This is a genomic window from Paenarthrobacter sp. AB444, from assembly GCF_028736865.1.
Lineage (GTDB): Bacteria > Actinomycetota > Actinomycetes > Actinomycetales > Micrococcaceae > Arthrobacter > Arthrobacter nicotinovorans_B.
The window spans coordinates 113502-169530 of sequence record NZ_JAQZBY010000009.1; the positions used below are offsets into that span (position 1 = coordinate 113502).

The window sequence follows — 56029 nt, forward strand, 5'->3', positions numbered from 1 at the left end:
ACCCGAGGCGCCGGCGGTAATCATGGACTTCATGAGCTCGTAGGCGTTGAGTGGGCCACCGAAGCCGGCCTCGGCGTCGGCGACGATCGGCACCAGCCAGTCCTCAACGGTCTTGACGCCCTCGGCGTATTCGATCTGGTCTGCGCGGAGCAAGGCGTTGTTGATGCGGCGGACAACCTGCGGCACCGAGTTGGCCGGGTACAGGGACTGGTCCGGGTAGGTGTGACCGGAGAGGTTGGCGTCGGCTGCAACCTGCCAGCCGGAGAGGTAGATGGCTCGAAGGCCGGCCTTGACCTGCTGTACGGCCTGGTTGCCGGTCAGCGCACCGAGGGCGTTGGTGTACCCACCGGTGAGGGCTTCCTCGGTGAGCTGCTTCCAGAGCTTCTCCGAACCGCGGCGGGCCAGGGTGTGCTCTTCGGAGACGCGGCCGCGGAGGCGGACGACGTCGGTAGCCGAGTAATCGCGGGTGACGCCCTCCCAGCGCGGGTTGGCGGACCATTCAAGTTCCAGCGCGGCTGCCTGCTGTTCGGCGGTCTGTTCGGCTGGTTCAAACGATGCGGTCATTGCATGTCTCCTCATATCCTGGCGGGGCTCCCCGGGGCCGGCCTCCGCTGCTTCCTTGCTGCTTCGGCCGGCTTGACCGGGGTCTGTATTTCTTTTCGTGAGAACTACTTTTCTGCACTTTCAAGAGGCTTTCTAGAGGAAAAGTATGGAAAGAAATGCACTTCTTCGCGTATTCTCAAGAAATGTCGCCTTCAAGCTGGAATCGCGACGTCGCGTCGCCGTCGTCGTCCGTCCCGTCCCCTGAACTGGACGTCATCAGCCTTGGCCGCCGCGTGCGCCATTTGCGCAAGCAGGCCGGCCTGACGCTCGATGACCTGAGTGCCGCCGTCGGGACCGCACCAAGCCAGTTGAGCCTGATCGAAAACGGCAAACGCGAACCCAAACTGGGGCTGCTTCAGCAGCTGGCCGCGTCCCTCAACGTGAGCATCGACCAATTGCTTGGGGCAGAGCCTCCGAGCCGCCGCGCGGCCTTGGAAATCGAGCTGGAAAGGTACCAGCGCGGGCCTCTGTACGAGTCGCTGAACCTGCCCAAAATCCGCATCAGCTCGCGGCTTCCGCTGGAGGTTCTGGAGTCTCAGGTGGGGCTGCTTCAGGAGCTCGAACGCAAACTTAATGAGCAAGCCGCGACGCCGGAAGAAGCCCGCCGCGCGAACGGCGAGTTGCGTGCCATGATGCGCGAGCGCGGTAACTACTTCCCCGAGTACGAGGCCGAGGCGCAGAAGGTCCTCAAGGGGGTCGGCTACACGACGGGTCCACTCAGCCAGCACGTCATTGCGGACATTGCCGAGAACCTCGGATTTTCGCTTCACCATGTGGGTGACCTGCCGCATTCCACGCGGTCCGTGACGGATTTGAAGAACCGCAGAATTTACCTGACACAGAACCAGAGGCAGGACCACGACCCCCGTTCCGTGCTGCTGCAGGCACTGGGACACTACGTCCTGGGGCACGAAACTCCGCGGAACTACGGCGACTTCCTGGCCCAGAGGGTGGCGACCAACTACTTCGCGGCGGCCCTGTTGCTGCCCGAGCACGCCACAGTGGAGTTCCTGCAAAAGGCCAAAGCTGCCAAGGAAATCGCGGTGGAGGACATTCGCGATGCCTTCGCCGTGTCATACGAAACCGCCGCGCACCGCTTCACCAACCTGGCCACCAAACACCTGGGCATCACCACGCACTTCCAGAAGACCCACCAGTCCGGCATCATCTACAAGGCCTACGAGAACGACGGCGTGACGTTCCCGCAGGATCACACCGGGGCGATCGAGGGGCAGCCGTCGTGCAAGGCGTGGACCTCGCGGGCTGTGTTCGATGTGCCGGACAAATTCAGCGCCTACAGCCAATACACCGACACGCCGTCCGGAACGTACTGGTGCACCGCCCGCACCGAGCGCTCGGCTTCAGGGGAGTTTTCGTTGAGCATCGGGGTGCCGTACCAGCATGTGAAGTGGTTCCGTGGCCGTGAAACCACGGCCCGGGCAACGTCGAACTGCCCGGATCCGAAGTGCTGCAAGCGTCCGCCTGCGGCGTTGGCCGACGAGTGGGCCGGAAACGCGTGGCCTTCGGCCCGGGCCCACTCACACCTGCTCGCCGCGATGCCCCCTGGAGCGTTCCCCGGCGTGGACGAGACCGAGGTGTACTCCTTCCTGGAGGCCCACTCCGGGCGCTGAGTCTTTCGGTGGCCGGCGGCTCGGGGCGCGTGGCGCGTGGGACTACGGCTCGAGTTCGCGGGAACCTTGCGGGATCGCTGGAAGTTTCCGGGCGATCTCGCCGGTTTCCCACGAACTCGCGGCGCGCATGGGCGCTCCCGGCTCGGGGCTCGCCCCGGCCAGGGCTAGGGAACGAGCCGCGCCACCAGCACTGCCGCAGCGTTTACGACGTCGTCCGCCGCCTTTTTGGTGGCACTCAAGGCGACCTCGTGGCCGGCAACCGTAATGATGTCCGTGATCACCGCGACGGTGAGCCGGCCCAGGGTGTCCTCGCTGGTTCCGAGGAGCACCGAGTTTTGGCGGACCCATTCACGACCGCGTTCACGACGGAGGACCTCAAAGCCCGGGGGAGTGTCGCCCTCGATGAACACGCGCTCCAAGTCACGGTGCTTCCAGGTGTAATCGAAGTAGCTGCGGCTGCCGACGTTGAACAGGGCAAGCGGTTCGGTTTCCCCGGCTTTGCGGGCCTTGGCCACTGCGGCAGCTACCAGGCGTTCGTGCTCGTTTTGGTAATCGTCCCAGAGGGCCAGGAAGAGCTCGGTCTTGCCGCCAAAGTGGTGGTAGAGGCTGCCGACGCTGGATCCTGCGCGGGCCACGATGTCGGAGATGCTGGCGTCCGTGAAGCCGTGTTCCACGAACACGTCGGCGGCGGCATCCAACAGGTTGCGCTGCGTTGCCGCGGTGCGTGTCCACTTCCAGGAGCCCGCGGAGGTTGCTGCTTCGGAGGTTTTGCGGACCAAACCGGAACTCCCTTCGCGGATGGGCCAGGACTCGGCGTGTTTCACCGTTACTTTCTGGAATCCTACCCTCGAAATTATCCACATAGCCAGCAGTGACCCTTGACCAGTACAACAGGGACGGGAAATAATTTTGGAAGTCGGTTCTAGAAACACATATTGCGGCATATATCCGAATGCTGCGATTTTTGACGTGGGACGCCCCGAAACCCGGGTGCCGTTTTCGCCGTCGGGCTGCAACTGGTTGAATCGCTATATAGCGCCAACTGGTCGCAGCCAACCAAGCCAGAGAGGAACGCGGCCTGATGTCCGTTTCAAGCAAGTCGTCCGGGATCACGTCGAACAGGTGGTTCAAACCCGTCGTCGTCACTGCGGGAGCTTTGGTGGTGGCCCTGATCGTGGTTCTGGTGGCTCAGTGGCTCCGAACCCTGCAGCCGGTGCAGCAGTTCCTGACGGACTACCCTGGCCACTCAGCGATCCCCGAGGGCACGCCCACTGGATTCCCGGCGTGGCTTGGCTGGCAGCACTTCCTGAACATGTTCTTCATTGTCCTGATCATTCGTTCGGGCTGGCAGGTGCGCACCACTACCCGCCCGCCGGCGTATTGGACCAGGAACAACAAGGGCTTCATCAAGACCAAGAACCCGCCCGGCAAAATCAGCCTGGACCTCTGGTTCCACCTGACGCTGGACGCCTTGTGGGTCCTGAACGGCATCATTTTCATCGTTCTGCTCTTCGCGACCGGCCAATGGTTGAGGATCGTTCCCACCAGTTGGGACGTCTTCCCGAACGCGGTTTCGGCCGGCCTGCAGTACGCCTCGCTGAACTGGCCCGTTGAGAACGGCTGGAACAACTACAACAGTCTCCAGCTCCTGACCTACTTCATTACTGTCTTCATCGCCGCGCCGCTGGCCATCATCACAGGTATCCGGATGTCTGGTGCGTGGCCGAAGAAGGCCGCCATCAACAAGTTCTACCCCATCGAACTGGCCCGCAAGATCCACTTCCCCGTGATGATCTACTTCGTGGCGTTCGTGATCGTCCACGTGACCCTGGTGCTGGCCACGGGGGCGCTGAACAACCTGAACCACATGTACGCGGCCAACAACGACAACAGCTGGTGGGGCTTCGGAATCTTCGCGGCCTCCATCGTCTTCACAGCCGCCGCCTGGTTCCTGGCACGGCCGTTGTTCCTGCGCCCGATCGCCTCGCTGATGGGCAAGGTTTCGCGCTAGGCCCTGACAAAAACAGCCGCTCCGGAAGGGTTTCCGGAGCGGCTGTTTTTGTCTTAGGAAGAGTGGCTAGCTCAGCGCCCCGCCCTGCCACAGCGCATCGAACGGCGCGCCGGAGGACACCCGGTTCTTGATGCCCGCCGTGACGAAGGCCTTGGCGGTGCGGGCGGCTTCCAGGGGCGTCGCGCCCTTGGCCAGCTCCGCGGTTACAGCCGCAGCAAGCGAGCAGCCGGCACCGGAGACCGCAACTTCGCCAACCTTCAGCGCGCGCAGGACTTCCAGCGTTTCGCCGTCGTAGTAGACGTCGACGGCGTCGGGTCCTTCCAGCCGCACCCCGCCTTTGGCGAGGACCGCTGCGCCGCTGATCTCGTGGATCCGGATGGCTGCGGCCTTCAGGGATTCCTCGTCCGTGATCGTGAGCCCTGACAACGACTCGGCTTCAAAGTGGTTGGGTGTGACGAACGTGGCCAGTGGCAGGATCTGTGCTTTCAAGGCCTGGTCGGTGTCCAGGGCATGGCCCGGTTCCTGGCCTTTGCAGATCAGCACGGGGTCGAGCACCACGTGCTTGAAAGTGCCGCCGGACAGTGCCTTCTCCACGGTGCCGATGGTTGCCGGGCTTCCGAGCATGCCGATTTTCACGGTGTCCAGAACCGAAGGTGCGCCTGAAGCGGCACCGTATGCCGCCGTCGTGGCTTCCAGTTGGTCCGCGATGACCTGCTGGTCCACCGGCACGAAACGGTGGTTCCAGCTGTCCTGCGGGTTGAAGGAAACGAAGCAGGTGAGGTTCGCGATTCCGAACACACCGAGTTCCTGGAACGTCTTGAGGTCGGCCTGCGCGCCGGCGCCACCGGTCGCTTCGGAGCCGGCGATGGTCAGAGCAATGGCTGGGGCAACGGCTGAAGTCATGATTCCATTTTGGCAGTTGCTCCTGCGCGACTCCTAAACGGGGCTAGCCGTGCAATGCCCGGTAAGCGGCCTGGGCAGCCGGATGCAAGGGCACACCAGCGGTGTTGATCAGCGTCTCCGGGCTGAGGAACTGAACTCCTGCGCTCGACTTCGGCACCAGGTCCTGGGCCTTTTCCACCATGAGCTCCACGGTCTGCCGAACAACGTGGTCAGCCAGGTCGCTGCGGCACAGGAGCAGGTTGGCGACCCCCACAGTCCACACCGCAGGAGCGTTGCCGTAGCTGTTGGCCGGAATGAGGACGCGGTCGTAGAAGAAACCGGACTCCGCACGCGTTGCCGGGATCAGCCCCGAAAGATCAAGCAGCCGGACGCCGATGTCCTGGGCAGCAGCGGCGATGGGCGCCGTCGGGACGCCTCCGGACTGGATCATGACGTCGATTGATCCGTCGGCAAGGGCCGCTATGGCCTGGTTCAAGCCGAGGTTGACCTGTTTCAAGGCCTTGTCCGGCGGTGCCGTCTGCGGCGCAAGACCCGCCGCGGCGATGATCCTGCCGGCCGTTAGGGTGGTTCCCGAACCAACTTCGCCCACCCCCGCGGTCTTACCGGCGAGGTCCGCGAACGTCCGGATGGCGCTGTCCTGGCGCACGATGCAGTGGACGTAGTTCTGGTACACCTTGCCGAGGGCAACCAGTCGTCCTTCGCTGTGGCTGCTGGCGGCGGGTTGGGCGGCGGCGTCGGCCAGGGCGACGGCGAAGGTCGCCTCGCCGGACAACACCCGCTGGATGTTCTCGAGACTGCCGCCGGTGGTCAACGCCCGGGCCTTGTCCGCGATGCGTTCGCGTTGCAGCAAATCGGCCAAGAGCGAGGCGAATTCAAGGTAGAAGCCGCCCTGTTCGCCGCCGGCCACGGTGAGTTCTTGAGGCTTCGCCGCCGGGGAGCAGCCAACAGCCGCGGCCAGCACACCGAACGACACGGCGGCTCTTATGGCGTTCCGCCGCGAGATCGCGGGAAAGTCAGGCACCGGAACCCTCCCTTGGGCCCCCGAACTCCAGGCGAACCGTCAATCCGTGTGGCTTGCTGTCTCCCAGCACCAACCTCGCCCCGTTCGCTTCCGCCAGCCTTTCCACGATCGTCATCCCCAAGCCGTTGCCGGGGATGCTGCTGTGTTGGGGCGCCCGCCAGAACCGGCTGGTGGACGCGGCACGCTGATCGGCTGGGAGGCCGGGACCGTCGTCGGAAATCACGACGGCGGTGCCTCCTTGGGCGGGTTCGGTCGCCACTTCGATGTGGGCGGCGGGGGCGTATTTGATGGCGTTGGCCAGGAGCTCACCGACCATATGCGCGAGCTCCTCCGGGTTGCAGGCGATGGTGATTGGCCGTGGCGGCTGGCTGAGCCTGATCGTGGCGCCTGTCTGAGCGGCCGCGGGGGATGCCCGTTCCACTTCTCCTTGCAGGATGGGAAAGGGGTCGATCACCCAAAGGCGCTGGTTTTGAGACTCCTGATCGGCGTGGGCAGCCCCCGCGGAGGCGCGATGCTCCGCGGTCGCCAGCTTCAGCACGCCGTCGAGCATTCCTTCCACCCGCTCAAGCTCGGCCACGACCTCGGCAGCGGCGGCCTTCTCCGGTTCGGAACGGAGCGCCAGCTGCAGCAGATCGATCCTTAAACGCAAGGCCCCGACCGGGTTGCGGAGCTGGTGCGAGGTGTCCGCGATGAGGCGGCGCTGCGATTCCATGCTCTGGCTCACTGTGCTGGCCATGGTGGTGAAGGAGCGGCTGAGTTCGCGCAGTTCCGGTGGGCCGGCCTCGGGGAGTTGGCTGGTTGTGCCCGTGGCTTCGAGCTCGTGGACGGCTTTGCTGAGCCGTTGGACCGGGCGCAGCACCCACGCCGTGACGCGCGCGGCCGCCAACAGGAGCAGGGTGCCAAGCGCCAGGGCGGCCACCCCGACGACGAGCCACCGCTCCCGCAACTTCTGGCGGGCGACGTCGAGATCCACTTCCACCACTACCTCGCCGAGGACCTGGCTGGCCGTGCCGAAGGAACGGGAGATGGTTTGGTTGCCTGTCCCGAAGGCGCGAACGGGATCCAAGGTGGTGTCGCTGAGGTTCAGGCTTGCCCTGCCGAGCGCGTCCCGGACCTGTGGCTGGTCACCGCGAAGTTCCCCTGAATGGAGGGTTTGGCCTTGCATATGGATCAGGATTCCTTCGCCATACAGCTCGGAGTAGCGGTTCATTTCACGTTGGAGTTGGGTGGTGTCGTTGTCCTCCAGGGCGTCAGTTGCCAGCTGCGCGAAGCGGTTCAGGGCGGCGACGCGGTTGATTTGCAGCTCCTGGGTGAGCTCGCGGCTGGCCGATGTCAGGATCACGCTGGACACCGTCACCACGATGATCACCACCAACAGGCTCAGGATGCCCAGGACCCGGAGTTTCACGGCTGCTCGACGCGGTAGCCGACGCCCCGGACATTGATGATGAACCCCGGCATCTTGAGCTTGGATCTGAGGCCCGTGAGGTGCACGTCCAGTGAACGGGAATGGGCCAGGAAGGCATCGCCCCAGAGTGCGTCGAGGATCTGTTCGCGGGTCACCACGGAGCCCGCATTTTTTGCAAGCAGCGCTAGGAGGTCGAATTCCGTTGCCGTGAGGGGAAGCTCCCTGTTACCAATCGATGCGACGCGACGGTCGAGGTCAACTTCCAGTTCGCCAAGGACGATCGTGTGTGGCGCTGCCTGCCCTGTGCGGTTGCTCCGGCGGGTGACGGCCTCGATGCGGGCAAGGAGTTCGACGAGTTTTACGGGTTTGACCAGGTAGTCGTCGGCGCCTGAGCGGAGGCCAAGGACCACGCTGCGTTCGTCGTCGCGGGCCGTCAGGATCAAGATGGGGATCTGGGTGACTTGGCGCAGCTTCCTGAGGACGTCCAGGCCGTCCAGATCCGGCAGGCCCAGGTCCAGCAGGATAACCTCGTGCTGCCGGTGTGCCAGGAGTGCGTCCTCGCCCCTGGAAACCCGGGTGTGCTTGTGCCCGGCGGAGGCGACGGCGGCGCTCAAAGCTGAGGCCATGGCGTCGTCATCCTCGACGATGAGAACGTGCACGGTGGTTCCTTTGGGTTTTGTGTCGGGTTGGCCCTTTGAGCTTAACCGTGTGAGGCCCGCTCTGCGTCCTTCGGGGTAGCCAAAGGGCGCAGAGCGGGCCTCACAAGGGGGCTTTTAGGCGTCGATCAGGTCCTTCTTGTCGTCGCCCCGGCCCTTCCAGGCGTGGCCCTGCTCAGTATCCAGGTGCGTGGCCTTCTTGTTCTTCAGTGCGAAGACGTAGACCAACAGCGAGATAAAGATTGCTGCCGTGACGTAGGTGAAGAACAGGTCCTCCTGGCCGGCCTTCTGCAGCGCCGCACCGATCAGCGGGACCGTGCCACCGAAGAGCGAGTTGGCGATTGCGTAGCCCAGGCCCACACCGAGGGCGCGGATGGAAGCGGGGAAGAGCTCTGCCTTCACCAGGGCGTTGATGGAGGTGTAACCACCAACCATCAGCAGGCCACCCATCATGAGCAGGAAGGCAACGAAGGGATCCTTGGTGCCTGCAAGCGTGGAGAGCAGCGGCCACGTGAACAGCACGCCGGTCACACCGAACCATACGAGCAAGGGCTTGCGGCCGATCTTGTCCGAGATCAAGCCGTACACCGGCTGGAGCAGCATGAAGATGAAGAGGGCCCAGAAGTTGATCACCGAAGTGTCCGTCTTGGCGATGCCGGAGGTATCGTTCATGAACTTCAGGATGAAGTTGGTGTAGGTGTAGAACGCCACCGTGCCGCCAAGGGTGATGCCGATGCAGATCAGCAACGGCTTCCAGTGCTTGGTGAACAGGAGCTTCATGGTGCCGGGCTGTGCTTCCCCTGCAACCTTGACGTGTGCCGCGCGGATCTGGTCAGCGGAGACCGTTTCCTCCATGGAACGGCGAAGCCACAGCACTACAAGCGCCGCCACGCCACCGATCGCGAACGGTATACGCCAGCCCCACTCGGTCAGGGCTTCCTTGGTCATGGTGTTCTGCAGGATCACGAGCACCAAAAGCGCCAGCATCTGACCGCCGACAAGCGTCACGTACTGGAAGCTCGAGAAGAAGCCGCGGCGCTTGGCCGTCGCCGCCTCGGACATGTACGTCGCGCTGGTTCCGTACTCGCCGCCGACCGAGAAGCCTTGGAGCACGCGGATGAAGACCAGCAGAATGAGCGCCCACAGGCCGATGACATCCTGTGTTGGGAGGATCGCGATGGCGAACGAACCAGCCGACATGAGGGTCACGCTCAAGGTCAACGCGGCCTTGCGGCCCTTCCGGTCAGCGTAACGGCCGAAGAACCAGCTGCCGATCGGACGCATGAGGAACGACGTCGAGAAGACGGCCATCGCTTCAAGGCCGGCCTGGAGATCGTCGGAGGAGTTGAAGAAGTGCGACTGGAAATACGCCGCAAACACTGTGTAGACGTAGAGGTCGAACCATTCCACGAGGTTGCCCGCGGAGCCCTTGAGGATGTTGCTCACTGCCTTGCGGGTCTGGGCGGCTTCGCTCAGAGGTGCAGCTTGTTGGGTGCTCATCAATGAACCTTCCTGGACGGCAGCAGCTGAGGCGGCCGTGTCTTGCATGTGTTCGTTCTGTCCATGAAGCGGGTGCTCATGGCTTCGTTGCGCATGGCTCTTCGTCGACTAAGAAAGGCCCTCTTGGGGGTGAAGAGGACGTATTCCAACCTATGGGTGATGCACGGCACAGCCAACGCCGTGCCGGATTTCCTAACACTTCCTTAGGTTTCCGGCGCGCGCTCGCTCACGTTCCGCGGGTTTCACGCGCACGCTCGCTCACGTCCCGCGTGCTTGGGGCGGACGCTCGCTCACGTTCCGCGTGCTTGAGGTGGACGCTCGCTCACATCCCATGGCCCGGACCGGGATCGTTGACGCGAACCGACTTCCAAATTGAGAGTCGTCCAACGCCCCCAGCGACGGCGACGGATAGTGAGAGCAGAACCGAACCGGCCTGCGACAGCCCGCCCACCGGTACGCAGACAAGCAAGGGGACGGCGAAAAAGGCGGCGACGTGGACCCACTGGTTACGGACCCGCCGCAGCGCCAGCCCTAGGAGTGATCCAACGCCAGCGCCGACAGCCCACACCGGAAGCAGGCTGTAGATGAAGAAAAGAACTGCCCATCCCGGTAATTGAAGAGTCAGCAAGAGGCAGAAGGTCAGATGCGCCACCGCGACGCCAATCGCGAGTCCTCCTCCTCCGATCACCACCCGGGCCTTTGATCCGTATCGCCAGCTGTGCCGTGTTCCGGCTGCGATCAACCCATATTCGGCCTCGTCAGTCCAACTGTCATCGTTCATAATCGCCTCCGACATGTACGTGAGTGAGGGTTGGTCGGATGGGGTGGTTACGTGAGTGAGGGTTGGTCGGATGGGGTGGTTACGTGAGTGAGGGTTGGTCGGATGGGGTGGTTACGTGAGTGAGGCCTTCGCGATCTCGTTGAGGGCTCCGGCAAGCGACGGGTATTCAAAGGTGAACTCCGCATCCACCAACCTCCGTGGCTCAACCCATCGACTCTTCAGCACCAGCTCGGTCTGAGTCCGGATGAGAACAGCGCCGGCCTCGAGCAACCACGACGGGGTCGGCATCCCGAATGGCACACCCAAGCTCTGCCTCACCAAGGCCATGAGCTCACGATTGTCCACCGGGTAGGGTGAAGCGGCGTTGACGGGACCAGTAAGCTCTGGCCGCTCGTGAATGAACAGCACCGCTCGATACAGGTCTTCCACATGGATCCAACTGAACTTCTGCGTACCTGGACCCATGTGCCCGCCCAGGCCAAGCCGGGCGAGGTTCCGGAGGGGACCCATGACGCCACCGGCGCCCAGCACTATCGCAATGCGCAGCGGCACTTTCCGCGTAGCCGGCGCGACAGCAGCTGCCAACTCGTCCTCCCAGGCCCGGGCCACATCCACGGAAAATCCCCTGCCAATCTCACCCGAGGCCTCAGATTGTGCTTGGTCTTCCGCATGCCGATAAATGGTGCCAGTGCTTGAGTTGATCCACGTCCGGGGTGGTTCGGCACACCCAGCAACCGCACGCCCCAAGGCACGCGTCGTCTGCACCCGCGACTCCAGGATCTCCCGCCTGTGGCGCTCGTTGTAACGGCAATTCACGGATCGTCCGGCGAGGTTCACCAGCAGTTCGGCGCCGTCCAGCGCTTTGGTGATGGCGCCGTCGTCGTCCCATTGCGCGTCGGCCGACGCGGCCCGCCCAACCGTCCGGACCTGCCAACCGTCGTCGAGAAACCGGCGCCGGAAGCAGCTGCCGATGAAGCCGGAAGCACCCGCGATCACCACCGTCTTCACAAGTCTTCCTTCACGCTGCGTACGAGCCCGAGGACGTCGTCGAACACCTTGCCGACCCCCGGAATCTTGGCGAGCGACAGGCCGCGAGCCACCAGCGGCGCTGCGCCGTCGATGAGCCTGCGCGTGCGGCGTTGGCCCTCGGATCTGTCGTAGACCCAAAACAGCGCGACACCCATGTACGCCAGCCACAGCAGTTCGGGCAGGTCGCCGCGCAGCTTCTTGGCGACGGCGGGCGAGGAACCGTCGACGGCGGTGCGGAAAATCGCGAGCGACGCGTTCCGGGCGGCGGTGGACGCCTCTCCGAACGGATTGACGGGCGACGCCGGCCGGATCGCCGTTGCGATGAAGTCGGAACCGAACTGGTGGTACGGCGTCATGACGTCGATTCCGGAGTGAAGCACGGCCTTCAGGCGGCCGGCGAGATCTTGGACGTTTTCGAGGGCTTGGGCGGCGGCCGCGGCGTGCTCGTCCTGCACCTGGATATAGAGCTCCTGGACCAGCTCGTCCTTGGACGCGAAGTAATAGTAGGCATTGCCCACCGACACTCCAGCCTCCTGGGCTATGGCCCTCATGGTGGTCTTCTCGAAGCCGATCTCGCGGAACATCTTCAGCGCGACGTCTGCCACCAATTGACGGGTTTGTTCACTTTTGGCAGCCATTCGTCACTCCTTGGTTTTTGAACGTGTTCAGAAATCAGTATTGCATGAATTGAACGTGTTCAAAAGTGGGGGTTGTGAGTGAGGGTTTGGGGGAAGGGGGTGGGGTGTGAGTGGGGGTTTGGGGCAAGGGGGTGGGTTGTGAGTGAGGGTTGGCGGGAAGGGGGTGGGGTGTGAGTGGGGGTTGGCGGGGCGGGGTGGGACAATGTAAGCGGTGCCGGCCGCATGCCCCACCGCCCAGTGCTAATACAGCGGGGCTGCCTCACGTCGGGGCCGCCTGCGCGAACCACTACGAAACGGATGACTCATGCCCACGCCCTCTGGCTCCAGCACGCTCAGCAAGCCCGCACCGCGCTTTGCCTCGATTGGTTCCCCCTACTTCGGCATTATGTTGGCCGTCATGGCAGTGGTGCTGATCCTCTCCAACATCGGCGCCTCCAAGGGTGTAGTGCTGGGCCCGATCATCACGGACGGGGGCTTCTTCCTCTTCCCGTTGGCCTACATCCTGGGCGACGTCATGAGCGAGGTCTACGGCTTCAAGGTGGCGCGCAAAGCAATCATCACCTCGTTCGGACTCTCTGTGTTCGCGTCCCTCTGCTACTGGGTGATCATCATCCTGCCGGGTTTCGATGACGAGTACGGAACGGCCAAGCAGGCCGCCATCGAGGGTGCGCTCGGACCAGTGCCGCAGATTGTCCTGGCCTCGCTCTTGGCCTTCCTGGCAGGCCAGACCATCAACTCCTGGATCCTGGTGAAGATGAAGGCGCGCACTGGCGAAAAGAGCCTGTGGGCACGACTGATGGGTTCCTCAGTGGTGGGCGAATTCGTGGACACCCTGATCTTCTGCAGCATTGCGGCGTCCGTGATTGGCATCTCCGACGTGGGCTCGTTCGTCAATTACGTCCTCGTCGGCTTCCTCTACAAGACCGCCGTCGAGTTCATTTTCGTGCCGATCACCGTGCTGGTGGTGGGCTGGATCAAGAAGCGCGAGCCGAGCTACGGGGCAGTCGCCGCCTAACCATCCGCCGAGTTCGCCGGAAACGTGCCAATTCGCTGGAAGTTTCCCAACGCCGTCGCACGCTTCCCGCGAACTCGCCGCAACTAAGAGTAGTACCGCCCCAGCGTCTCGGCCTTGAACTCGAAGAAGTCACCGGCTTCAATGGCAAGCCGGGCGTCGTCGACCATCTTCACCACGAAGCGCTCGTTGTGGATGGAGATCAGCGTCGCGGAGAGCATTTCCTTCGCCTTGAACAGATGATGGATGTAGGCGCGGGAGTAGTTGGCGCAGGCGTAGCAGTCGCAGCCTTCCTGCAAGGGGCCGAAGTCGGTCTTGTACTTCGCCCCGGACAGGTTGAAGCGCCCGAAAGGTGTGTAGAACGCGGAGTTCCGGGCCACGCGGGTGGGGGAGACGCAGTCGAAGGTGTCGGCGCCGTTCTCGATTGCCGTGAAGATGTCGTCCGGCTCGGAAATGCCCAGCAGGTGACGGGGCTTGTCCTCGGGCAGTTCCTCATTGCACCAACGCACGATTGTGCCCAGGTTTTCCTTCTCCAACGCCCCGCCGATGCCGTAGCCATCAAAAGGCATCGCCCCGAGGTCACGGCAGGCTTTGCGGCGCAGGTCCTCGTACTGGGCGCCCTGGATCACGCCGAACAACGCCTGGTACGGCTTGCCCACGCGGGATTCCGTCAAACGCGAGTGCTCCTCCAGGCACCGCAGCGCCCATATCCGCGTCCGTTCCAGCGACTCTTCCTGGTAGCCGCGGGAGTTCTGCAGCGTAGTCAGCTCATCAAAGGCGAACATTATGTCCGCGCCGATCTGGTGCTGGACCTGCATGGAGATCTCCGGCGAGAAACGGTGCTTGTCGCCGTTGAGGTGGGACTTGAACCAGACTCCGTCGTCGTCGATGTGCGCCAGCCGTTCCTTGCCGGGGGCCACGGCGTCGTCAGGTCCTGAAGAGTCCACGTTCTTCATGTCGATGACCTTCTTGAACCCGGAACCAAGGCTCATCACCTGGAATCCGCCGGAGTCCGTAAACGTGGGACCCGACCAGTTCATGAACGCCCCCAGGCCGCCCGCGGCGTCGAGGATTTCCGGTCCGGGCTGCAGGTAAAGGTGGTAGGCATTGGCCAGTACGGCCTGCGCGCCGAGGTCCGCGATGGACTCAGGCAGCACGGCTTTCACGGTGGCTTTGGTCCCGACGGCGATGAACGCGGGCGTCTGGATGGTCCCGTGCGGTGTGGTGATGGTGCCGGTCCGCCCCAGGAATTCGCCCCCGTTCGCCTCCACAAGAGAGGACGACGGCGAACACGTTTCAGTCAGGCGCGTGCCCACCGCAAAGGAGAACTCGGATTGCCGCTCGGACAAGCCGGGCAGCGAGGGGGACGAAGCAGGAGCAGAGGAGGAAGCTGGCACGCTACCAAGTGTGCCAGCTTTACCGGGAGCAACCTGCCGGATAAGCCCTAGGAGCCGTAGTTTTCAGCCTTCCAGTTGTCCCACGATGACCGGATGTCCGCCAAAGTGTGGGCCCCCAGATCGTAAGTCGAGGCGATGACCATTGACCCGCCGTCGGGCCTTTTTTCCGGAATCGGCAACTGCTCGGCGACGATCAACAGGCCATCCCCGTGCTCGGCATAACTGTGGACCGTGAGGCCCACCTGATGCCGGCTCTTGAACCAGACTTTGCCGGAGATCTTCTCGCCTGTAGCGAGCGTCAGCGAGTACTCCTCCCCAACCGGAGGCAGGTCCCCGAGGCCAAGCTTCTCAATCGCCGGACCGCCTTTGCCGGGCAGCGACACGAAATGCGTCCGCCGGTGCCCGCGGGGGTGCCGCTCCAACGCGAAGCGGAGCTGGTGGAGGAACGTCAGCCAGCCCTGCGTGATGTCCTCGTCCCAGTCGGCCCACTCGGAATCGTGGTCCAACGCAACCCTCGTGACGCGGACTTCCGTGCCCCCGGAGACGGGGTGGAGCTCAAAAACGTCCCCGCCATTGACCGTCAGGCTCGTGTGGTCGGGTCCTTCCACGACGTCCGTGTTGAAGTAGATCTGTTTGATTTCGTCGTCGAGATCATCGGCTTCCCAACCGTGCCATTGGGCCACCAACGACGGTTCACGCAGCATGGTCCACACCTGCTGCGCATCGGCATTAACCACAACGCTCAGATTGTTCGTCATGGCCCCGAATCTACCGCCGTTCGAGCCCACATAACAGGCCTTGAAATTCCCCGGCCCAAGGCGCAGGAAAACTAGGCGCGCACCGATTCCAGTTCGCCGTCGATCCTCCTGGCGAGCTCTTCTTCGCTGATGGTTTTCGAGCCGCCGTGGGCCCGCAGGAACAGCAGCGCTTCCAGGCGCAGGAAGCGCCAGTCGCGCTCGGCCTCGTGGTTGCCGTTGTCGATCGCGCGGAAGATTTCCTTGTCGTACAGGTTGGGCTCGTTCAGCGAGCGCTGCCTGACCCGGGCGTTGATCCGGGCCTTGAAGGGGTCTTCCTCCTGGGATTCAGGGGCGCGAAGCAGTTTCTCGTACACGGCTGCGCGTTCGCTTTGTCCAGCTTCCCTGCAAATGAAGCTGGAAAGAGCCAGGCCCCGTTCGATGGAGGCCCACCTGTCGAGGTTCCCGTCGAAGGGCAGCACGTTCAGCAGGTCCGCCACAGCCAGGGCGTTGTCCGGATCCCGCAGCACGATGCAAAGATCGAACGCCAGGTTGCTGAGGTCCCGGAGGCAGCTTCCTGACTTGGTGTTGATGCCCTTCGCGAGCCTCTCCGCGAGCACTTGGACGCTGTTCTTGCCTTTGTGGTTCGCGGCGGCGGCCCGCACCACGGCTTCGGGTGTTCCGTCCGGCTCGGGGATGAGCGCGAGTTCCTCGGCGCTGGGGCCGGTGTAGGTGGGTGGGGTTTCGGGCCGCGGGGGCACGACGACGGCGGGCACGGCGACCGCGTCGGCGTCGGCTTCCGCGGGGGTACTGGAGTGCGGGGTACTGGAGTCCGGAGTGCCGGCGGCGGGCACGGCGACCGCGTCGGCGTCGTCGTCAATCCCGTCGGCGCCCACGCCCGCAGCAACCCCGTCGCCCGCGGGAACACCGTCCCCTACCGGAACACTGGACCCGACAGCGATCCGCACTGTGCCGCCGTCGTCCATTGTCGCGATCAACAAAGCGGCGACGCCGTAGTCATCATTTTCAACGTCGATACTGACGATTTCCTGGGCCGGCCCGTCGCCGGGTGGGAACACGAAATCCCCGGGCCGCAGGTCCCCAGCCTGCTTTTCCCTGTACTGCTGTGTGGCTGGGCTGTGAGTCATCGGAAATCCTTTGGTTCTCTTGGGGTCCGCCGTCCAGTCTACAAAGACGGGCTGTCAGAGGGGCCGTGACCCGCTAGAGAACTACCCCCGAGAAAGCCAATGCCTGCCGTACGAGGTTCCCGCGTCCGCCGTCGAATTCCTGCTGGACGTTGTCGCTGAGCACTTCCTGCGGCGTCATCCACGTCAGTTCCAACGCGTCCTGCCGGGGTTCGCATTCGCCGGTGACCGGGATGACGTAGGCAAGCGACACGGCGTGTTGGCGCTCGTCGGTGAAGCCCGTTTGTGAGGGAGCCGGGAAGTATTCGGCCACTGTGAAGGGAACCGGGCTGATGGGCAGCTGAGGGAACGCCAGGGGGCCGAGGTCCTTTTCCATGTGCCGCAGGAGCGCCGCACGGATAGTCTCGCGGTACAGGACACGGCCTGAGACGAGGTAGCGGACCATGTTGCCGTCGGCGTCGCCCTGGAGCAAGGTGCCAACTTCGTTGACGTACCCGAGCGGATCAAGCCTGACAGGAACAGCCTCCACGTAAACCATGGGCAGACGGCCGCGGGCTTCGAAGAGGTCTTCATCGGAAAGCCAGCCTGGATACGGGTCAGGTGTACGTACGCTCATGGTTAAGTTCTACCGCATCCCCGGTGGAAGTTCCGTGGAGGCATCCCGGTTGAAGGGGCCGTTACGCTCTCGGCGGCATCAAGGGGCCGGTGTGCTGGCTGCGCGGGACTTTTCCACTACTATCGACGCCGGCGCGGAGCCACCGGCCGCATCAGGGTTGGCCACGTAGAGGACCTCGTCCTCGATCCTCGCATCAACGCCCGCGGAGTGGAGCCGGCCCAGCAAAGGCTCCAGCCCGCCGTCGTACTCGAACGCGAGGTCGCCGTTGCCGCTGTCCGCGCCGTGGATGACGCGCAGGATTCCGCCGTTCTTGGTGGTGAACGTGGCCGATTCGTCGTCCTGGGTCCGGGGCCGGGCGCCAATATTCCGGAGATCGTTGACTGCGACTCCTACCAGCGGGCTGATCCATGTTGCCACCAGCGTCAGGGCGGGATCGGCCTCCGGGGACGTGGCCCACGATCCGTCTGCGGCCCGCTGCGCCGGGAAGGCGAAGAATTCGTACCCGTCATCGGCCGAGATCTGCACTGTGGCGCCGTCCGGCGTTTGGTGGACTTCGGCCTGCGTGCCGTCGTCCTCGGTGCGCCGTGCGAATTCCTCGAGGTCGCCGACTTCAACGCTGAAGACAGTGATGGCGTCCAAGGGGTGGCCGTGCTCCACCCGGGCCACGGCAAGGCGACCCGAACCGGCGTCGAACTCCAGCCAGTCGCCGTCGTCAACGGTCGCTGCCAAACCCAAGGCGTGCAGCAGTGCGGTCCATTGCTCCGGTCGTGAGGTGTAGTGGATGGGGCGGGCTCGCAGCATTGGTCCTCCGGTTTCTGGTGGTCGGTTCCCAGCCTATTCCGCGTGGCCGTATCCGTGCCCGCCCCTTCCACCGCAGAATGGGACCATGCCCATCGAGCTTGAGGAATTGATCGTCAGAGACGGTGCCCAGTGGCGCGCATGGCTGGCCGACCACGCTGCGGACAGTCCTGGCGTGTGGCTGGTCCTGCACAAGAAGGGCGGCAACGTTACGGAACTGGACTACGACGCCGCCCTGGACGAGGCCCTCTGCTTTGGCTGGATCGACGGCCAGACCCGCAGGCGCGACGCCGAGAGCTACTTCCAGCGCATGACCCCGCGGGGCCGGCGCAGCATCTGGTCCGCCCGGAACGTGGGCCTCATTGCCCGGCTTGAAGCCGAGGGCAGGATGACCGATGCCGGCCGCGCCGCCGTGGAGGCCGCACAAGCCGATGGACGCTGGGAGGCTGCCTACGCCGGACCGGCCGATTCGGTGGTACCGGAAGACCTCGCGGCAGCGATCGCCGCGGTTCCCGAGGCGCAGGCCATGTTCGACGTCCTCACGTCCCAGAACCGCTTCGCCCTGATCCACCGGACCAATCTGGTCAAACGCGCCGATACCCGGGCCCGCAAGATCGCCGGTTTCGTGGAGATGCTGGCCCGCCACGAGAGCCCTTATCCGCAAAAGAAGCAGCCGAAGCAATCCGATCCCGGCTAGAGCGTGGCGGCGGCTTCGAGGGTCATCCAGGCCTGCAGCTGGGTGGAAAGTTCGACGCCGGTACTGGCCGGATAGGTTTCGGCCGCCGGTCGCAGCGGGTCGGGGGAGAAGAGCAGGGGTGGGTTGCCGTGTGCAGTGCCTTGGGCAAGTTCGGGAGCTTCACGGCGGCTTGACCAGAAGGCCTCCGCCGTGGCGAGGACCATGCTCCGCGCCGTTTCGCGCGTTGGCTCGGGCAGCCGGTTGTCCCGTCCTGCCAGGGCCAGGTAGCGGACCAGGATGCCGGTAAAGAGGCCGCCGTCGCCGGTCCCATCGCCACGGATCACGCGCGTGCCCGGTACCGTCAGCTCGCGGGCGACGGCATCAACCAGGCGTGCGGCCCGCTCAAGGTTGTCCTGCCCGCCCAGTTCCAGCAAGGCCCCGAGGACGGGCCCTTGGTTGTACGTGTACACGGCGTCCTCCAGGACTGTTGCCCCGTTCCTGATCCGGATTCCGTCCTGGTAAACGCCGCGCTCGGCATGAAGGAGCCTGGTGTTGAGCCACTGCACCAGTGCCTGTGCCCGTTCGCGGTGGCCGGTCCGGGCATAGAAAAGCGCTACAGGGGCGGTGGCCGGGGTGTTCTTGAAGTCCCTCTTGGTGCTCCAGAACGTGCCGCCACCGAGGTCGTCGGTGGAAGCTGAGTCGAACTGCAGGGTCAACCGCTTCCGGATATAGGCATTACGACGTCGGCCCGGCTTCCTGGTTTCCTCCGCCAGCTTTTCGAGCCTGAGCGTTGAGAGAGCCAACCATGCCATGTCGTCGTAGAAATGGTTCTCGAACCTCAGCAGATTCCGCAGCCGGATGGTGGTGACCAGCCGGGAGGCGAGCCGTCCCGCGCTCGGGCGGGAGCCGCCGTCGAACCTTGTGCCCGTGGCGAGTTCCCGGCGCCCGGCGTCCACCAGGCAATCGACGTAATGTGCCTGCCACCAGTAATGCCACGGACCCATCAGGCTCCGGATGCTGTTGCCGGGAATTTTGATGGCTCCGATATGGGTGCCGGGCAGGAACAGAAGCCGCCTGCCAAAGCTGCGGGTCACGGATCGGGCTGCCTGATTGGCGCGGGCGGCCCACTCGCTGGGGTTCGTTGATGGATCGGCATGGCTGGACATGAACCCAGCCTAGCGGCGGAGCCGGGGTGCGCTGGCTCACAATTCCAGTTAACATGCATTAACGGATTTCGGCATCAAGGAGGATGGATGGACATCAACGGCACGGTGGCCCTGGTCACTGGCGGCGCGTCAGGTTTGGGGGCCGCTACGGCAAAGCGTCTTTTCGACGCCGGGGCCTCGGTGGTGCTGGTAGATCTGCCCCAGTCGGCGGGCGAGGCCTACGCGGCGGAACTGAACGCCCGGAGCGTAGGCGGAAAGGCCGTCTTCGCCCCGGCTGATGTCACCAATGAGGCCCAGATCCAGTCCGCCGTGGATGCTGCATCATCGCTGGGCCCCCTGCGCATCGTGGTCAACTGCGCCGGTATTGCGACGCCGGGCAAGGTGCTTGGGCGCGACGGCGTGCTGCCCCTCGAGACCTTCAACAGGGTCATCCAGATCAATCTCGTCGGTACCTTCAACGTGATCCGCCTTGCCGCTGCGGCCATGGCGGAAACCGAGCCGGTGTCCACGGATTTGGGCGGCCCTGAGCGTGGCGTCATCATCAATACCGCATCCGTGGCCGCCTTTGAAGGCCAGATCGGCCAGCCCGCCTACGCAGCGTCCAAAGGGGCAGTAGCTGCCATGACGCTCCCGTTGGCACGTGAGCTGGCGCGCTCGCTGATCCGCGTGGCCACCATCGCGCCGGGCATCTTTGAAACCCCCATGATGGCCGGGCTTCCCCAAGCCGCCCAGGACTCGCTGGGGCAACAGGTTCCCCACCCGGCACGACTCGGCAGGGCCGCGGAATACGCCAACCTGGCCGCCCACATCGTGGAAAACGCCATGTTGAACGGCGAGACCATCCGCCTGGACGGCGCTATCCGGATGGGAATCAAATGATGGGCGATTACAGTGGTGCCCCCGTCCCGGCCGGTTCCGTCCCCGCTTCGGTAGCCGATCTTCCCACCGCGGATTTCTTCGATTTCGAATCGCTGCTCAGTGTCCAGGAACAGCGGAAACTCAACGAACTCCGGGCCTTCCTGGCCACCGAGATCGCACCCTACGCCGGGCAATGGTGGGAGAAGGCGGAATTTCCCGAGCACATCCTGCCCAAGCTCGCCGCGCTCCGGCTCAGTGCCCCTGCCCAACGCGGGTACACGCACCTGTTCGCGGGACTGGTGATCGCCGAGATGACGCGCGTGGATACCTCGATCGCGACGTTCTTCATGGTCCACCACGATCTCTTCGTGGAGTCCTTATATGACTTCGGCAGCGACTCCCAGCAGGACCGCTACCTCGACGACGCCTCGAACCTCCGCACCACCGGCGCCTTCGCGCTCACCGAACCGGACCACGGTTCCGACGTCGCAGGCGGCATGGAAACCACCGCCCGCCGGGTGGAAAGGCCGGCGTCCGACGGCGGCGACTACTGGGTGGTCAACGGCGCCAAACGCTGGATCGGCAACGGGACGTTCTGCGATTACATGCTGGTGTGGGCCAAGGACGAAGCCGACGGAGCCATACGGGCCTTCATCGTGGATGCGTCCTTGCCCGGCATTACCCGCAGCCGCATCGAGAACAAGATAGCCCTCCGGACAGTGCAGAACGCGGACATTGTTTTTGAGGATGTGCACGTTGCCGAGGCTGACCGGTTCTCGGGTATCAGCAGTTTTGCCGACACCAACCACCTGCTGCGGGGATCGCGCATCATGGTCGCCTGGCAGGCTGTAGGCCAGCAACTGGCGGCGTTCGACGTCGCCCGGCAGTACGCCGTCGAGCGTTTGCAGTTCGGCCGTCCGCTGGCGAGGTTCCAACTCGTTCAACAGAACCTGGTGGAAATGCTCGGAAATGCGGTGGCCAGCATGGGGATGATGGTTCGCATCGCCCAGCTGCAGGAGGACATCTTCACGGACGCCAACGGTGTGCGGCACGGAGGCGCGGACATGGCCCAGGTGGCGCTCGCCAAGGCCTATTGCAGCGCGAGGATGCGCGACACCGTGGCCCGCGGACGGTCAATCCTCGGCGGGAACGGGATCGTCAGCGACTACCGGATGGCCAAGATCTTTGCCGATGCCGAGGCCATCTACACCTACGAGGGCTCGTATGAGATCAACTCACTGATCGCCGGACGGGCAGTGACGGGCGTGTCCGCCATCGCCTAGGCCGCGGGGATCTTCTCTCCGGCTTCCACCCGGACATCGATCGAGTTGCCACGGACGGGCATGGGGCAGGTGCCGTAGGGCGTGAAGGCGCTCGGGTAGTTGATGGCGCGGTTGAAATCGATCACCACAGAGCCGTCGGGCCGTGGGCGGGGGATGAAGATTTTGCGCCACTCATCCGTTGTGTCCCCGTTGGTTTCGTCGTGGAAAGTGACGTTGAGCGCGCCAAGCTTTTCCGCCTCCGCGTGGAGCCGGATCTCGTGCCCGATACCCGGGACATGGAAGACGACCTCGCCGACTGAACGGTGGACACCGTCCACCAAAGGGTTGGCTGTGCCGATGGGGACATCCTGGGGTTCCGCGTAGGGCTCAAAGCGGCCGTTGACCACCCACCCGGGGTTGTAATCGTAGGTGGGCACGGCCTTGAACTCCGTCAGGACAGGAGAGGCGTCATCACGGGTGCGGATGGCGTACTTGTCAGCGCGCATGGCCAGTTCCACCACGACCTGCTTGCCGTCCGCACCGCCGTACTGGACCCACATCAGCGACTCTTCATCTTCCAGCGCTGCACTGATGGTGCCGTCCACCTTCTCACCGGTGTCAACCAGCGTGAGGCCATCCCCGGCCTTTGCTGTCAGGAAAGCCCTTGTCCCGTCCGTCGACCAAAGGCCTGGCGCCAGCTCCACCGCGGATGGCTCCGGGGCAAGCCACTGGAACGACGTCAACGTGAGCCAGCCGTGTTCGGTGGCCAAGGCTGAATTCCGCCCTTCACGGAACCGCTCCCAACGGGCGAGCAGGGGGTCGGTTGCTGTGGTTGGCGAGCTCATGGTTCTCCTTGGCTGAAGGGCGCGCTGTGTGCACTCCTCTCAACCATGCACCAGGGGGCTGCATTCCCAAGCATTGCGGGACGACTCCTTGGAACGGCTCGCGCTGGCCCCCAACCCATGCCAGCGCGAGCCGCGTGTGATGGCACGCCCGGAGAGCCCCGGGAGTGGTCCATCAAAAAGTCAGTGTCAGTTCCGGCCACTTCATGACGCGGTAAATCGTCAGTTCGATTCGAAGAAGGAGACAACAGGGGCCTTTGCTGTGGGCACCGCCGCAGCATCGGACGCCAGGGGATAGAACGCAATCCGGACTGGTGTGAGCGAGCCGCCCTCAACAGCTTCCAGGGCCGCTTTGCACTGCACCATCCTCGATACGTTCTCTTCGCTGACGGGAAAGAGGATATGGATCGCGGAATCCTGGTACATGGCTGTTGCCCCGGTCCCTCTGAGTTGTCCTTTCACTGCCTCTCCAAGGAGCGCCAGTTCGGTCCAACAATGGCCTTGGCTTCCCCGGTGGCCGGGCATCGAGAGGACAGCCAGCGCATACGCCCCCTGACATCCTGTGGCCAACCCCGAGACCTCGTGGATTTGGCGTTGGAAATGGGCCTTGGTAGCCAGGCCTGTATAAACGTCGGTGCAGGAAATCGGCGGAGCGGCCTCGGCGGCCTCGGCCCAGCCCTCGGCCAGCGACTGAAGGGCATCCACGTCCAGGGATTGATTCGCCGCCGTGAAGAGGGCCCTGAAATCCATCATGGTTTCGCTGATGCCTACGCCATTCCTGGCCCGTGCAGCGCCCAGGGATTTGGCCGTATTTGCCGGAATGACGGCCCTTGTGGCGAGGGACGTCACCACTGTCCGGACCTCCGGCTGGAACCAATCCGAGCGGAACCTCCAGCCTGCCTGGTAGCTGGTGGTTTGCCACCGGCGCAGCAAAAGATGCCGCGGAAAGGCGCATTCGGCAAGTGGCTTTGTCCGGAACGATGTCATATCGGAACAGTGCCCGCCGATGCCGTTTCGTGACGACGCAGGTCCAAGAGAACGTTGGTAAAGATTGTGGACAAATTCGCGTCACGACTTCCGGTTGGCCCCCACTTCATCTATATGGGCACGGTTCATTACGTTTTGGGGGCGCTTAGATGTCACGGGGGTCACGCTCGAGCAACACATCAAACCGTGGGGTCCACGACGACGGACATCTGATTGAGCTGGTCCGCAATGGAGATATGTCGGCCTTCAACCACCTTTATGAGCGTCACGTAGCCATTGCCTCTACCGTTGCCAAGCGTCACGTGGACAATCCGAGCGATGCTGAAGACGTCGTCGCCGAAGCCTTCCAATCGGTGCTGCGGAGCTTGGTGGCCGGTAAAGGGCCGGACACCTTTTTCCGGGCATATCTGTTATCAACAGTGACGAGGTTGTCGCATCAGCTCAATCGTAAGAGCGGCAGGCTGGTTCCCAGCGGCGATGAGTCTTTGCTGGACCAAACCATGGCCGAGCCTGACGCCGCCGTCCAGGCCTTCGAGTCCAACACAGTGGCGCGGGCGTTCCGGTCCTTGCCCGAGCGCTGGCAGGCCGTCCTGTGGTACCTGGACGTTGAACGCATGAAACCGGCGTCTGTTGCTCCGATCCTGGGATTGTCGGCCAATGCCGTCTCAGCATTGGCCGTACGTGCCCGTGAAGGATTGCGGCGACAGTACCTGCAGTTCCACGTCGCCGAAAAGGCTGATGCCAGCTGCGCGGAGTTCGCCGCGAAGCTCGGCTCTTTCATCCGGGGTGGCCTCTCCCGCAGTGCTGAGCTCAAGGTCAGAACCCATCTCGAGGGCTGCGCCAACTGCACGGCAGCCTTGGCTGAGCTGGATGATGTCCAAGGCACGATGCGCGCGGTGCTCCTGCCCTTGGTGACGGGCCTCCCACTGGCAGCATGGGTGGGAAAAGGGGCAGGGCTTGGGGTGCTGGGCGGGATTTTGCCGGTCAAGGGTTTCCTTGCCGTCCCCGCGCTGGCGCATCCGGCCGCCATGGCACTGACCACGGCAGCCGCCGTCGGATTGGTGCTGGGTGCCGTGGGAATCGTAGACGTCATCGTTCCCGATCCTCCGCCTGAGCCGCAGGCTGTCGAAACGGGTGCCGTATCTCCGGAGACCAGTCCATGGCCGTCCCCACCCCCTCCGCCGCCGGGCAGCACCACGCCGTCCATCGTTGCTACGCCCGCGCCCGTGGAAGAAAAACCAGTACCTGTTACCCCGCCGGAGCCGAAGGTCACGCCCGCGCCGGTCCCGACGCAGTCCGTGACCACCCCGCCCAAACCGCCCTCGACGTCGCTGGCCGCCGTCAGCGGTTCAGCAAAGTGGGTCACCACGACGGATCGTAACGGGTCACAGACCTCCAGCGTTTCAAGCTGGGATATCACTTTCACCGCCTCGGGAACCGAACCCTTGGGGAGCGGCAAAGTTGTCCTGGCGCTGGATAACGATGTCCTGATCGGAGCCCAGCCGGTGGCGGCTCCCGCTGGCTGGTCGTGCTTGGCGATAAATTCCAGCGCGGTGTCCTGTGTAACGGATCTGGTCCAGAGAAGTGACCTGCATTTTCATCTGGAATCCGTACCTAAAGATCCCAATGCCGGCGGCCTGCTCAGCTACTCCCTCAGTGGCACAGGCCTCACCACCGCCAACTTTGTCTGCAAATACTGATGGGAGCCTCGATGGTACGGGTAATGGTGACAGGTGTCGGTGGGTCCACAGGGCTTTCGCTGTCACGTCAGCTCAGGGATCTTGGACACTGGGTTCTGGGTGTTGATATGCGGCCGGTCCATGGTTCGGCAGCCGATGCGGTGGCCGTGGTTTCGCCGGTGGACACACCCGGCTACTTGTGGGAACTGCGCGGACTCGTGGCCGCCCACGGCGTCGACGTCGTCATTCCGACCCTCAGCGAGGAGTTGGTGGCCGCGGCTGCGGCCCGGAAGGACTTCGCGCCAGGCGCGGAGATACTGATTGCAGAACCTGCGCCGGTGTCCATTGCGAGCGACAAATACCTCACCATGAAGTGCTTGGCCAACGTTGGCGTGGCGGTGCCTGATTTCGGATTGCCGGGAGACTTCAGCTCCATGAATGAGGCGATGGCCAGGATGGGCGGATGGCTGGTGGTGAAACCGCGCGTGTCGCGCGGTGGGCGGGGAGTGCAGGTCCTGGAAAGGCACACCGACGGCGGCCGGAACGCCGAACGCATCTGGCGTACCCTGGACGATTCCTGGCTTGTCCAACGCTTTGCAACGGGAACCGAATACGCGCCCATGGTGTACAGAAGTGGACTTGACGGCGGTCGACACGACGTTGTGGTGGTGCTGGAGAAATCCGAACTCAAGTACGGACGCTGGGGCAGTGCCGTCTCGGTCAGGAGGCTCGAACCGCCGTCGTCAGCTGACGTTGCCGGCACCGCAGCCGCGGCGGCTGCGGCGTTGGGCCTGACCGGGGCTGTCGATATGGACATTCGGCGCATGCCCGACGGGACGCCCGTTGTGCTGGAAGTCAATGCACGGTTCGGCCCGAACAGCGCGCATGCGCCCGAACTCCTGCGCCACGCCATGAAGCGATACGCTGCCGGGCAGGTGATGGGCGGAGCAGTATGACTTTACGAGCGAACGCAAAAGGCGGTGCCAAATTTTGAGACGCATTCTTTGCTGGGGTTGGGGCCGGGTAAGATCCCGTAGAGAAAAACAGTAATCCGGCTCACAGTATCCAGCGCAGTGTACGGGCCAAACCTCTCCCCGAAGGTATGTATCCATGGTTCACACTGCCCATCAAGACACCGACCTTGCTGCAGAACTGCGCGCCGATGTGCGCCGCGTTTCCACCCTGTTGGGGGAGTCCCTGGTCCGGCAGCACGGTCCCGAACTGCTCGAACTCGTGGAGCAGGTCCGCTTACTGACCAAGGAATCAAAGGAAGCAGCGCGGGGCGGCGCTGACGCTACCGGTCCATGGAGCGCGCACGACGTCGTTGCCCAGGTACGTGAATTGCTCGCCTCCCTGCCGCTGGACCAGGCCACGGACCTGGTGCGCGCCTTTGCGTTCTACTTCCACCTCAGCAACGCCGCGGAACAGGTACACCGGGTGCGCGGGCTGCGTACCCGGCAGGAGAAGGACGGCTGGCTGGCCAAGGCCGTGTCCGAGATTGCCGGACAGGCAGGTCCCCAGGTCCTGCAGGACGTTGTCAACGAGCTCGACGTCCGTCCGATCTTCACGGCGCACCCCACCGAGGCTTCACGACGTTCGGTGCTGGACAAGATCCGGAAGCTCTCCGATGTCCTGGCCCAACCGACCGAGGAAGGGACATCCGCCCGTCGCCGCCAGGACCGTCAGCTGTCCGAAATCATCGACCAGATGTGGCAGACCGACGAACTGCGCAAGGTCCGGCCCACCCCTGTGGATGAGGCCCGCAACGCGATCTACTACCTGAACAGCATCCTCACGGACGCCATGCCGGAGATGCTCACAGACCTCGCTGAGCTCCTTGCCGAGCACGGTGTGAAGCTCCCCGCCGCAGGCGCTCCGCTCCGTTTCGGTTCGTGGATCGGTGGCGACCGGGACGGCAACCCCAACGTCACGGCGGCAGTGACCCGCGAAATCCTGCAGCTCCAGAACCAGAACGCCGTCCGCATCGGCATCGCGTTGATTGATGACCTGATTTCTATCCTGTCCAACTCGACCGCGCTGTTCGGTGCGGACCAGGAGCTGCTGGACTCGATCGAGGTGGACCTGAAGAACCTGCCGGGCCTGGACAAGCGCATCCTTGAACTGAACGCCCAGGAACCGTACCGCCTCAAGCTCACGTGCATCAAGGCAAAGCTCATCAACACGGGCAGGCGTATTGCCGCCTCGACCCATCACGAGCCGGGGCGGGACTACTCCACAACCCCGGAGCTGCTGGCCGAGTTCGGCCTTCTGGAAGCCTCGCTTCGGAACCACTCTGCGGGACTGGTGGCCGACGGTGCACTGGCACGCGTCCGCCGGGCCATCGCCGCCTTCGGCCTCCACCTGGCCACCCTGGACATCCGTGAGCATGCCGACTACCACCATGACGCCGTCGGGCAGCTGGTGGACCGGCTGGGCACCGAGAAGCCTTACGGCGACTTGACCCGCCAAGAGCGGTTCGAATTCCTTGGCGCTGAACTCGCCTCACGCAGGCCGCTTTCCGGCCACCCGATCAAGCTTGAGGGAACGGCTGACGGCACCTATGACGTCTTCCGCAGCATCCGGCAGGCACTGCACACCTATGGCCCGGATGTGGTGGAGACCTACATCATTTCGATGACCCGTGGTGCCGACGACGTCCTGGCAGCTGCAGTGTTGGCCCGCGAGGCCGGTCTGATCGACCTCTTCGGCGCAAAGCCCCACGCCAAGATCGGCTTCGCTCCGTTGCTGGAAACCGTGGAAGAACTGCGTGCCTCGGCGGAGATCGTGGACCAGCTGCTGTCCGATCCGTCCTACCGCGAACTAGTCCGGCTCCGTGGGGACATCCAGGAAATCATGCTCGGTTATTCGGACTCCAATAAGGAATCCGGTGTGATGACCAGCCAGTGGGAGATCCACAAGACCCAGCGCAAGCTGCGCGATGTTGCCGCCAAGCATGGTGTGCGGGTGCGCCTGTTCCACGGCCGCGGTGGGTCCGTGGGCCGTGGTGGCGGACCCACGTACGACGCCATCATGGCCCAGCCGAACGGTGTCCTTGAAGGGGAAATCAAGTTCACCGAGCAGGGTGAGGTCATCTCCGACAAGTACTCCTTGCCCGACCTCGCCCGGGAAAACCTTGAGCTTTCGCTGGCCGCGGTCATGCAGGGCTCGGCACTGCACCGCACTCCGCGGACCTCCGAAGACGAGCGTGAACGCTACGCCAACGTCATGGAGACCATTTCCGACGCCGCGTTTGCCCGTTACCGCGAGCTCATCGACGATCCCGACCTTCCGGCCTACTTCCTGTCCTCCACCCCGGTGGAGCAGCTCGGCTCCCTCAACATCGGATCGCGCCCGTCCAAGCGTCCGGACTCCGGCGCAGGGCTCGGAGGCCTGCGCGCCATTCCGTGGGTCTTCGGCTGGACCCAGTCCCGCCAGATCGTGCCGGGCTGGTTCGGCGTTGGTTCCGGCTTGAAGGCCGCCCGCGAGGCCGGCGACACCGGGCAGCTCAGCGAGATGATGGACCGCTGGCACTTCTTCCGCTCGGTCATCTCCAACGTGGAGATGACCCTGGCCAAGACGGACATGGAAATCGCGGGGCACTACGTTTCCTCGCTGGTCCCGGAGGAACTGCACCGCTTGTTCCACATGATCCGTGATGAGTATGAGCTCACGGTGGCCGAGGTGGAACGCCTCACGGGCGAGATCGAGTTGCTGGACGCGCAGCCCACGCTGAAGCGCTCCTTGGAAATCCGGGACCAGTACCTGGACCCGATCAGCTACCTGCAGGTGGAACTTCTCCGCCGTGTCCGCGAGGAGTCCGTCTCCGGCGCCGAAATCGACGAGCGGCTGCAGCGGGCCATGCTCATCACCGTCAATGGTGTGGCGGCCGGCCTGCGCAACACCGGCTAATCCTTCTCTCACATCCCACGGGATAAATCGGATCCCTCCCTCACCCAATGAGGGAGGGATCCGATTTAAGGGTGTGGGATGTGAGAGAGCGTTAGGGTGGTGGGATGCCGTCGTTCCAAACCAAGCTGAAGATCACTGGCCTCAAACCGGGAAACGCCCCGGAGTCCGTCATGGCCGCGGCGATCGAGGCCCTGGAAACACGCCACCATGTTGAATCCAACCAGTTGGACATCGTGGGCGGCGTTCCCCAGATAAGCCTTCGCTTCACAGTGAATGACCGGGACTACGCAGGTGAGAACGACGACGCCCTGACTTCGGCCGCCATGATGCGTGACGCCGTCGAACGTGTTGCTGTTACCGGCAGCTTGTACGTGCTGCGCCGCAGCCGTGGCCGCTGGTCGCCGGTCTAGCTTTCTTCCGGTCGCGCAACGCTGCCGGACCCGTCGGCGTCGAACGGCTCATCCACCGGGGAGCGGGACCCGCGGCGTCGTGTGACGATCAGGCCTACCACCACGCCGATCACCAAGCCGACGCCTACCCCGATGAGCGAGCTGGCCCAGAAGGGGAGCTTGGTAGCCGAGCCCGTGAAGTAGCCCAGTCCCACTTGCCACACCGCCCACAGGACGCCGCCGAGACTCGCGCAAAAACCGAATCCGCGGATGGAGACGTTGGCGATTCCAGCTGCCGCGGACGTCGCCAGTCGGCCGCCCGGGATGAACCGCGCGCCGATGATGGCGCCGTAGGTGGACGAACGGCCCGCTTTGGCGATCGCTTCATGGATACCGCGGTGAACGCGGCGGCCCCACGACCAACGGTCCAGGACGTGGCTGATCCTTCGCTTGAACAGCATGAACACCGCCATGTCGCCGAGCCAGGAAGCGAACGCGGCGAGGAAAAGGATCAGCCAGAAGTTGGCGTGCCCGTCGGCTGCGAGCGCTCCGCCGGTGATGACCACCATTTCGGAGGGGATCGGCGGGAAGATGGCATCGCCCAGCACAATGGGGACGATCCACAGGTAGATTGCGGATCCCCAGGTCTCCGGGGCGGTGATGTCCATGCGCACAAATTACCGCACTTGCCGGGTCCACCGCTCGGACGCGAGACTGTGGGCATGCGCATCGACATCCGTCAGGGGGACATCACCACCCGTTCAGTGGACGCAATCGTCAATGCGGCCAATTCATCGTTGCTCGGCGGCGGGGGAGTGGACGGCGCCATTCACCGGGCCGCCGGACCGGAGCTCCTGGAGGCTTGCCGCGAATTGCGCCGCACCCAACTGCCCGGCGGACTGCAGGTGGGGGCCGCCGTCGCGACGCCAGGTTTCAGGCTCCCGGCGCAGTGGGTGATCCACACGGTGGGGCCGAACCGGCACGCCGGGCAGACCGACCCGGCGTTGCTGGGCTCCTGCTTCCGCGAGAGCCTGGTGGTGGCTGCCGGGCTGGGTGCCCGGTCGATCGCCTTTCCTGCGGTCAGTGCCGGAATTTACGGTTGGGACGCCCGCCAAGTTGCGGAGATAGCGCTCGACGCCGTTGACCGGTTTGCGTCGTCTGCTCCGGCAGGCGATACGGGGGACAGCCCGCTGGAGTTGGTGGAGTTCGTGCTGTTCTCGGAGGACACGACGGCGGTCTTCCGCTCAGCCTTTGACCGCTGAAAGCAACGCGGGGTCAGATATGGCCCGTGTTGGGGCCAATCATGGGCCATATCTGACCCCGCGTTGCTTTAGGAGGGGTGGGCTTCGCTGAGTTCGAGTTGGCTCCGGTATTCAACGGGCTTCTTGGTGATGGGGTCCACGAACGTGATCCCGCGGGCCAGGAGTTGGAGCGGCTTGCTGTAGTCGTCCGGGGCCTTGTCCAGCAGCTCCGGGTAGAAGGCGTCGTTGACGATTCCCAAGCCGAGTGAGGCCATGTGCACCCGCAGCTGGTGCGTCTTGCCGGTGTGGGGTTCCAGCCGGTAGAGCGCGCGCCGCTGAGTGCCGGCGTCGAACGTTGTTACTTGCTCGATCCGCGTTTCCGCGTTCGGTTCGCCGTCGATGACTTCGGCCAGCAGGTAGCTGCGCGACTTGGTCATGCGGTTGCGGACGGTGGCGGGGAATTCGACGTCGGGATAGCCGGCGGCGGGCGTCGCGGCGGACACACACTCGTATTCCTTCTGGACCTGGCGCTTTTCGAAGAGCACCTGGTATTTGCCCCGCGTCTCCGGGTTGGTGGAGAGGAGCAGCAGGCCGGCGGTCATCCGGTCCAAGCGGTGCATGGGAATGAGGTCCGGCAGATCCAGTTGGTTCCGGAGCCGGACCAGCGCGGATTCCTGGATGTAGGTACCGCCCGGGGTGGTGGGCAGGAAGTGCGGCTTGTCCACCACCAGGATGTGCTCGTCCTGGTGGAGGATGGTGATTTCCACCGGCAAGCGGGTTTCCGGGGGCAGGGTGCGGTAGTACCAGATGAAGGTGTGGTCCTCCAGCTTGGTGGTCCGCGTCAGGGGTACGCCGCCTTCGCCCACGATTTCGCCGGCGTCGAAGCGATCCTCGATGCCCTGGGGGTCGATGTGTCCCCAGCGATGCATCATGTAGTCCATTGCAGTGTCCCAAGGGCCCTCGTCCGGGAGGCGGAGGCGGGTGGCGTTCACGCCGTCGCGTACGGGGAGGGGGGATTGCATCACCGGACAATTCTACTTTGCTGGCGTTGTGTCTACTTTGCTGGCGTTGTGCGGCCCGCTCTACGCAATATTCGAGGCTCGAAGGGCGCAGAGCGGGCCCCGCAACGGGAGGAACTTCCGAACACAAAAAAGTTCTTGACAAGAAAATTTGTCGGTAGGCATACTTGAAGCATGTTGGACATCGAAGTGATCGAGGACGCGGCAGCAGCGGAAGCATCGCTGGACCCCATCCGGACACGCATCCTCCAGGAACTGGTGGAACCGGCGTCGGCCACCCAGTTGGCCGCCAAGGTCGGCCTGCCGCGCCAGAAAGTGAACTACCACCTCAAGGCCCTGGAGCGTCATGGCTTGGTGGAACTGGTGGAGGAGCGCCGCAAGGGCAACGTCACCGAGCGCGTACTGCGTGCGACGGCGGCGTCCTACCTGATCTCGCCGACGGCGCTGGCCTCCGTTGCGCCGGATCCGCGGCGTTTCGCGGACCGCTTCTCCGCGTTCTGGCTGCTGGCGCTCGCTTCACGCACTGTCCAGGAGATGGGCAACCTCATTTCCGGTGCTGCCGCAGCCAAGAAGAAGCTGGCCAGCTTCGCGATCGACGGCGAGATCACCTTCCGCTCTGCCGCGGAACGCGCCGCGTTCGCAGAGGAACTCGGGGTGGCGGTGACGCGCCTGGTGGATAAATACCACGACGGCGGTCCTGCCGCCCAGGCGGGTGGCGGACGCAAGCACCGGTTCGTCGTCGTCCTTCATCCCGCACTGAAAACCACACCACAAACCGCTCCCGCAGGGGATCCATCAGCAGACAAGGACCAAAGCAATGACTGACAACCGGAAATTCGAAATCGTGGCCGATACCGAGCTGCCCGGCACTCCCGAGCGCGTATGGAACGCCGTCACCGCGGACACGCCGGCCTGGATGTTCCCCACGGACCAGTGGCCCGCCGTGCGGACGGTGGAAGAGTACCCCACGCATTTGGTGTCGCGCATGGACGGCCCCGACGGTTGGTTCAACCAGTTGGAGCATGTCCTTGAACCGCTCGAAGGTGGACGGGCCAAGCTGCACTACGTGCACAGCGGAATCTTCGCCGACAACTGGGACGAGCAGTACGACGGCGCCAGCAAGCACACCCGCTTCTACCTGCACACCCTCGGCCAGTACCTGGAGTTCTTTGACGGCAAGCCCGTGACGTTCACGGACATCCAGGCGCCAGCGTCTTCGCAGACGCCGGATGGTTTCGTTCAGCTGAAGAAGGCTTTGGGGGTTGATGGAACCACTGCCGCGACTGCCGTCGACCTGGAGCTCGACGGCGTTGGGCGGCTGAGTGGAGAAGTGGACTTCTCGGATGAGAACTTCCTTGGCTTGCGGACCGCGGATGCGATGTACCGGTTCTTCGGCCGCAATGTCTTTGGCGCTCCGGTGGGGATGACCGTGCACGACTTCAGTGGTTCAGGAGACTCGGAACTGACTGCGAAAAGCTGGGGTGCGTTCCTGGAGAAGGTGTACGCGTAAGTCAGGGTCCTGCGCCTGGGTTCCTCAGGGAGCCCAGGCGCGGGCCACTCCTTCCAGGGCGGCATCGTAGATGGCCGCCCAGTCCGTGTCCGGCTGGTTCATCTGCGCCAACTCCAGGCTCACCAGGCCGTGGACCTGGCCCCAGATGGCCATCGCGACCACCATCGGGTCGCCGGCCCGCAGCCTGCCGGCGTCCTGCGCTGAGGTGACCGCCTCAACAAGGGGGAGCATCGAGTCGGAGGCGACATCCGGCGTCGGGCTGCACTCGACATAGGACGCCAGTGCGCCGCCGAACATGAGCCGGTACAGGGCTGGATGCTCCAAGGCCCAGGTGCGATAAGCCCGACCGAGGTTAGGCAGGCCGCCGGCCGCCGCCTCCCGCTGGGATTCGCCGAACGATCGGAAGCCGTCGTCGATGGCCGCCGTCAGCAGCTGGGCCTTGCCGCCGAAGAGCGAGTAGATGGCCGACGTCGAGGTTTCTGCGGCGGATGCGACGTCGCGCAGGGTAACCCGGGCAGGGCCGTCCCGGTCTACGAGATCGGCGGTGACTGCCAGCAGCCGTTGCTGGACCAAGTGATCGTGGACGATGGGTCTTGCCATGCGTCCCATTGTTTCATAACATTGTTTCATAACGGCGTTATGAAACTGGGTTACATCCACTAGCAAAGGATTGCCATGGCACAGGAAATCTTCCCCGGCCGCTTTACGGCGGACGTCGGGCGCAGCGAAGTGACCGTGTTCCTCATCGGTATGCGGGCCAACAGGTGGTGGAAGATTGGCCGCGTGGCCCAGGTCGCCTCGGCCATGCCCGCCATGATGCAGCACTTGGCCACCAATCCCGACGCGGGACTGCTCGGCAGTGAGCAGTGGTTCGGGCGCACCACCATCATCGTGAGCTATTGGGAAAGCCCGGAGCACTTGAGGCGCTTTGCTGCGGACCGGGATTCGCCCCACCTTGGGCCGTGGCGGAAGTTCATGAAGGAGATCGCAGGCAGCGGCGATGTCGGCGTCTGGCACGAAACGTACCAGGTGCCGGCGTCGGGTATTGAAGTGGTGTACAACGGCATGCCGGCCTTCGGGCTGGCGAAGGCGACATCGCATGTTCCGGTTGGCCCGGGCACCAACACCGCAAAGCAGCGGATGCGTTCAGCGGCCACCTCACCCAATTAGGGGACAGCAAACGTCGCTACGGAGCCTCATTGGAGCAAGAGCTGTCCCCTAGTTGGGCAGCGGCGGGAGGTTAGGCGACGGCGGTTGGGCGCCCAGGTTTGAGGGTCCGGCGCAACTGGGGAGAACTGTCGAGCTTCTCTTGTGCCGCACGCAAGGCCAGGACGGCAACCTCGAGTTGCTCAGGGGCCAGTGTGAAAGGGACGCGGAGGTAGTGCTCGAACGCCCCGCCCACGCCGAAGCGCGGACCCGCTGCCAAGCGCACGCCGAAATCGGGGGCCAGCACCGTGAGGGCTGTGCTGCAAGGGCTCGGCAGCCGGCACCACACGGTCAGGCCACCTTGCGGCCTTTCCACGTCCCACTCTGGCAGGTGTTGCTCCAGCAGGCCCAGCAACGACTCCCGGTTGCGGCGGAGCTCTCCAAGGCGGGCTTCAAGGGGTTCGGAAAACGACCTGATCAGGCGCGCTGCGGCCAGCTGCTCCACGACGGGTCCACCCAGGTCCATGACGGTTCTCGTCGCGATCAGCCGCGGGATCAGTGCCTCGTCCGCCCGTATCCAGCCGGTCCTCAGGCCGGCCCAGTGGGACTTGCTCAGCGACCCGATCGAAACCACGGCGGAACTGAACGCAGCCATCGGGGAGGTGCGGACGCCGTCGAGGTTTAGTCCACGCAGCGTTTCATCGACCACCAGCACCGTGCCCGCGGCTGCTGCCGCGCGTGCCAACCTCCGCCGCTGGAGGTCGGACATGATGCGCCCCGTCGGGTTGTGGAAGTCCGGAACCAGGTAGGCCATAGCGGGCCGCTGTTGGCTCATGGCTGCCACCATCGCGTCGATGTCCCAGGCGGGAGAGGTGTCCGGCGGCAGGGCCACGGGCAGGATCCGGCATCCCGCAGCGCGAATAGCGTCCAGTGCGTTGGGATACGTGGGGTGTTCCACCATGACCCGGTCCTGCTTGCCGGCCAGGGTACGCAGCACGATGTTGAGCGCGTGCTGCGCCCCGGACGTGACCAGGATTTGCCCGGGGGTGGTTGGAACGCCGTCGACCGTGTATTTGTCCGCGATCGCTTCGCGCAAGGCAGTGACGCCCACGGCGTCGTACCCGAACCCCGGCAGGAGCGCTGGAAGTTCGGTGAGCGCGTCAGCGAACGAGCGGTGGACTGCTTCACCGGCCGCGGGCAAGGAGGCGTAGGCCAGATCAAGGAGCCCTTCCGGTACGGCCAGGCCGGGCATGCTGGCAGGGGCGGTGCGGTGGGGGATGCAGGTCCGCCCGCGGCTGCCTTGACCCGCCGTGAGGAAACCTTGCTCGCGGAGGCTCGCATACGCCGCCGTGACGGTCGTCCGGCTGACGCCCAGTGGCTGTGCAAGTGCTCGCTCGCTGGGTAGCGCGACGTCCAACGGGATGCGGCCGTCCATCACCAGCAAACGCACGACGTCGGCAAGCTCACGGTACGCGGGCAGGGCACCGGTGTTCCAGTGGCCCAGAAGGCGAAGGAGTGCGGTGGGATTCAGTGACGGGGCCATCAGGCCAGTATTCCAAACTGGCTATGGAATACAAGGCCAGTTTTGCTGGACGATGTACGTCATGATGACCCGCAGAATCACGCAACTCCTGATCGGCCTGGCAATGTACGGAATCTCCCTGGCCATGTTCATCCGGGCCGGTCTCGGTTTGGACCCCTGGGACGTTTTCCACCAGGGCCTGGCCGGCAAGACCGGCTACAGCATTGGCGTCGTGGTCATCGCGGTCAGCTTCCTGGTGCTGCTGCTCTGGATTCCCCTCCGGCAGATGCCGGGTGTAGGAACCATTGCCAATGCTGTTCTGGTGGGCCTCTTCGCGGACCTTGGCCTGTGGCTCATCCCGGAGTTTTCGCATCTCGGTGGACAGATCGCGATGCTGGCTGGCGCAGTAATCCTTAACGGCATCGCTTCGGCCTGCTACATCGGTGCCCGGCTTGGCCCCGGCGCCCGCGATGGCCTCATGACAGGCCTTGTGCGGCGTACCGGATGGTCGGTGCGGCTGGTCCGCACCGGAATTGAAGTGGTTGTCCTTGCTGTTGGCTTCCTGCTGGGCGGTTCCGTTGGCGTCGGGACTGTGGTGTACGCACTGGCAATTGGCCCGATCGTGCAAGTGCTCCTGCCAAGGTTCATGGTGCCCGAGCGGGCAAAGGCAGCGGCCCCCACGGAAGCCGTGGAGGCCGCAACCGCTGCCTGAACCTAGTCCTTGATGGCACCTAGCGGCATGCCTCCAAATCCTCGCCGTACCGCAACCAATCCGGCAGGTCCTGAGCCAGCGCGTCCCGGATGGCGGGCGATCCTGCGCTCCTCCAGTCGACGTCGTCGTTAATCTCGATCTCGTACTTCTTCCACTCGAACCAGTTGATCATTTTCAGCTGCGGGTACTTTTGGTGGGTTTCGGCGGAGAAGACCTGGCGCCACCAGGTGCGCTTGACGTCCAGTTCCGACGCCCCGTTGCGGGCGGGAGTGAAGATCGCCGCTGTCTCCGGGATGGCCACCGGACGGTTATGGTCGACGCCGTACACTTGGTAGAAATCGGGCACCGGACTGTCGTTGCCGGCCGTGCCGTTGTACGTTCCCGTGAGCATCGCCAGGAATTTCCCGGGCTCGGCGATGTCGTTGTTGCCCCAGGGCCGCTGGTTCCCCCAGTGATACAGCGAGACGCCCACCCAGTCCACTGCGTCATCCCCGGGGTAGTAGGGCGCGTAGGTGTCATCGGCCATGGTGAGGGTGCCGTCGTGGTCGGTGTCCAGCGCGGCGAAATCCTGGGAGCCCGGACGGGCCGCGTACTGCCCGCCGGTGAAAGGATAGCCGCCCCCGTAGTTCGGCGCCCACATCATGGACGTGCCCGGCGCCTTGGTATGCACTGCAGCGGCCACCTTGCGGAATACTTCCACATAGCGGATTGGCTGCTGGCCCCAGGCGTACCAGGAACCGTTCATCTCGTGCGCAAAGCGTACGACGACGGGCGTCCCCTGATCGTTGATGGCGCGTAAGTCGGTGGCCAGCTTGTCGATGACTTCGTCGCTCATGGTCGCCAAGCCGCCGTGCGGCTCAAGCGTCAGGAGCAGCACGCCGCCCGCGGCACGGACCTGGGTGACGGCGTTGGTGGTGTGCGACCACGTTTCGTCGTCGTAGGGGATGTCGGAGAACTGCACCACCACCGCGGGATTGTGCCCCAGATTCTGTGTGTGCTCGGCAAGGGTTTCGGAGTGCCAGTCCAGGTTTACCCCCAGGAGTACGCCGTCTTTGGGGATGATCGCTGCCGCGTCACCGGCTTTGCACAGCGATAGTGCCTGGACGATCGGGACTACTTCCTTGGAGGCGAAGCCCAGCCCGGTAGCCGCCAGGGCTGTCACGAGCAAAGGGACCAGCAGGCTCGCGCGTCGGCGTTTGCGGTTGGGATGGCCGGCGAAGGTGGGAGGCGTTGCTTTCTGCCGGGACGGGTTCGGCATCATTGTGGAGGTCCGGGCCATGTCAGCCCCAACCAAAGGTGCGATGCCGTCGCATGAAGAGGTTGCGCACACCGAACCGGGGCGTCAGGCGACGTGCCCGCACTGGTGTGCAGCCGCCGTCGACGGCTTCTTCCCGGCTTTCGTAGATGCGGGCGACCTGCCCAAGATGGGCCTGAAGGCGGGTGTCTTCCAGCGCCGCGGAGCTGCCGAAGAGGCGCAAATCTCCGCCGCGGGCGCGCAGGAGGTGCAACACCTCCAAAAGCCCGACGACGCCGGAAGCGCCAACCGCCGTCACTGCGGTCACGTCCAACAGGACCAGGATGGGCCCGTCGGTTGCCGCCTTGGCGGAGTCGTGCCGGATGGCGAGGACCGTTGCTGCGTCCAAGGCGCCATCGAGGATCAGGTCGAATGATTTCAGTGATGTTGGCGTGGCGTGTGAGACATGGGAAAGCGTGGACATGATGGTCGCTCCTTGCTGGGGGATGGAACGGCGTTTATTTGTGGGTTTGTCGGGTCAGCGCCTGGCAGGCGGGGCGAGTGAATCTGTGCCAAGGAGGCTGGAGAGTTCGGCGGGCACGGGCATCGGATCTACTTCTTCTTCTCCCGGTCCGCGGTACCGGGCGGCCCCGATGACCACGCTGAGCAGCGCAAGGTCCAGGGCAACCCAAGCGAGGGTGATGAGCGTGGGATAAAGCGGTGCCGCCGCAGTAGCTGCACGGGCTATGCCCACCGCGGAGGAGATAATGAGGATGGCCATCGCCACCAGTTGGAGCCGGACATGGCGGAAGCCGTGGCCCGCTGCCTGCTTGCTCTTGGCCGTGACAGAGAACGTCAGATGCTTGCCCAGGAAGACTGCCGCAGCACCCGAGCAGGTGGCAGCAATCCAGGTGGGAAACAGGGCGAAGGACCACTGCTGGCCGCGCCACAGACCCCGGGACCCTTTGCCGGCAACCTGGAACAAGAGCTGGCATGAGACAAAGAACGGCAGGAACAGGCAAAAGAACACCACAGGACTTGCCGTCAGGGGATAGGTGCCGGCAAGCAGGAACACTACCGGTGCCGCGATGTAGCTCAGGGCCGCGAAGCCGTTGAGGTAGCTGGTCATGGTGCCCAAGTACATGAGCCGTTGTGCCAGCGTCAGCCCACGAAGGAACAACGGGTTGTCGTTGAAAAACACTTGCATGGTTCCGGCTGCCCAACGGTGCCGCTGCGAGAGCATGGTGGACACGTCTTCCGGGGCCAGCCCGTGGACAAGGACCTCGTGGTGGTACACGCTGCCCCAGCCCATGGCGTGAAGGTGCATGGCCGTGGCCATGTCCTCCGTAATGGTGGTGGTATCCATCGGGTGGATGGCCAATGCCTGGTCGGTGTGGGCGACGTCCACCGATTCGAGGACCGCATCAAGCTCCGGCACGACGTCGTCCATGGCATCCGGAACAGCCAACGCCGCCGTATGGAACGAGACCCTGAGCTCGAAGGTGATCTCGGCGAGGACTTCACCGCGGCGAAGCTGCTGCTCCGCACGGCTGATCGCCTCCAGCGCCTGCTCAACCACCGGCATCGCATTCGGATGCCGGCGGCCTAGCTCACCCAGGAGATCCTGCAAACGCGAGCGGCCCCGGCGCAATGCACTCCAGGTGTGTTCAGTGGCGGTCCGGGTGTAGCGCGTAAGGCCCAGGGCCATGAGGGCCTCCCTGCGCAGGACAGCATTCGAGCCGCAGAAGAACGCGGCGTCCCACCCATCCTTGCCCTGCTGGATGGGTCCATAGAACAGCTCAGCCTGGCTGCCCAGGGGATCACGGTCCGGTACATTCCAGAAATGTTGCGGGGTCTGTACGAAGGCCACTTCCTCGGCATCAAAGTAGCCCAGGACGCGGTCAAGGAACCGGGGCTCCGGAACCTGGTCCGCGTCCAGGATGGCCACGAATTCACCCGTGGTCATGGACAGGGCGTTGTTGACGTTGCCGGCCTTGGCGAAGCGCTGCCGGCCGTCCCACTCTGGCCCCCGGGTGATATAGCCGACGCCGATCTGCCGGGCTGCGCTCGCAAAGGCGCTGCGGTTCCCGTCATCCAGGATCCAGGTTTCGTGGGGGTACTCCATGTCCCGGGCCGCGATGGCGGTCTTGAGGACGAGCTCGAGGGGTTCGTTGTAGGTGGCTATGAACACGTCCACGGTCCTGCCCGGCAGGGCAGGCGGGGGCGGTGGCCGCCGTCGTGCGTTCCACATGGCGACCGCGTACAGCGTGGACTCGCCCAGGCTGTACGTCTCAGCGGCGACAAGCGGCAGGGAGATCCACCACGCATCCCACGCAACGGTCCCTGACCAACGCCAACTGATGTAGATCAATCCAAAAGACACCACCAGGACCGCAAGGATCCTGACCAAAATTTGCTGGCGAATGCCCATATTTAGCCTCCGGTAACTGCTGGGGAAAAGGCAAAGGCGCGGCAGGGTGTCCGGACGCCTTCACGGCGAAATGTGGGAGGACACGGCTGACGCGCCTTGAGCATGCATCGTCGATGCTCAGCGGAAGGAATTCAGTTGCGAACGGAAGTTCCTTATCCCACTTTCTCTCGCCTGCGTTTCGTCGCCGTTACGGGATTGCTAAGTACTTTCGCGTTGATTATTTCCTTCCAGTGACGTTTCGCGTGTCACGACAAAAGCTCTTGCGTTCCGTATGAAAGGGCCGTCAGAGTTGCCTTCATGAAGCGACGACTCACGCCCTGGGCGATGGTCATCGTCGGATTTACCCTCGTGGCGACCCTCATCGCTCCTGAGCCTCCGGCGCTGGCCGCCGGTGGCATGCCCGCTTCTGGTGCATTGGTGTGGAGCGATGAGTTCAATGGGCCCGCAGGGACCGCCCCGGACAACAGCAAATGGGTTCACGACACGGGAGGTTCGGGCTGGGGCAACGGAGAGCTGCAGTACTACACCGGCAGTACGCGCAACGCCGCGTTGGATGGCAAGGGAAACCTGGCCATCACGGCGCGCCGGGAAAATCCCGAGGGCTACTCCTGCCACTACGGACCATGCCAATACACGTCCGCGCGCCTTACAAGTGCAGGGAAGTTCAGCCGGACCCAAGGCCGTTTCGAAGCCCGTCTCAAGCTGCCCAAGGGACAAGGAATGTGGCCCGCGTTCTGGATGCTGGGCAACAACGTCTTCACCGACGGCTGGCCCACAAGCGGCGAGATCGACGTCATGGAAAACGTCGGCAAGGAACCCGGCACGGTCTGGGGCAGCATCCACGGCCCGGGCTATTCCGGCGCCAACTCGGCCAACGGCAGCTACACCCTTCCCAACAGAAAGGCGCTGGCCGACGCATTCCACACCTTCACCGTGGACTGGGGACCGGACTCGATCACGTGGTACATCGACGGCATTGCCTACTCACGAAAGAGCGCGGCCGCGGTTTCCGGGGTGTGGGCCTTCGACCATGATTTCTTCCTCCTGCTGAATCTCGCCGTCGGCGGCTACTGGCCAGGCGCTCCGGATGCAGGGACGGTGTTTCCGCAGTCGCTGCTGGTGGACTACGTCCGCGTCTACGAACTTGGGGCCGCACCGTCGTCACCGGCCACGCCGGCCTCTGTCCGAATCCAGGGCTATGCCGGCAAATGCATCGACGTTGCCGGGCGGCAGGCCGTCGACGGTTCCCAACTGCAATTGTGGGATTGCGACGCCTCTGCCTCGGAGCAATGGACTTTCGCCAGCAATGGAACGGTTCGATCGTTGGGCAAATGCATGGATGTGGCATGGGGCTCCACTGCCAATGGAGCCCGCATCCAGCTGGCTACATGCAATGGGAACGCAGCGCAACAATTCGTGTTGACCTCCGCCGGAGATTTGGTTAATCCGCAGTCCAACAAATGCGTGGATGTGGCGGATTGGGGGTCCGCGAATGGTTCGCCTCTGCAATTATGGGATTGCGCCGGTTCCGCCAACCAGAAATGGTGGCGGATGGCGTAGAAAAACGTCCGACGGCGGCGCGCAGCAAGTGCGGGTCCGGCGACTATTGCTGGGGCGGCTGGGGAGCTTCCTGGAGTAGTCGACGGGACCTTGCGCCGGGCGCGCGTCGCCGTCGCGGCGGTTACCGCTGTGCCCGGCCGGACGGAGATCAAGTTCCCGGCCGGGCCGCGGTTTCGAACGGGCGCTGCAGATAAACGGGCGCTGGCGGGTTACGGGGCGGGCTGGCAGCGTGGGCAGAAGTAGATATCGCGTTCTTCCGTGCCGTCGGGGCCTGCGAGCAGGCCGCGCCGGATCATGGCTCCACAACGCCTGCAGGGTTGACGCTCCCGGCCGTAGACCCAATAGCCGGGGCGCAGTGCGCGTGGGCCCAAGGTGCTCCGGCGTCCCGGGCCGAGGTTTTCGCCCAAGAGGCGTTTGGCATCCCGGACGATCTTGGTCAGATCCGGAACTTGGCCCACTGGCAGGGCAGGATGAACTCCGGACAAAAAGCATGAGTCACAGCGATAGATGTTGCCGATGCCGGCCAGTTTCCGCTGATCCAGCAGGGCGAACCCAATAGTAACGTCCGGCTCTGCCTTCAGCCTGCGCAGTGCCTCGTCCTCGTCCCAGTCCGGTCCAAGGAGGTCCGGGCCGAGGTGTCCTACGATCTTGTCTTCCTCCGCCGTGGGCACTACTTCCAGGATGCCCAAGGAGAACCCCACCGCGTCAGCGCTTGGCGTGCGAAGGACGCAGCGGGCCGTGTGGCCGGGCTTGGTCCAACGGCCTCCCGGCGGGTAGATCATCCAGTTTCCCTCCATCTTGAGGTGGGAGTGAATGGTCAGTGCACGGGGTTTCCGGCTTGCCCCGGGCTCAGTGTCCTCGGGGCCGGTCAAACGCATGAGCAGGTGCTTGCCCTTGGGAACTACCTCGGTCATGGTCCAGCCCGCGAGATTCAGTGTGGCGAAGCGGGGCACGCGGAAGTCGGAAGCCGTGATGACCTGGCCCGCCAAGGCCTCGTGCAATCTGTGGGCAGCCCGCCAGATGGAATCGCCTTCAGGCACGGATACGCAGTCCCTTCGGAGTTGAGTAAGCGCCCGCGGCCGCCAGCGCAACCGCGATCGGGGTCTCCAGGAGGTCGTGGCCGTTGACCTTCTCCATGAAGAGTTTGTCCACCGCGCCGCGACGCACCACGTCCACCAACGCTTGTGCTGCAACTGCCAGCACGGCCTCGTCCTGGTTGAAGGTGAGCAGCGTCTTGCCGCCGCGTTCGACGTAAAGGACCAGCGCGCCGTCGACCATCACTACCAGCGTGCCCGCCTTCCTTCCGGGGCGGTGGCCTGAACCGGCGTCGACCGCCAACGCAGGCCAGGGGAGCGCAGCACCGTAGGGGTTGGCCGGATCCGTAGCCGCGAGTGCCAGCGCCACAGGTTCGGCCTTTGCGATGCGGGCGTCCTCCGTGAAGGACCTCAGCCGGTCTACTGTTGCCGGCACGGCGAACTGGGCCGCTCCCAGGTGTTCAATGAAGTAGCCGCGGCGGCACCTGCCTGCTTCCTCCAGCCGGGCCAGCACCTTGTACATGAGGCCGAAGCCGCCAAGGATGTTCTCCGCCATCACGGATCCGCGGGTCACCACACCGTATCTGTCGAGCAACAGTTCTGCCGTGCCCCGTGCATGGATGGTGGGGTCCAGTTCCGGAGCGGGCAAGGCAGACCAACGGCCGACGGCGGACGGCGGCGCAGGTGCGATGCCTCCCGACACCGACCCATATCGTCCGCCGGTGAGGCCCGGCGAGCCAAGCAACCCTGTTCCGTGCGAGCGGCCGAGCCTGCTCATCCGCGGCGTTCTTGCCCGTGGAGCTTTGGCAACTTGCCGGTGGGCTGTCTTTCCGCCGGAGATCATGGCCCGCACGGGAGCGAAGGTGTCTCCAGTGACGCGTCCAGCCCACACCAGGTCCCACAACGCGGTGACGACGGCGTCATCACTGAGCACTGCATCCATGCCGCCTGCAACCTCGGTCAGCTGCCGGAAGAAGTAGCCACCCCCGGCGCTGAAGTGTTCAAGGAGTCGCTGTTGGGCATCACCGGGCTCGAACTCCGGGTCCGGATTGAGGGTCAACTCGGCGGAGTCGGCCACGTGGAGGCTGATCCAACCGTCGTTGCCGGGCAGGGATCCGGCCCCGGACCAGAGGAGCTCGCCCGCGGCCATGAGTTCATCGAGCATGGCGGGCTTGTAGTCGGCCACCCGGCTTGCCAACACCAACGGTTCCCACGCCGACGCCGGAATGGGTACTCCGGAGAGTTGGTCCACTGCTGTGATGATGCCATCGAGACCGCGCAGCGCCTGGCTTCTGGACTTGCCCGGCGCGGTGACGTTCTGCCAGGCGGGGAGGAACCGGCCATAGGCGGCGGTGTCTACCGGCTCCACCTCGGCCCGCAGCGCGGCAAGGGAGCGACGCCGGAGCTTCCTGAGCACTTCGGCATCGCACCACTCGCTGGACGGCGGAGCGTCCAGGCTCATGAGTTCCGGTTCAATACCCTCGCTGGGCTGCTCGGCAACCGCGTGGGGGCGGAACTCGCCTTCGACCACCCGGCCGTCTCCGGCCAGACGCTTCAGTGCGGTATTGACGACGGCGACGCCCAGTCCCAGCCTCGTTGCGGCCTCCGCTGCCGTGAACGGTCCGTGGGTACGGGCATAGCGGGAAACGAGGTCGCCCAAAGGATCGTTCACCGGCTCGATGAAGGCCAGGGGAACGCCCATGGGGAGCGGAACGCCAATAGCGTCGCGGAGCCGGGCAGCGTCTTCCACTGCCGCGTAGCGTTCGACGCCGCCAATGGTCACCTTCAGCGCGCGGTTGGCCTTGTGCAGGGCAACGAGGTGGGCAGTAGCTTCAGCGGCAGTGCCGTGTGGCGCGACCGAAGGGGTTTCCTCGATCTCATCCGGTGATTCGGGGTCGAACGGCTGATCCATCGCTGCCAGCCCGGGGGAAGCCTCCGCTTGCTCCGTCCCTTGGAGCCGTTCCGCTACTTCCTCAACACTGAGCGGGCCCAGCAGGCGAAGGAGATCCGCGACCCCCTCCATCCCACGGACACGGCGGTCCGGGGCGAGCCGTTGCAGTTCCATTTCGGTGGAGTCGATGACTGCAGCGTCAAGCAGTTCCCGGAGTTCCACACGGCCCAGGAGTTCGTTGAGCAAGGTGGAGTCCAGGGCCAAGGCTGCAGCCCGGCGTTCGGCCAGCGGGGAATCGCCCTCGTATAGGAACTGGGCCACATAGCCGAACAGCAGCGACTTTGCGAAGGGGGAGGGTTGCTGTGTGGTGGTTTCGACGATGCGAAGTTCCCGGCGTTCCACGGACGACGCAATGTCTTTCAAGGCAGGAAGATCGTACACATCCTGCAAGCATTCACGCACAGCTTCAAGCACGATGGGGAACGAGGGGTACTTCTTGGCGACATCCAGCAACTGTGCTGACCGCTGGCGTTGCTGCCACAAGGGCTGCCGTTTCGCGGGATTCTGGCGGGGGAGGAGCAGGGCCCTGGCAGCGCATTCACGGAACCTCGAAGCGAACAGCGCGCTGCCGCCAACCTCGGCCGTGACAATCTGCTCGAGTTCTTCCGGGTCAAAGAGGAACAGCTCGGCTCCCGGCGGCTCGTCCTCCATCATGGGCACACGCAGCACAATTCCGTCGTCAGCTGCCATGGCGGAACCGTCCAGGCCATAGCGCTGCTGCAGGCGTTGTCCGACCGCCAGCGCCCACGGTGCGTGGACAGGCATGCCGAAGGGACTGTGGAGGACCACTCGCCAATCGCCGAGTTCATCGTGGAAACGCTCGACTACCAGGGTCCGGTCGCTCGGGACGATCTCTGTGGCTTCTTTTTGTTCCCTGAGGTACTGCAAGAGGTTGCTGGCTGCGAAGGTGTCCAGGCCGCTGGCTTGGCAGCGCTCCATGGCGGGTGCCTCATCTGCCGCTGACAGTTCCCGGATGAACGCGCCCAAGGCCTTGCCGAGGTCGACGGGGCGGCCCAGGGAATCTCCTTTCCAGAAGGGGAGTTTGCCCGGCTGGCCGAAAGCGGGGGAGACCAGCACGCGATCATGGGTGATGTCTTCGATCTTCCAGCTGGTGGCGCCGAGGGCGAACACATCGCCTACCCGGGATTCGTACACCATTTCTTCGTCAAGCTCACCGACGCGGCGGCCGCCCTTCGCAGCGCGGGCAGAAGCCGTGGGTTCACTGCCGTCCCCGCCGGCTGGGGAGGAGGAGCCCTCGACTTCCGTGCCGATGATGTACACGCCGAACAGGCCGCGGTCCGGGATGGTGCCGCCGGAGGTCACGGCAAGGCGTTGGGCGCCGGGCCGTCCCTCGATGGTTCCGGCGTGCCTGTCCCAGATGATCCGTGGACGGAGTTCAGCGAACTCGTCGGAGGGGTATCGTCCGGCCAACAGGTCCAACGTGGCCTCAAACGCCGAGCGCGGAAGGCTCGCGAAGGGAGCGGAGCGACGCACGGTAGTGAACCACTCTTCGACGTCGATACTGCCCAAAGCCGTGGCGGCCACCGTTTGCTGGGCCAAAATGTCCAAGGGGTTAGCCGGAATGCTCAACCGCTCAATCTGGCCGCTGAGCATTCGTTCCACGGTGACGCTGGTGTGCAGGAGGTCTGCGCGGTGCTTGGGGAACAGCACGCCTTCGGATATCTCGCCCACCTGGTGTCCGGCACGTCCCACGCGCTGCAGGCCGCTGGCCACCGAGGGTGGGGATTCCACCTGGATCACAAGGTCAACGGCGCCCATGTCGATGCCGAGTTCCAGCGATGAAGTGGCTACGACGCAACGCAAGCGGCCGGACTTGAGGTCGTCCTCGATCATGGCCCGCTGGTCTTTGGAGACAGAGCCGTGGTGCGCGCGGGCAAGGACCGGATCTGCCCCGGTGGTGCTGCCGGCCTGCGCCATCATGTGTGCTGGGGTTGCCGTGGAAGCAGGAACAGCCGGGTTTGCCTCAGAGGCCCCCCATTCGCTGCCGCCCACGGCCATCAGCTGGCGTTCGGCATAAATTTCGTTGAGCCGGGCCGTCAGGCGCTCGGAGAGCCGGCGGGAGTTGGCGAAGACAATCGTGGATTGCTTGGAAAGGACAAGATCCACGATCTGCTCTTCCACGTGCGGCCAGATGGACGCCTGTGGCTGGAGTCCGGAGGCCGGGCCGGAGTCGAACGCGCCGGCCGCACCCTGCAGGTCCGACATGTCCTCCACAGGCACAGTGACCGTGAGGTTCCAGTTCTTTTTGGACGGGGGCGCGACGATTTCCACAGGAGCCTGGCCGGCCAGGAACTGGGCCACCAACTCCCGGGGCTGGACGGTGGCCGAAAGTCCGATCCGTTGGGCAGGCTTCGGCAGCAAAGCGTCCAGGCGTTCCAGTGAAACCGCCAGGTGGGCGCCACGTTTGGTGCCCGCGACCGCGTGCACCTCGTCGATGATGATGGTGTCCACCTCGCTGAGCGTTTCCCGGGCACGGGAGGTCAGCATCAGGAAGAGTGACTCCGGAGTGGTGATGAGGATATCCGGAGGGTTGGTCAGCAGCGTTCGGCGGTCTGCCGCCGTCGTATCTCCCGAGCGGACACCGACCGTCACCAGAGGCGCCGGAAGCCCCAAACGCTTCGCCGTTTGCGTGATGCCGATCAGCGGCGAACGAAGGTTCCGTTCGACGTCGACACCCAACGCTTTGAGGGGCGAGATATACAGGACGCGGGTTTTGGTTTTGGGGCGCTTGGCCCGCCCTTTGCCGTTGGCAGGCACAGACTCAAGGCCAGGGAGAGTGTCAGCGGGGGTGGAGTGCAGCCTGTCCAGGGCCCACAGGAATGCCGCGAGCGTTTTACCGGAGCCTGTTGGCGCGACGACCAAAGCGTGTGAACCCGAGGAGATTGCGTTCCAGGCACCATCCTGGGCGGGTGTGGGCTCGGAAAAAGCGCCGAGGAACCATTCCCTGGTTGCCTGGCTGAAACGGCTGATGGCGCCATTGGGCGCCTGCGGCTCCTGCATTCATCCATCATGCCCCACGGCTCCGACAGAATAAGCCGGAACCGTGGGGGACGGGATCAAACAGCTTGGAAAGCGGTGACGGTCAGCAGCTTGATGCCGGCGTTGCTGCAGGCGTCGTGGGGCTCGTCGACGAACAGTGATGCCGTGTCGTTGGGCGGGTAGATGCGGAAGCCAGCCGCGGGGACCTTGGTGCAATCACCGTAGTTGCCGGCCTGCGTGTAGCGGATTTCAGCCCAGGCGGCCTTGCCCGGAGCCAACTCAATCTTGGTGACAGGGGTTGTGGACTCGCGCGTTGCAGGTTCGCCGATTGGCCCGCCGTTCGCGTCAGCCGTCAGGGAAACTCCCGCGAAACCCTCGATGATGCAGGGTGCCGTTCCGGAGTTTGTCAGGATCAGCTTCTCGTAGACACTTCCGGCAGCGCCGCCGCCGGTGGAATCGGTGGTCGCGGTCAAGGAGTCGGCCTTGCACTGTCCGACTGCTGCCGGAGGGGCAGAGGTGGGTGCCGTGGTCGGTGGCTGCGAAGGTGTGGTCGTGGCCGACGGAGTGGGAGAGGCCGACGTTGAAGATGGCGAAGGAGTGGAAGATGTTGGCGGGGCACTGCTCGAGTCCGCAGGGCTGGGGCTTGGTCCACAAGCCGCCAGGAGCAGCAGCGAGGCGGCCGCCGTCGTCGTCACAAGACCGGTTTTGATGCGCTGAGTCCACATGGGCACCAGCCTTGCCCCGGCGGTGGCCCTAGTCAATTCAGCCACGGGTTACAGCGCGGATTGGCGCCCGGATCGTGATCTTCCGGGCGCCACCTGCGCTGTTACTTCGTCTCTGCCTTCACGGCAGCAGGCTTCGCCGAGCGGCTGCGGAAGAACGCCGCACCACCCAGGCCGAGGCCTGCGATGCCGGCGATCAGGCCGGCCCAGCTTCGGGCCTGCGAGCCGTCGTCGCTTACTGCTGCTGCCTGCTCCGTGGACTCGGTGGACGCCGCGTGGTGGTCACCCGACGCTGCTGCCGGAGTGATGGAGATGGCCGGTGCGGGCGACTTCAAATCGTCCTCGCTCTGGCCGTCCTTGGGGATTTCGATCCAGTCCGTCTTGCCCGTTTCGCAGGTCTGGTACGTGGGGAAGTAGATGGTCTTGCCGGCGGCGTCCGGAAGCTTCACCGAAAGGACAAGGGCATCACGCATGTGCGGATCCAGCGGCGCTTTTGCCGTGTACACGATCTGGCTGGTGCGCTTGGTGATGGACGTGCCGTCCTCCAGCTTCTTGGGCTCGGCGAGGTTCTCGGTCACCTTCTCCACGGTCCAGTTGGGGTTCACCGTAGGGGTTGCATCCGTCAGTTCTTCGGGGAGGTTGATGGCCACTTTGGTGGTGCCGGACGTGCCGCAGCCGTGGGGAACGCTGAACGTCAACAGTGCGTAGGAGTTTGCCGCGGTTTTGTTCGGATCCACCGAGACGTGGGCCGAAGCGCCGGCGATTCCTGCCATCATCAGGGCTGCAGTACCACCGGCGACGGCGGTGGCTGAGAGGGTACGGCGGAGCGAGGACTTCTTCATGGGATTGCCTTTCGGGTGCGCCTTCTGAGGCGGCGCGGGGTACGGGTTTAGAGCCCGTCACCAGGCAAAGGCTTGTGCTTGCTTTGCGGCTTTGGTGCCGGGCGGAACTAGGGAAGTACGACGACGGCGGGCGGGCCGCGGCGGCTGTCTTGCCTAAGGTTCCGCCAGGGGCGGGGGATGAAAGCGTCAGGTGCGCCAACGGCGACAGGTGAGGCGCCGGCGTCGGGCCTGAAGAGCAATGTGGGCAGGGCGACAAGCGGGCGCAGCCACGCGGCGAGCTGCCACAAAGCGTCCTCGCCCTTGGCCAGGACGATAGACGACCCAACCGTGGCCGCGATGTGGGCGATCAGCATCAGCACGCCCAGTGTGGTGCCAACCTCGTGGGTGTGTTCCGTGACTGTGTGCAGGGCCGGGGTCAGTGGCTCGTTGCCGAGGTGGTGCGCCGCTGCGGTTGTGCCGGCGGCTACCGGCCCGAGCGCGGTGAAGGCCTCGTGGAGTGCGAGCTGCCCTGCGCCCAGGAGCGCTGCCATGGTGACGACGTTCAGTTTGAACCGGGTTGCCAACGTGGTGGCCAACGCCGTGAGGGCGAGCAGCGCCAACAGGACCGGGGCCATGGGCAGCAAGCCGCCGCCAACAACGTGCGCACCGGCCGCCAATGCCACGATGACCAACGCGATCGCGCCGGACCGCAACGCATGGAAGGGTGCCCGGAGCTGTGAAGTGCGCACGGGTCCTCCCTTTTCTTATCGCGTTGGCCTGTTGAGGCGTTTTGATTCTATCGGGAGTTCGGCGCCGGTCCGGCCCCGGATGGGTAGGTTACGGCTTCCTGCTGCCTTCCACCATTAGTGCGACACGTGTCGAGTTCAAACAGAGAGATAACGCCACCGGAGCCTCTCGAGAGCCGTTCGACTCAAAATGTCGGTGGTGGGCAATAGCATTAGTCACGCTTAGGACATTTCGGAGCGTTGAAACGAACGGGTACAGGGGGACATGCTATGCCGAAACCACTTTTTATTTTGCTGCTCATCGCGGGGCCGATCCTTCTTGCGATAGCACTCGGGGGCCCAGGACTGCTTCTCGGCCTCGCCGTCATCTTGATAGCGAACCCAATCATCTGGAAGGTGCGTAAGGATCGATATTTTAACTCGGATCAATTCAAAGCCTTGCGTGCCGACGTCGCGGCTCTCGTCACCGAACACAACGAAGTTGTGAACTACGTTGCAGAGATCCGTTCGAAGGGATCATTCGAGCTTGGTGCCTCTTCGACCGGTCAATACGCTCATTTGGCGACGTTCGAAAACACGTCCGCTTGGAATAACCGTCGCGACCGGAATGTCGTCGAGTATGCTCCCCATGTTCACAACGCATCCTTGCAGGTTGTGCGTAATGCGAGCATCGATCCAATTAAGTACTTGATGAAATACTTCAACATCAAGGCCAATCAGGAGACCTTGGCTGACATCCAGCGAGTAGCCGACGACATATCCCGCCTTGAAGAGGCCGTCCAAAATGTCCGCAATAGGGAGGCCGAGATCGTCGGACGCATCCAACCGCCTGCCTTTATCCTGATGAGGTATTCGGCCGAATTCTGGAACTTGGTCGGCGTGCATCTGTCACCGATCACTGTGCCGTACCCGCAATACAAGTTTCAGTACGTTTCAGCGGGTGGTAACACGGGGCAGAAGGTGGATATCGTCCTCAACACGCCGACGTTGGACGCGATATCGCAGACTCTTGTCGAGAAGATACGATGGGCAAAATCCGCTGCTGGGCAGCGCGCATTGATGACAGCTCGTCTTCGCAGCTGGATTAAGGATCGCGACCGACACACCTGCCAGAATCAGCGCTGCGGTGTGTCCGTTGCCATGGAGCCACACCTGTTGCTCGAAATCGACCACATTGTGCCGGTGTCCAAAGGCGGCCTCAGCATTCCAGAAAACCTTCAGACGCTTTGCTGGCGCTGCAACCGTACAAAGGGAGCAAAATTGCTCGCTTGATCTTTTCTGCTCGTAGACTTCTCATCGGCGAAAGTATCTGCAGCTGGGCCTCAGTCGAGCTAAAGGATTTTAACGACGATGCGCTCTCAGAGTGTTCGGGTTGCCGAGCCGCCACTCAAGCCAGATAGCGGCTTTTCTAGTTCGTGGTGTCGCTGATACTAGCGCCACCGTGCGCGCTACCTACCTGCTCCCTCATGCCACTGGCCTGGCCTGCCACTCCCTGAGCAACACCTCTACGCCACGCTATTCCTGGGGGACTCGGGCATCGTCAACGTCCTTCCTGTGTAAGGTTGCGCCGCGAGGTGAAGGTGGGTCCGGGTGGTGGAGGCACGCTGGCCCGATCTGTGGTGGACCTACGACGCCGGAGCTCAAGTTTCAGGCTTTCCTCACCTCGGGCCATGGCCCAGTGGTGGTTCGCCGAGAACGCAGGTTTGAGGAGCCAACTCAGTCTGCGAAGGAGGGGTTTGGCTGTGCTGACCCGCCAGCCGTTCGTAACGACCACCTCGGGACCGTCCGTTTCAAACTTCCAGGCCCCGGTTCCGTTGAGGTCGCCCGTTCCGGTGAAGGTCCAGCCGTGAAGCGAGACTGGTTCTGTAAGCGTTAGCCGCCAACGGAGCGTGTAGGGGAACCAACCTTTGGTATGCAGGTCGACTGCGTTGCCGGTGCCGTCAGGCTTCCCAGGGCTGACCGGCGTGACATCCAGGTACACTGCGGGCCACCACTGCGGCAAGGTGCTGGCATCTCCAAGGACATCCACCACTTCCTCACGCGTCCCCGCGACACGCCACACCGTCTGGAACTCGTAGTCGGTGCTTTTACTTGTCTTACTGGTCGACCCGGCCATTGTTGCCTCCACCGTCCGTGCGGCTCCGAGGGTGTCATTGCGGCATCCGAGAATAATGTACAGCGCTGCGGCGGCTGTCACTACGAGGTGGAAAACCGGAAGTATGTTGCCGATTTCGTTCAGGGGGTTTGGTGGATTGGCAAGGACGGGGTTTCGGAAATTTATTGCGGATTCTTGTATTGCTGAGGCTACAGGCTGGCCCGAAACGCATCGCGCCCGGTGATACTCAAGATTACGGCGGGGTCAAAGTCGGCATCGCGGCCGCATCAGCAGGGAGAGTGCCAAGGGGAGCACGGCACAAAAGGCCGTACGGGTTGTTGGGTGGAGCAGTGTGACCCCGCACCGGCACCAAACCAGATGGGGTTGCAGGTTCCTGCCCCTTCCACCACCGCTCCGATGCAGGTTCCTGAGCACCCTAAGACAAGTAGCTGTTTAGTAACTTCGTTTTGCTATCTATAGGATCACCCCATGATCCTTGCCTTTTTAGATGAATCCGCTCGGGGCGGTGAGCTTTACTACATGGGCGCACTGATGGTGGGCGCTGCTGAAGCAAGAAAGCTTGAGAAGAGCCTAGATGAGATTGTCGCGGATGTTGCCGCTGCTGTCCCTGGTTTTGATCCTGCTACGGAGCTTCATGGCTATGAAGTCTTCCACCAAAAGGAGGGCTGGGACGGCGTCCCGGTGTGGCTCACCGTTAAGGTTTGTAAGCAAGTCGCCAAAGCCATACACGACTCAGGCGCGAAATTCGTATTCCGTGGAATCGATGTCCAGAAGCTCAGCGATAGGTACACAAACCCACATCCAGCCCATGCCCTCGCACTCTCGCACGCACTCGAGTCCGTCCAGCATGTCCTCAACCTTGACCACACTGACGAAAGTGTTCTGGTGCTGGCGGACGAGCATCACACAGCACCAGATAGCAGGACTAGGTTCCGGGGTATGAGAGCCGCTGCTCAGCGAGGATTTACGAGTATCGCCTTGAAGGACCTCATAGACACCATCTATTTCGGCCCGTCGAACCACAGCCGGCTACTCCAGGCGGCCGACATGGCCACGTTTTTGACCAATCGCTCAGTCACCATCACGGAGAAGCATCCGGATGCCAAGAGAGCCATGAAGGACATCAAGGGAAATCTGGACAGAGCAACGAGGTGGAGCTACGTCTGGCCGTGACCTAGCAGAAGTGTTGGCTTAAAACGCGAAACCCCGTGCTCATGCAGCGGGGTTTCGGTTCATGCGGGAGACGTTTCCGCGTCCTGCGTTCATCACAGTAGCAATTATGGACGGTGGGTGCAAGGACCTCTTGAGGGGTTCATGTGGGCGCTTAGTCCTGGACACACCTAACTCTTGATTCGACCGCCGAGGCACATCAGAATCAGAATCTTGGAGGACCGCGGTCCAGCGTTGGAGTGCTGATCTGCTCACTCATGCGCAGGGCCACTTCTTGGCCTAAGACAGTAAGCATCCAACATTTGGTCCTAGTCTTGGCCTATTGCGGGCTGTGTTGGGCGAGGCTACGGCTCTCCATGTGAGGCATCTGGACAGGCGCCGTCGGCGGTTCATCATCAAAGAGAACGCGGGTCCAAATCGGGGGTGATTGAAGTGGGACGCCCAAAAGTAACAAGAAGCGCACTGTCTTGGCTGAACGGCCGGCTCAACAATGTATGGGAAAGGGGCGAGGACCTGTGACCCTTGGCAATGACGGCTATTAAAGGGGACTTGCCCGTGTGCTTGACGACAATATGAGCTGGTTCGCCGGTGCAGTGACCGGGCTGGCATTCCCCGGATTAGACCCCACGACCTTCGGCACTCCGCGGCTAGCTTTGCCGTGTCGGCCGGGGCCAACGTGAAGGCTGTCCAAAAGATGCTCGGGCGCAGTTCGGCCGCGATGACGCTGGAGGTGTACGCGGACCTCTTTGACGGGGATTTGAACGCCGTCTCAGACGCCCTAGGTCACGCCGTCTCCCTGGTCAATATGGCCAAAATGTGGGCAAACCAGTAGTTTGGCCAAAGCAAAAGGCCCCGCCTCCCTCATAAACAAAGGGAAGCAGGGCCTTTCTCATTGGCGGTGACGGTGGGATTTGAACCCACGTTGGCTTTTACACCAAACAACATTTCGAGTGTTGCACCTTCGGCCGCTCGGACACGTCACCAACTGAAATAGGGTACCGGAGTTGGACCCGGTTCCCCAAAACGAGACCCCAAGACCCCAGCAGAGACACCCCCAAGACACCCGCGAAACAGCGCCAACTTCCATCCGAAGCGCCCCGCTACTAGATTCGTAAGTACCATGACTATTCCTCGCGAGCACGTGCACCAAGCCACCGCCTACTGGGTCACCAAGTCCGGCGATGGTGAACTGCGCCCCGAAGCCATTGAGAACCCCACAGAAGAAGAAGCCCTGGTCAGGACCCTGTACTCCGGGGTCAGCCGGGGCACTGAGCGGGTGGTTCACGAGGGCCGTGTTCCCGAGCGCGTAGCCGATCTGATGCAGGCCCCGCACCAGGAAGGCGAGTTCCCCGGCCCTGTCAAGTACGGCTACCTGAGCGTCGGCGTCGTCGAACAGGGACCGGACGAATGGCTCGGCAAGACCATCTTCAGCCTCCACCCGCACCAGGACTTCTACGTCGTCCCCACCAGCCAGCTGACTCCCATTCCCGCGGATGTCCCCGCGCGCCGCGCGGTGCTCACGGGCATCGTCGAAGTCGCCATCAATGCCATCTGGGAAGCCGGGCCGAGGCTGGGCGACCGGGTCGCCGTCGTCGGTGGTGGCCTGGTGGGCGGCGTCCTGGCGACGCTGCTGCGCAAGTATCCACTGGGTCGCCTGCAACTGGTGGACGCGGACCCGGAGAAACGGAGCCTCGCCGACAAGCTGGGTATCGAATTCGCCGAGCCTGACAACGCGGACAACGACAACGACATCGTCTTCCACTGCTCCGCCTCCAACGACGGCCTCAAACTGAGCCTGCAACTGGCCGGCGATGACTCTGACGTGATTGAGCTTTCCTGGTTCGCTGACAAGGAAGTCACCCTGCCGCTCGGCGAGGATTTCCATGCCCGCAGGTTGAACATCCGCTCCAGCCAGGTGGGCGCGGTGGCCCTGCCCCGCAGGCACCGGCGGACCAATGCGCAGCGCTTGCAGGAAGCGGCCGCCCAGCTCAAGGACCCACTGTTCGACACGTTCCTGACCAGTGAATGCCAGTTCCAAAACCTGCCCGCAACACTCGCTAGATTGCTTGAACGGCCCGGCGGTTTCTGCCACGTGGTCGCGTATCCAAACCCGGAGGATTAATACATGTTCAGCCTGACCGTCCGACGCCACTTCATGATCGCCCACAGCCTTCCCCGCGAAGCGTTCGGCCCGGCCCAAGGCCTCCACGGGGCCACCTTCGTTGCCGAAGTCAGCTTCCGGCGTCGTGAACTCAACGACGACGCAATCGTCTTGGACATCGGCGCCGCGGGCGGCATCCTGGAGGAAATCCTCGAAGACCTGAACTACAAGAACCTGGACGAGCACCCCGCTTTCAAGGGCAAGCTCTCCACCACCGAGGCCCTCGCCAAGCACATCGCGGACGCCATGGCCACCCGGATCCAGGGCACCGAGGACGGACCG

The 56029-nt window shown here is 63.8% G+C and carries 52 protein-coding genes and 1 tRNA gene (2 of these 53 only partly in view); 21 read left to right on the top strand and 32 right to left on the bottom strand.

The window, feature by feature from the left end; translation table 11 throughout:
• Positions 1 to 564, bottom strand: the start of a protein-coding gene (gene aceA, locus PQ627_RS12625; RefSeq protein ID WP_274261477.1) for an isocitrate lyase. The gene continues 753 nt to the left of window position 1, outside the view; 564 of the gene's 1317 nt are visible here — the first part of the coding sequence; its start codon is at positions 562 to 564; its stop codon lies beyond the left edge, outside the window.
• Positions 565 to 719: 155 nt separating this feature from the next.
• Between aceA and PQ627_RS12630 the strand changes: the two genes are divergently transcribed.
• Positions 720 to 2234: an XRE family transcriptional regulator gene (locus PQ627_RS12630; protein WP_274261478.1), complete on the top strand. Its 1515-nt coding sequence runs from the start codon at positions 720 to 722 to the stop codon at positions 2232 to 2234.
• Between the two features lie 164 nt (positions 2235 to 2398).
• Here the strand turns inward: PQ627_RS12630 and PQ627_RS12635 are convergent, their stop codons facing one another.
• Positions 2399 to 3058, bottom strand: a complete 660-nt coding sequence (locus PQ627_RS12635; protein WP_274261480.1) for a TetR/AcrR family transcriptional regulator — start codon at positions 3056 to 3058, stop codon at positions 2399 to 2401.
• Positions 3059 to 3315: 257 nt separating this feature from the next.
• Here PQ627_RS12635 and PQ627_RS12640 point away from each other — a divergent pair, with 257 nt between their 5' ends.
• Positions 3316 to 4245, top strand: coding sequence for a cytochrome b/b6 domain-containing protein (locus PQ627_RS12640; protein ID WP_274261482.1), 930 nt, complete (start codon positions 3316 to 3318; stop codon positions 4243 to 4245).
• A gap of 66 nt (positions 4246 to 4311) precedes the next feature.
• Here PQ627_RS12640 and PQ627_RS12645 read toward each other — a convergent pair whose 3' ends face one another.
• From PQ627_RS12645 to PQ627_RS12680, 8 genes are all read right to left on the bottom strand, one after another.
• Entirely contained in the window at positions 4312 to 5148 is an 837-nt protein-coding gene (locus tag PQ627_RS12645) for a hydroxymethylpyrimidine/phosphomethylpyrimidine kinase (RefSeq protein WP_274261484.1), read from the bottom strand.
• 43 nt (positions 5149 to 5191) lie between these two features.
• Positions 5192 to 6169, bottom strand: a complete 978-nt coding sequence (locus PQ627_RS12650; protein ID WP_274261486.1) for a TAXI family TRAP transporter solute-binding subunit — start codon at positions 6167 to 6169, stop codon at positions 5192 to 5194.
• Entirely contained in the window at positions 6162 to 7577 is a 1416-nt protein-coding gene (locus PQ627_RS12655) for a HAMP domain-containing sensor histidine kinase (protein ID WP_274261488.1), read from the bottom strand. Before PQ627_RS12655 ends, PQ627_RS12650 begins: the two co-directional genes overlap by 8 nt.
• The gene (locus tag PQ627_RS12660) at positions 7574 to 8236 is read right to left on the bottom strand and encodes a response regulator transcription factor (protein WP_144661496.1); all 663 of its coding nucleotides are present in this window, start codon (positions 8234 to 8236) and stop codon (positions 7574 to 7576) included. The genes PQ627_RS12655 and PQ627_RS12660 overlap by 4 nt, the downstream gene beginning before the upstream one ends.
• Positions 8237 to 8350: 114 nt before the next feature.
• Entirely contained in the window at positions 8351 to 9733 is a 1383-nt protein-coding gene (locus tag PQ627_RS12665) for an MFS transporter (RefSeq protein WP_144661497.1), read from the bottom strand.
• 322 nt (positions 9734 to 10055) lie between these two features.
• On the bottom strand, positions 10056 to 10514 hold the full coding sequence (locus PQ627_RS12670; RefSeq protein ID WP_274261491.1) for a hypothetical protein: 459 nt from the start codon (positions 10512 to 10514) through the stop codon (positions 10056 to 10058).
• 111 nt (positions 10515 to 10625) lie between these two features.
• The gene (locus PQ627_RS12675) at positions 10626 to 11522 is read right to left on the bottom strand and encodes a TIGR01777 family oxidoreductase (protein ID WP_274261493.1); all 897 of its coding nucleotides are present in this window, start codon (positions 11520 to 11522) and stop codon (positions 10626 to 10628) included.
• Positions 11519 to 12181: a TetR/AcrR family transcriptional regulator gene (locus tag PQ627_RS12680; protein WP_274261495.1), complete on the bottom strand. Its 663-nt coding sequence runs from the start codon at positions 12179 to 12181 to the stop codon at positions 11519 to 11521. Before PQ627_RS12680 ends, PQ627_RS12675 begins: the two co-directional genes overlap by 4 nt.
• 304 nt (positions 12182 to 12485) lie before the next feature.
• Here PQ627_RS12680 and PQ627_RS12685 point away from each other — a divergent pair, with 304 nt between their 5' ends.
• Positions 12486 to 13196 carry a queuosine precursor transporter gene (locus PQ627_RS12685; protein ID WP_274261497.1) on the top strand — a complete coding sequence of 237 codons (711 nt, stop codon included), beginning with the start codon at positions 12486 to 12488 and terminating at the stop codon, positions 13194 to 13196.
• Positions 13197 to 13279: 83 nt separating this feature from the next.
• On the opposite strand, the gene tgt is transcribed toward PQ627_RS12685, so the two are convergent.
• The 5 genes from tgt to PQ627_RS12710 all read right to left on the bottom strand — a co-directional run bounded on the left by tgt (position 13280) and on the right by PQ627_RS12710 (position 17886).
• On the bottom strand, positions 13280 to 14590 hold the full coding sequence (tgt, locus tag PQ627_RS12690; RefSeq protein WP_274261499.1) for a tRNA guanosine(34) transglycosylase Tgt: 1311 nt from the start codon (positions 14588 to 14590) through the stop codon (positions 13280 to 13282).
• A gap of 47 nt (positions 14591 to 14637) precedes the next feature.
• Complete coding sequence (locus PQ627_RS12695; RefSeq protein WP_274261501.1) at positions 14638 to 15348, bottom strand: SRPBCC family protein; 711 nt, start codon at positions 15346 to 15348, stop codon at positions 14638 to 14640.
• 71 nt (positions 15349 to 15419) lie between these two features.
• Positions 15420 to 16472, bottom strand: a complete 1053-nt coding sequence (locus tag PQ627_RS12700) for a DUF6707 family protein (protein ID WP_274261502.1) — start codon at positions 16470 to 16472, stop codon at positions 15420 to 15422.
• Between the two features lie 73 nt (positions 16473 to 16545).
• Complete coding sequence (locus tag PQ627_RS12705) at positions 16546 to 17085, bottom strand: NUDIX hydrolase family protein (protein ID WP_144661505.1); 540 nt, start codon at positions 17083 to 17085, stop codon at positions 16546 to 16548.
• Positions 17086 to 17163: 78 nt separating this feature from the next.
• Positions 17164 to 17886, bottom strand: coding sequence for a hypothetical protein (locus PQ627_RS12710; protein WP_274261505.1), 723 nt, complete (start codon positions 17884 to 17886; stop codon positions 17164 to 17166).
• Positions 17887 to 17971: 85 nt separating this feature from the next.
• On the opposite strand from PQ627_RS12710, the gene PQ627_RS12715 reads away from it, so the two are divergent.
• Positions 17972 to 18580: a YdeI/OmpD-associated family protein gene (locus PQ627_RS12715; RefSeq protein ID WP_274261507.1), complete on the top strand. Its 609-nt coding sequence runs from the start codon at positions 17972 to 17974 to the stop codon at positions 18578 to 18580.
• Here the strand turns inward: PQ627_RS12715 and PQ627_RS12720 are convergent.
• On the bottom strand, positions 18577 to 19725 hold the full coding sequence (locus tag PQ627_RS12720; protein ID WP_274261509.1) for a glycoside hydrolase family 76 protein: 1149 nt from the start codon (positions 19723 to 19725) through the stop codon (positions 18577 to 18579). The two genes, PQ627_RS12715 and PQ627_RS12720, sit on opposite strands and share 4 nt — an antisense overlap.
• 87 nt (positions 19726 to 19812) lie before the next feature.
• Here PQ627_RS12720 and PQ627_RS12725 point away from each other — a divergent pair, with 87 nt between their 5' ends.
• Positions 19813 to 20604 carry an SDR family NAD(P)-dependent oxidoreductase gene (locus tag PQ627_RS12725; protein WP_274261512.1) on the top strand — a complete coding sequence of 264 codons (792 nt, stop codon included), beginning with the start codon at positions 19813 to 19815 and terminating at the stop codon, positions 20602 to 20604.
• On the top strand, positions 20604 to 21866 hold the full coding sequence (locus tag PQ627_RS12730; protein WP_274261514.1) for an acyl-CoA dehydrogenase family protein: 1263 nt from the start codon (positions 20604 to 20606) through the stop codon (positions 21864 to 21866). Before PQ627_RS12725 ends, PQ627_RS12730 begins: the two co-directional genes overlap by 1 nt.
• On the opposite strand, the gene PQ627_RS12735 is transcribed toward PQ627_RS12730, so the two are convergent.
• Both PQ627_RS12735 and PQ627_RS12740 read right to left on the bottom strand, forming a co-directional pair.
• A complete protein-coding gene (locus tag PQ627_RS12735) occupies positions 21863 to 22690 on the bottom strand; it encodes a DUF1684 domain-containing protein (RefSeq protein WP_274261516.1) in 828 nt (275 codons plus the stop codon). The two genes, PQ627_RS12730 and PQ627_RS12735, sit on opposite strands and share 4 nt — an antisense overlap.
• 219 nt (positions 22691 to 22909) lie before the next feature.
• Complete coding sequence (locus PQ627_RS12740; protein ID WP_274261518.1) at positions 22910 to 23674, bottom strand: hypothetical protein; 765 nt, start codon at positions 23672 to 23674, stop codon at positions 22910 to 22912.
• A 236-nt stretch (positions 23675 to 23910) separates the two neighbouring features.
• Between PQ627_RS12740 and PQ627_RS12745 the strand changes: the two genes are divergently transcribed.
• The 4 genes from PQ627_RS12745 to PQ627_RS12760 all read left to right on the top strand — a co-directional run bounded on the left by PQ627_RS12745 (position 23911) and on the right by PQ627_RS12760 (position 29672).
• Positions 23911 to 25374, top strand: a complete 1464-nt coding sequence (locus tag PQ627_RS12745) for a sigma-70 family RNA polymerase sigma factor (RefSeq protein ID WP_274261520.1) — start codon at positions 23911 to 23913, stop codon at positions 25372 to 25374.
• 23 nt (positions 25375 to 25397) lie between these two features.
• Positions 25398 to 26309: an ATP-grasp domain-containing protein gene (locus PQ627_RS12750; protein ID WP_274261522.1), complete on the top strand. Its 912-nt coding sequence runs from the start codon at positions 25398 to 25400 to the stop codon at positions 26307 to 26309.
• 154 nt (positions 26310 to 26463) lie between these two features.
• On the top strand, positions 26464 to 29262 hold the full coding sequence (gene ppc, locus PQ627_RS12755; RefSeq protein WP_274261524.1) for a phosphoenolpyruvate carboxylase: 2799 nt from the start codon (positions 26464 to 26466) through the stop codon (positions 29260 to 29262).
• 104 nt (positions 29263 to 29366) lie between these two features.
• The gene (locus PQ627_RS12760; RefSeq protein WP_144661514.1) at positions 29367 to 29672 is read left to right on the top strand and encodes a hypothetical protein; all 306 of its coding nucleotides are present in this window, start codon (positions 29367 to 29369) and stop codon (positions 29670 to 29672) included.
• On the opposite strand, the gene PQ627_RS12765 is transcribed toward PQ627_RS12760, so the two are convergent.
• Positions 29669 to 30319, bottom strand: coding sequence for a DedA family protein (locus PQ627_RS12765; protein ID WP_274261526.1), 651 nt, complete (start codon positions 30317 to 30319; stop codon positions 29669 to 29671). The genes PQ627_RS12760 and PQ627_RS12765 overlap by 4 nt on opposite strands.
• Positions 30320 to 30373: 54 nt before the next feature.
• Between PQ627_RS12765 and PQ627_RS12770 the strand changes: the two genes are divergently transcribed.
• Positions 30374 to 30913 (top strand): O-acetyl-ADP-ribose deacetylase, encoded by a 540-nt coding sequence (locus PQ627_RS12770; protein WP_274261528.1) that lies wholly within the window; start codon positions 30374 to 30376, stop codon positions 30911 to 30913.
• 68 nt (positions 30914 to 30981) lie between these two features.
• Here PQ627_RS12770 and PQ627_RS12775 read toward each other — a convergent pair whose 3' ends face one another.
• Positions 30982 to 31914, bottom strand: a complete 933-nt coding sequence (locus PQ627_RS12775; RefSeq protein ID WP_274261638.1) for an RluA family pseudouridine synthase — start codon at positions 31912 to 31914, stop codon at positions 30982 to 30984.
• Positions 31915 to 32085: 171 nt separating this feature from the next.
• On the opposite strand from PQ627_RS12775, the gene PQ627_RS12780 reads away from it, so the two are divergent.
• Complete coding sequence (locus PQ627_RS12780) at positions 32086 to 32736, top strand: ArsR/SmtB family transcription factor (RefSeq protein ID WP_274261530.1); 651 nt, start codon at positions 32086 to 32088, stop codon at positions 32734 to 32736.
• Positions 32729 to 33421: an SRPBCC domain-containing protein gene (locus PQ627_RS12785; protein WP_274261532.1), complete on the top strand. Its 693-nt coding sequence runs from the start codon at positions 32729 to 32731 to the stop codon at positions 33419 to 33421. Before PQ627_RS12780 ends, PQ627_RS12785 begins: the two co-directional genes overlap by 8 nt.
• Positions 33422 to 33445: 24 nt before the next feature.
• Here PQ627_RS12785 and PQ627_RS12790 read toward each other — a convergent pair whose 3' ends face one another.
• Positions 33446 to 34021 carry a TetR/AcrR family transcriptional regulator gene (locus tag PQ627_RS12790; RefSeq protein ID WP_274261534.1) on the bottom strand — a complete coding sequence of 192 codons (576 nt, stop codon included), beginning with the start codon at positions 34019 to 34021 and terminating at the stop codon, positions 33446 to 33448.
• A 75-nt stretch (positions 34022 to 34096) separates the two neighbouring features.
• Between PQ627_RS12790 and PQ627_RS12795 the strand changes: the two genes are divergently transcribed.
• Positions 34097 to 34591, top strand: coding sequence for a DUF4188 domain-containing protein (locus PQ627_RS12795; protein ID WP_274261537.1), 495 nt, complete (start codon positions 34097 to 34099; stop codon positions 34589 to 34591).
• Positions 34592 to 34661: 70 nt separating this feature from the next.
• Here PQ627_RS12795 and yczR read toward each other — a convergent pair whose 3' ends face one another.
• A complete protein-coding gene (gene yczR, locus PQ627_RS12800) occupies positions 34662 to 36110 on the bottom strand; it encodes a MocR-like transcription factor YczR (protein ID WP_274261539.1) in 1449 nt (482 codons plus the stop codon).
• A gap of 61 nt (positions 36111 to 36171) precedes the next feature.
• On the opposite strand from yczR, the gene yczE reads away from it, so the two are divergent.
• Entirely contained in the window at positions 36172 to 36801 is a 630-nt protein-coding gene (gene yczE, locus PQ627_RS12805) for a membrane protein YczE (protein ID WP_274261541.1), read from the top strand.
• Positions 36802 to 36820: 19 nt separating this feature from the next.
• On the opposite strand, the gene PQ627_RS12810 is transcribed toward yczE, so the two are convergent.
• The 3 genes from PQ627_RS12810 to PQ627_RS12820 are packed head-to-tail and all read right to left on the bottom strand — an operon-like array spanning position 36821 to position 40466.
• A complete protein-coding gene (locus PQ627_RS12810; protein WP_274261542.1) occupies positions 36821 to 38080 on the bottom strand; it encodes a glycoside hydrolase family 26 protein in 1260 nt (419 codons plus the stop codon).
• 1 nt (position 38081) lies between these two features.
• On the bottom strand, positions 38082 to 38519 hold the full coding sequence (locus PQ627_RS12815) for an STAS domain-containing protein (RefSeq protein WP_274261544.1): 438 nt from the start codon (positions 38517 to 38519) through the stop codon (positions 38082 to 38084).
• Between the two features lie 54 nt (positions 38520 to 38573).
• Positions 38574 to 40466 carry a glycosyltransferase family 2 protein gene (locus PQ627_RS12820; protein WP_274261546.1) on the bottom strand — a complete coding sequence of 631 codons (1893 nt, stop codon included), beginning with the start codon at positions 40464 to 40466 and terminating at the stop codon, positions 38574 to 38576.
• Positions 40467 to 40763: 297 nt separating this feature from the next.
• On the opposite strand from PQ627_RS12820, the gene PQ627_RS12825 reads away from it, so the two are divergent.
• On the top strand, positions 40764 to 42026 hold the full coding sequence (locus PQ627_RS12825; RefSeq protein WP_274261548.1) for a ricin-type beta-trefoil lectin domain protein: 1263 nt from the start codon (positions 40764 to 40766) through the stop codon (positions 42024 to 42026).
• Positions 42027 to 42235: 209 nt separating this feature from the next.
• Here PQ627_RS12825 and PQ627_RS12830 read toward each other — a convergent pair whose 3' ends face one another.
• From PQ627_RS12830 to PQ627_RS12850, 5 genes are all read right to left on the bottom strand, one after another.
• A complete protein-coding gene (locus tag PQ627_RS12830) occupies positions 42236 to 43066 on the bottom strand; it encodes a DNA-formamidopyrimidine glycosylase family protein (RefSeq protein ID WP_274261550.1) in 831 nt (276 codons plus the stop codon).
• Complete coding sequence (locus PQ627_RS12835; protein WP_274261552.1) at positions 43059 to 48032, bottom strand: DNA glycosylase AlkZ-like family protein; 4974 nt, start codon at positions 48030 to 48032, stop codon at positions 43059 to 43061. The genes PQ627_RS12830 and PQ627_RS12835 overlap by 8 nt, the downstream gene beginning before the upstream one ends.
• 56 nt (positions 48033 to 48088) lie before the next feature.
• Positions 48089 to 48736: a DUF4232 domain-containing protein gene (locus tag PQ627_RS12840; protein ID WP_274261554.1), complete on the bottom strand. Its 648-nt coding sequence runs from the start codon at positions 48734 to 48736 to the stop codon at positions 48089 to 48091.
• Between the two features lie 101 nt (positions 48737 to 48837).
• Positions 48838 to 49575 carry a YcnI family copper-binding membrane protein gene (locus tag PQ627_RS12845; protein ID WP_274261556.1) on the bottom strand — a complete coding sequence of 246 codons (738 nt, stop codon included), beginning with the start codon at positions 49573 to 49575 and terminating at the stop codon, positions 48838 to 48840.
• A 107-nt stretch (positions 49576 to 49682) separates the two neighbouring features.
• Positions 49683 to 50303, bottom strand: coding sequence for a hypothetical protein (locus PQ627_RS12850; protein ID WP_274261559.1), 621 nt, complete (start codon positions 50301 to 50303; stop codon positions 49683 to 49685).
• Between the two features lie 267 nt (positions 50304 to 50570).
• On the opposite strand from PQ627_RS12850, the gene PQ627_RS12855 reads away from it, so the two are divergent.
• Positions 50571 to 51572, top strand: coding sequence for an HNH endonuclease (locus PQ627_RS12855; RefSeq protein WP_274261562.1), 1002 nt, complete (start codon positions 50571 to 50573; stop codon positions 51570 to 51572).
• 268 nt (positions 51573 to 51840) lie between these two features.
• Here PQ627_RS12855 and PQ627_RS12860 read toward each other — a convergent pair whose 3' ends face one another.
• Positions 51841 to 52416, bottom strand: coding sequence for an SRPBCC family protein (locus PQ627_RS12860; RefSeq protein WP_274261563.1), 576 nt, complete (start codon positions 52414 to 52416; stop codon positions 51841 to 51843).
• A 468-nt stretch (positions 52417 to 52884) separates the two neighbouring features.
• Between PQ627_RS12860 and PQ627_RS12865 the strand changes: the two genes are divergently transcribed.
• Both PQ627_RS12865 and PQ627_RS12870 read left to right on the top strand, forming a co-directional pair.
• The gene (locus tag PQ627_RS12865; protein WP_274261565.1) at positions 52885 to 53589 is read left to right on the top strand and encodes a DUF3800 domain-containing protein; all 705 of its coding nucleotides are present in this window, start codon (positions 52885 to 52887) and stop codon (positions 53587 to 53589) included.
• 574 nt (positions 53590 to 54163) lie between these two features.
• On the top strand, positions 54164 to 54418 hold the full coding sequence (locus PQ627_RS12870) for a tyrosine-type recombinase/integrase (RefSeq protein WP_274261640.1): 255 nt from the start codon (positions 54164 to 54166) through the stop codon (positions 54416 to 54418).
• Positions 54419 to 54479: 61 nt separating this feature from the next.
• Here PQ627_RS12870 and PQ627_RS12875 read toward each other — a convergent pair.
• Positions 54480 to 54569: transfer RNA gene (locus tag PQ627_RS12875), tRNA-Ser, on the bottom strand.
• Positions 54570 to 54706: 137 nt separating this feature from the next.
• Here PQ627_RS12875 and PQ627_RS12880 point away from each other — a divergent pair.
• Together PQ627_RS12880 and PQ627_RS12885 are read left to right on the top strand one after the other, a co-directional pair.
• On the top strand, positions 54707 to 55708 hold the full coding sequence (locus tag PQ627_RS12880) for a zinc-dependent alcohol dehydrogenase (protein WP_274261567.1): 1002 nt from the start codon (positions 54707 to 54709) through the stop codon (positions 55706 to 55708).
• A 3-nt stretch (positions 55709 to 55711) separates the two neighbouring features.
• Positions 55712 to 56029: the 5' portion of a 6-pyruvoyl trahydropterin synthase family protein gene (locus PQ627_RS12885; RefSeq protein ID WP_274261568.1), read on the top strand. The gene runs 81 nt beyond the window's last position; 318 of the gene's 399 nt are visible here — the first part of the coding sequence; the start codon lies at positions 55712 to 55714; its stop codon lies beyond the right edge, outside the window.

Bases quoted from the DNA above. Each gene is read 5' to 3' on its own strand.
- PQ627_RS12680 (WP_274261495.1), bottom strand. From the start codon at position 12,181: ATGGCTGCCAAAAGTGAACAAACCCGTCAATTGGTGGCAGACGTCGCG.
- PQ627_RS12785 (WP_274261532.1), top strand. From the start codon at position 32,729: ATGACTGACAACCGGAAATTCGAAATCGTGGCCGATACCGAGCTGCCC.
- PQ627_RS12700 (WP_274261502.1), bottom strand. From the start codon at position 16,472: ATGACTCACAGCCCAGCCACACAGCAGTACAGGGAAAAGCAGGCTGGG.
- PQ627_RS12715 (WP_274261507.1), top strand. From the start codon at position 17,972: ATGCCCATCGAGCTTGAGGAATTGATCGTCAGAGACGGTGCCCAGTGG.
- PQ627_RS12760 (WP_144661514.1), top strand. From the start codon at position 29,367: ATGCCGTCGTTCCAAACCAAGCTGAAGATCACTGGCCTCAAACCGGGA.
- ppc (WP_274261524.1), top strand. From the start codon at position 26,464: ATGGTTCACACTGCCCATCAAGACACCGACCTTGCTGCAGAACTGCGC.
- PQ627_RS12795 (WP_274261537.1), top strand. From the start codon at position 34,097: ATGGCACAGGAAATCTTCCCCGGCCGCTTTACGGCGGACGTCGGGCGC.
- PQ627_RS12750 (WP_274261522.1), top strand. From the start codon at position 25,398: ATGGTGACAGGTGTCGGTGGGTCCACAGGGCTTTCGCTGTCACGTCAG.
- PQ627_RS12835 (WP_274261552.1), bottom strand. From the start codon at position 48,032: ATGCAGGAGCCGCAGGCGCCCAATGGCGCCATCAGCCGTTTCAGCCAG.
- PQ627_RS12815 (WP_274261544.1), bottom strand. From the start codon at position 38,519: ATGTCCACGCTTTCCCATGTCTCACACGCCACGCCAACATCACTGAAA.
- PQ627_RS12725 (WP_274261512.1), top strand. From the start codon at position 19,813: ATGGACATCAACGGCACGGTGGCCCTGGTCACTGGCGGCGCGTCAGGT.
- PQ627_RS12840 (WP_274261554.1), bottom strand. From the start codon at position 48,736: ATGTGGACTCAGCGCATCAAAACCGGTCTTGTGACGACGACGGCGGCC.
- PQ627_RS12860 (WP_274261563.1), bottom strand. From the start codon at position 52,416: ATGGCCGGGTCGACCAGTAAGACAAGTAAAAGCACCGACTACGAGTTC.
- PQ627_RS12820 (WP_274261546.1), bottom strand. From the start codon at position 40,466: ATGGGCATTCGCCAGCAAATTTTGGTCAGGATCCTTGCGGTCCTGGTG.
- PQ627_RS12630 (WP_274261478.1), top strand. From the start codon at position 720: ATGCACTTCTTCGCGTATTCTCAAGAAATGTCGCCTTCAAGCTGGAAT.
- PQ627_RS12740 (WP_274261518.1), bottom strand. From the start codon at position 23,674: ATGACATCGTTCCGGACAAAGCCACTTGCCGAATGCGCCTTTCCGCGG.
- yczE (WP_274261541.1), top strand. From the start codon at position 36,172: ATGATGACCCGCAGAATCACGCAACTCCTGATCGGCCTGGCAATGTAC.
- PQ627_RS12685 (WP_274261497.1), top strand. From the start codon at position 12,486: ATGCCCACGCCCTCTGGCTCCAGCACGCTCAGCAAGCCCGCACCGCGC.
- PQ627_RS12705 (WP_144661505.1), bottom strand. From the start codon at position 17,085: ATGAGCGTACGTACACCTGACCCGTATCCAGGCTGGCTTTCCGATGAA.
- PQ627_RS12790 (WP_274261534.1), bottom strand. From the start codon at position 34,021: ATGGCAAGACCCATCGTCCACGATCACTTGGTCCAGCAACGGCTGCTG.
- PQ627_RS12825 (WP_274261548.1), top strand. From the start codon at position 40,764: ATGAAGCGACGACTCACGCCCTGGGCGATGGTCATCGTCGGATTTACC.
- PQ627_RS12720 (WP_274261509.1), bottom strand. From the start codon at position 19,725: ATGTCCAGCCATGCCGATCCATCAACGAACCCCAGCGAGTGGGCCGCC.
- PQ627_RS12845 (WP_274261556.1), bottom strand. From the start codon at position 49,575: ATGAAGAAGTCCTCGCTCCGCCGTACCCTCTCAGCCACCGCCGTCGCC.
- PQ627_RS12780 (WP_274261530.1), top strand. From the start codon at position 32,086: ATGTTGGACATCGAAGTGATCGAGGACGCGGCAGCAGCGGAAGCATCG.
- yczR (WP_274261539.1), bottom strand. From the start codon at position 36,110: ATGGCCCCGTCACTGAATCCCACCGCACTCCTTCGCCTTCTGGGCCAC.
- PQ627_RS12670 (WP_274261491.1), bottom strand. From the start codon at position 10,514: ATGAACGATGACAGTTGGACTGACGAGGCCGAATATGGGTTGATCGCA.
- PQ627_RS12745 (WP_274261520.1), top strand. From the start codon at position 23,911: ATGTCGGCCTTCAACCACCTTTATGAGCGTCACGTAGCCATTGCCTCT.
- PQ627_RS12770 (WP_274261528.1), top strand. From the start codon at position 30,374: ATGCGCATCGACATCCGTCAGGGGGACATCACCACCCGTTCAGTGGAC.
- PQ627_RS12710 (WP_274261505.1), bottom strand. From the start codon at position 17,886: ATGCTGCGAGCCCGCCCCATCCACTACACCTCACGACCGGAGCAATGG.
- PQ627_RS12775 (WP_274261638.1), bottom strand. From the start codon at position 31,914: ATGCAATCCCCCCTCCCCGTACGCGACGGCGTGAACGCCACCCGCCTC.
- PQ627_RS12645 (WP_274261484.1), bottom strand. From the start codon at position 5,148: ATGACTTCAGCCGTTGCCCCAGCCATTGCTCTGACCATCGCCGGCTCC.
- PQ627_RS12765 (WP_274261526.1), bottom strand. From the start codon at position 30,319: ATGGACATCACCGCCCCGGAGACCTGGGGATCCGCAATCTACCTGTGG.
- PQ627_RS12810 (WP_274261542.1), bottom strand. From the start codon at position 38,080: ATGGCCCGGACCTCCACAATGATGCCGAACCCGTCCCGGCAGAAAGCA.
- PQ627_RS12730 (WP_274261514.1), top strand. From the start codon at position 20,604: ATGGGCGATTACAGTGGTGCCCCCGTCCCGGCCGGTTCCGTCCCCGCT.
- PQ627_RS12695 (WP_274261501.1), bottom strand. From the start codon at position 15,348: ATGACGAACAATCTGAGCGTTGTGGTTAATGCCGATGCGCAGCAGGTG.
- PQ627_RS12640 (WP_274261482.1), top strand. From the start codon at position 3,316: ATGTCCGTTTCAAGCAAGTCGTCCGGGATCACGTCGAACAGGTGGTTC.
- PQ627_RS12665 (WP_144661497.1), bottom strand. From the start codon at position 9,733: ATGAGCACCCAACAAGCTGCACCTCTGAGCGAAGCCGCCCAGACCCGC.
- PQ627_RS12865 (WP_274261565.1), top strand. From the start codon at position 52,885: ATGATCCTTGCCTTTTTAGATGAATCCGCTCGGGGCGGTGAGCTTTAC.
- PQ627_RS12855 (WP_274261562.1), top strand. From the start codon at position 50,571: ATGCCGAAACCACTTTTTATTTTGCTGCTCATCGCGGGGCCGATCCTT.
- PQ627_RS12880 (WP_274261567.1), top strand. From the start codon at position 54,707: ATGACTATTCCTCGCGAGCACGTGCACCAAGCCACCGCCTACTGGGTC.
- PQ627_RS12735 (WP_274261516.1), bottom strand. From the start codon at position 22,690: ATGAGCTCGCCAACCACAGCAACCGACCCCCTGCTCGCCCGTTGGGAG.